This is a genomic window from Streptomyces sp. NPDC001508 (genome assembly GCF_040298665.1).
GTDB lineage: Bacteria > Actinomycetota > Actinomycetes > Streptomycetales > Streptomycetaceae > Streptomyces.
The window spans coordinates 1-55,381 of sequence record NZ_JBEPAP010000061.1; the positions used below are offsets into that span (position 1 = coordinate 1).

Genomic DNA, 55,381 nt, shown 5'->3' on the forward strand with positions numbered 1-55,381 from the left:
TCGGGATCGCACAGCACCACATTCGCGGCCACCGCGTCATGCCCCTCGCGGAACACGGTCGCGGACACCTCGAACGTCTCCCCGACGACCGCCTTCGCCGGGCGCCTGCCGTACTCCACGGCCGGCCGGACGTCGCGTACCGGGACGCGGCCGATGGCCGGAGTCGAACTCATGGGTCTCACCTCCGCCGTGCGCGAAGCCGGGCCCGGGGCCCGGCCGTGGATCCGGTCTGCGCGGGAACCTTCAGTGCCTCGCCGCCCTGGAACGCGGCTTCACCGGGGGCGCCCGCCGGATCCCGCCCCGGCGTCGCGGCCCGCCGCCCCGCTCCCGTCGGCAGCCGTCCCGGCCGCCCCGCAGACAGCGCTCGGCGGCCTTTGCGGCCTCCCGCGCGCAGGGCTTCCCCCTGAGCACGCACAGGGTGTGGCCCGCGTCCTCGAACGTGGCCCGCGCCGCGCGGTCGGACGGCGCCGCGAGCATCGCGCGGTCCCACGCCCGGTACCGCGCCAACTGCCCGGCCGCCTCGGCCTTCGCGGGTATCAGCATGGCCGTGTTCACCCTCCACGCCCTCGACCGGGCCGTCTCCCGACGGTCGGGTGGACTCCGGGCACTCGGCGGCACGGGTCCGTTACGGCGATCGAGGCATTTCACCCATGGTGCACGTATGAGCACGCAGCGTCTTGTTGGTTCTTCAACCACCTCTGGTGTGCTCCTGTTGCACGAATGGCGTAGTGCCGCCACTGTGGATCTGACTCAGAAGCGACCAGCGCTCGACGCTCCGTGATCGGGGCCCATGCCCGTGGGGGGCGATGACGAGCGGGAGTTCCGCCGGTGAGGAGCAAGCGACGATGAAGACCGCAGTGCCCTGCTACTACCACCTCGACGTGGAAGTCAGCCCCGAGCGGGTGGGACAGGTCAGCCGCATCCTGGCCGCCCGCCTACGCCACTGGGACCTGGAGAATCTCGTGGTCCCCGTCCGCAGCGGCACGGAACTGCTGCTGCGGGCCATCGACGAACATGCCACGGACAAGCACGCCTCGATCGAGATGTGGTGGAACGGCCAGCATCTCATCACCGCCGTCGGCGACGACGACCGTGATCTGCGCCCCGACCAGGATCTGCGGGCCTGCCTGGCCCGCATCGCGGCGATCAGCGACGGCTGGGGGTGCTGTGCGTCGCAGACCGGCAGCAAGATCATCTGGTTCTCGCAGCGGGCCCGCGCGGGCGAACGCGTCCCCCTGATCCCGACGGCCCCGGCGCCCACCCTGCGTCAGATGCGCCGGGTGCCGCGCGACACTCCGGTCGCCGCACTGGCGGCCCGGGCGGCGGGCGCGCCCGCCGCCGCCTCGGAGGGCGCCCGGTGACGGCGTCGACGTCCCCCACAGGGGTGCCCGTGTGGAGCGGGCACCCCTACCCGTTGGGCGCCGCCTTCGACGGGCAGGGCACCAACTTCGCCCTGTTCAGCGAGGTCGCCGAACGTGTCGACCTCGTCCTGGTCGACGACGCGGGCACCGAGACCCCTCTCCCGCTGACCGAGGTCGACGGGTTCGTGTGGCACGGCTATGTGCCCGGCGTCGGGCCGGGCCGGCGCTACGGCTACCGTGTGCACGGCCCCTGGGACCCCGGACTCGGCCACCGGTGCAACCCGGCGAAGCTGCTCCTCGACCCGTACGCGCGCGCCGTCGACGGGCAGATCGACAACCACGCCTCGCTCTACGAACGCGCCCCCTTTGGCCCCGCCCCGGCCGACAGCGCCGGGCACTCCATGCTCGGCGTGGTGACCGACCCGTACTTCGACTGGGGCGACGACCGCCCGCCGCGGCGGCCGTACGCCGAGACCGTCGTCTACGAGGCGCACGTACGCGGTCTGACCCGCACCCACCCGGACGTCCCGGAGCGGCTGCGCGGCACCTACGCCGCGCTCGCCCACCCGTCCATCGTCGAGCACCTGACCTCGCTGGGCGTGACCGCCATCGAGCTGATGCCCGTGCACCAGTTCGTGCAGGACGGCGTGCTCCAGGACCGCGGGCTGTCCAACTACTGGGGCTACAACACGATCGGCTTCTTCGCGCCGCACAACGCCTACGCCGCGTTCGGCACCCGCGGCCAGCAGGTCAACGAGTTCAAGGCGATGGTCAAGGCGCTGCACGCGGCCGGGCTCGAAGTGATCCTCGACGTGGTCTACAACCACACCGCCGAGGGCAACGAGCACGGCCCCACGCTCTCCTTCCGCGGCATCGACAACGCCTCCTACTACCGCCTCGTGGACGGCGACTGGGCGCACTACTACGACACCACGGGCACCGGCAACAGCCTGCTGATGCGGCACCCCTACGTACTCCAGCTGATCATGGACTCGCTCCGGTACTGGGTCACCGAGATGCATGTGGACGGCTTCCGCTTCGACCTCGCGGCGACCCTGGCCCGGCAGTTCCACGAGGTGGACCGGCTGTCGGCGTTCTTCGACCTGATCCAGCAGGACCCCGTGATCAGCCGGGTCAAGCTCATCGCCGAGCCCTGGGACGTGGGGGAGGGCGGCTACCAGGTCGGCAACTTCCCGCCGCTGTGGTCGGAGTGGAACGGCAAGTACCGGGATACCGTACGGGACTTCTGGCGGGCGGAGCCGGGCTCGCTCGGCGAGTTCGCCTCCCGGCTCACCGGGTCCTCGGACCTCTACGCGCACAGCAGGCGCCGCCCGCGGGCCAGCGTCAACTTCGTGACCGCGCACGACGGTTTCACCCTGCGCGACCTCGTCTCGTACAACGACAAGCACAACGAGGCCAACGGCGAGGGCAACCGGGACGGCGAGAGCGTCAACCGGTCCTGGAACTGCGGCGCCGAAGGGGACACCGACGATCCCGCGGTCCTCGCACTGCGGGCCCGCCAGCAGCGCAACCTCCTGGCGACGCTGCTGCTGTCGCAGGGCATCCCGATGCTGTGCCACGGCGACGAACTCGGCCGCACCCAGCGCGGCAACAACAACGCCTACTGCCAGGACAGCGAGATCTCCTGGATCGACTGGCGGCTGACCGACGAGCAGCGCGCGCTCACCCGCTTCACCCGGTACGTCATCGGTCTGCGCGCCGCCCACCCCGTGCTGCGCCGGCGCCGCTTCTTCCGTGGCGAGACGGCCACCCACGCCGGACAGCCGCTGCCCGACCTGGTGTGGCTGCTGCCCGACGCGCGCGAGATGACCGACCGGGACTGGCAGCGCTCCGACGCGCATTCGGTCGGCGTGTTCCTGAACGGCGACGCCATCGCCGAACGCGACGCCTACGGGCGACGGGTGATCGACGACTCGTTCCTGCTGCTCCTCAACAGCTACTGGGAGTCCATCGACTTCCGCCTGCCCGACGCCAGGTACGGCGACCGCTGGACCGCCCTGATCGACACCGCCGCCCCCGACGGCATCCCGGACGAACGAGAACACAAACCCGGCACCCGGCTACGCGTCGACTCCCGCAGCCTGACCCTCCTCTCCCACCCCTCCCCGACACTCCCGCACCGAAACGACTAGCGGCACCCGACCAGGCCACGCGCCGAACAACCCGCCCACCCACGACGCTGCCGCACCCGAACGACGGGCTGGTGCCCTTGCGAGGGGGGCGCGGGGAACTGCGCGATCACCCACGATGCTGCTGCGCTGGAATGACGGGCTGGTGCCCTTGCGAGGGGGGCGCGGGGAACTGCGCGATCACCCACGATGCTGCTGCGCTGGAATGACGGGCTGGTGCCCCCGCAAGGGGGGCGCGGGGAACTGCGCGATCAACCACGACGCTCCGGCACCCGAACGACTGGCTGGCGCCCCTGCAAGGGGGCGCGGGGAACTGCGCGATCGGCCCCCACACCGCCGCACCCGAACGACGACGGATCCAACCCCACCACCCCACCCCACCCCACCGCACCGGAACGACGAACAGATCCCACCGCACCCGGAAACCCACAGCAACCCAAACAAGCCGAACCCCGCCAAAAGCGGACCGCTCAGGTCACCGTCCGCGCCGCGAAGTCACCGTGAACTGCGCCCCGTCAGGGTCGCGCAGCACGGCCTCGGCGGCATCCTCCCGCAGCACACTGCCCCCGTGCTTCTCCGCGGCCCGCCCGCACGTGGTCACATCGGTCACGAAGAAGTGGACCTGCCAGTGCGGCCGGACCCCGGGATCGGGCGCCGCCTCCACCGCGCCCGAGTCGATGCGGGCCACGACCGCACCCTCACTGCGCAGCACGACCTCGCCGCCCTCGTACTCGACCTCGCAGCAGCCGGGCAGCCCCGAGGCCCAGTCGAGGATCTCGCCGTAGAAGAGGGCCGAGTCGAAGGCGTTGCGCGTGTGCAGGCGGATGAAGGTCGGTGACGCCCGCCGCCATGACTCCCAGTTGGAGATCAGCTGGCCCTCCCAGATCCCGAAGGTCGCGCCGTCCCGGTCGGCCAGCAGGGCCGCCCGGCCGGGCGGGAAGGACAGCGGTCCGACCGCGGCCGTACCGCCGCGCTCACGGGCCCGGCTCACGGCCACGTCCGCGTCCCGCACCGCGAAATACGGTGTCCATGCCACCGCCATCTGCCACATGGCGGCGACCGCGGCGATCCCGGCGACCGGCACCCCGTTCGCCAGCGCGATCCGGAAGTGGTCGCCGAGCCGGACACTGCGCCACCGCCAGCCGAGCACGGCCGAGTAGAAGTCCGCCGTGGCCCCGAGGTCACGGCTGGTGAGACTCACCCAGCACGGTGCGCCGAAAACGGAGTGCGTGGAGATGACGTCCTTCTTCTTCGGTTCGCCGGCAAGGGGCGTGTCATGGTTCATCACAGTCGCGTCCTGATCTCATCGACCGGTGGCCCCCGGTCTGTCACCAGTGTCCAACCGGAACCCCTTCCCTTGCCTGTCGAGCGGTCCGGTGGCAGGCGGCCGGGCGAATGACGACGATGGATGCATGGGCGACGGCGAGCCGGACCGGATCTTCGAGCTTGAGGAAGAGGTGCACCAGCTGAAGGAGGCGGTCACCTCCCACGCGGTCGTGGACCAGGCCATCGGCATGGTGGTGGCGCTCGGCCGGATCACCCCCGACGAGGGGTGGGCCGTGCTGAAGGAGGTCTCGCAGCACACGAACATCAAACTCCGCAATGTCGCCGAACTCATCCTCATCTGGGGGCGTACGGGAGACATGCCCCCCGAGATCGTCACCGAACTGGAGGACGCGCTCGACCGGTACGGGCCGACGCAGCTCCCGGGGACGCCGACGGAGTGATCGCCGGCCCCGGCCTCAGCCCGGGTCGGCGAGCAGTTCCTCGCGCAGCCGGTCGCAGCAGCCGCTGATCAGCCGGGAGACGTGCATCTGCGAGATGCCCAGCTGGCTGGCGATCCGGCTCTGTGTCATACCGCGGAAGAACCGCAGGTAGAGGATGGTGCGCTCGCGTTCGGGCAGCGCCTCGAGGCAGGGTCGTACGGCCGCCCGGTCGACGACGAGATCGAAGCCGGGATCCGGCGCGCCCAGGGTGTCGCCGAGGGAGCGGCCGTCGGCGCCGGGTGTCTCCGCGTCCAGGGACAGCGCGGCGAAGCACTCCAGGGCCTCAAGGCCGGTGCGCACCTCCGCCTCCGTCAGCCGTGTGTACTCGGAGATCTCGGCGACCGTGGGCACCCGGCCGGTCGTCGCCGACGCCAGTTCCTTGACGGCGCCGCGGACCCGGTTGCGCAGATCCTGGACCCGGCGCGGTACGTGCAGGGTCCACATGTGGTCGCGGAAGTGACGCTTGATCTCGCCGGTGACGGTCGGCACCGCGTATGCCTCGAAGGCCCGGCCACGGGAGGGATCGTAGTGGTCGACGGCCTTGACCAGGCCGAGCGCCGCCACCTGGTAGAGATCTTCCAGCGCCTCTCCCCGGCCGCGGAAGCGGACGGCGATCCGTTCGGCCATGGGCAGCCAGATCCCGACCAGTTCGTCGCGCAGCGCCCGGCGCTCCGGGCCCTCGGACAGTGCCGTGAGCCGTTCGAACGCGGCGGCCGTGTCGGGGGCGTCGTCGTGTGGATGGGGCTTGGCCCTGGTGGTGGTACCCGTCATGGGTGCGCACCTCCCTCAGCGTGTGCCGGATGGACGGACAGCGTGGGAGACGCGCGCTCGGACCGGTGGGAGGGTCCGGGGCGGCGGCACCTGCGGGCCGAGCCCCCACGGACGTGCCTCCTGTCCGAAGCACTTTTCTGGAGATTCCCATGACCTGTTATGTCGAAACAAATCCGTCTAAAGGCTGATATCCAGCCTACGCTTCTTGACTTGCCCTTTGGTCTTCCTCAAAGCGAAATACCTCTGTAGGAGAGGTAATCTTCTCGTATGGAAACGGATCGCCCGGCAGCCGACCGCGCGCGGGCCGGCCGTGCGACGGCGGAGCCCTTCTCCGAGGAACTGGCCGACGCCCTGGTCGGGATCCAGCGGCTGATCCGCCGCCGGCTGCGCGGCGGACTGACCGGTCCCCGGCTGCGCGGCGCCGAGGTGGAACTGCTCCGCCTGGTGCAGACCCGGCCCGGCATCGGCATCAAGGAGGCCGCCCGGGAACTGCACCTGGCCGACAACTCCGTGTCGACACTGGTCAACCGGCTCGCCGGGGACGGCCATCTGGTCCGCGAGACCGACCCGGCCGACCGGCGTGCCGCGCGCCTGCACCTCACCGAGGCGGCCCGTGGACGGTTGCACGACTGGCAGCGCCGCCGGGCCGCCCTGGTCGGCCGGCATGTGTCGCGGCTGACCGAGACGGAACGCGACGCCCTGCGCGCGGCGCTCCCCGCGCTGCACCGGCTGGCCGTCACCCTGCGCGAGGAGGCCGAGGAATCATGACGTCCGACACCACCGCGGGCCCGGCTGAGGCCGTCGCCTGCACCGGCCTCGTGCACAGCTTCGGCGAGACGAGGGCGGTGGACGGGCTCGATCTCGCCGTGCGGGAGGGCGAGGTCTTCGGGCTGCTCGGCCCCAACGGCGCCGGCAAGACCACGGCGATCCGCTGCATCACCACGCTGCTGCCCGTCCCCGCCGGCATGGTCCGTGTCTTCGGCCACGACCCCGCCGCCGACCGCATGGCGGTGCGCCGCCTGCTCGGCTACGTCCCGCAGCAACTGTCCGCCGACGCCGGCCTCACCGGCCGGGAGAACGTCGTCCTGTTCGCCCGGGTCTTCGACATCCCCCGCCGCGAACGCGCCGCCCGGGTCGGCCAGGCCCTGGCCGCCGTCGGCCTCGCGGACGCCGCCGACCGGCTGGCGAGCACCTACTCCGGGGGCATGGTCCGCCGACTGGAGCTGGCCCAGGCCCTGGTCAGCGCGCCCCGGCTGCTGATCCTCGACGAGCCGACCATCGGCCTCGACCCGATCGCCCGCACCGGCGTGTGGGACCACATCAACGCCGTCCGCGCCGTCACCGGCATGACCGTCCTGGTCACCACCCACTCCATGGACGAGGCGGACCAGTACTGCGACCGTGTCGCCCTCATGCACCGCGGACGCATCCGGGCCCTCGGCACCCCGGCCGAACTGCGGCGGCGGCTCGCCGATCGCCGCAGGGCCGAGGGCGCGCCGGCCACGGACCCGCCGCCCACGCTGGAAGACGTCTTCCGGGATGTCGCGGGCAGCGGTCTCGACGACCAGTCAGGAGGTTTCCGCGATGTCCGAAGCACCCGCCGCACCGCCCGCCGCGTCGGCTGACGGCGCCCCGGACGCCGGGGCCCTGCTGCTGCGCCCGCCCGAGCCCCGCGCCGGCTGGCGGCTGCTGCCCGCCCGGGTCGTCGCGATGTGCGCCGTCGAACTGCAGAAGCTGCGCCACGACCGCACCGAGCTGTACACCAGGGCGGTCCAGCCCGCGCTGTGGCTGCTGATCTTCGGCCAGACCTTCACCCGGATCCGGGCGATACCCACCGGCGGCATCCCCTACATCGACTATCTCGCGCCCGGCATCATCGCCCAGTCCGCGATGTTCATCGCCATCTTCTACGGCATCCAGATCATCTGGGAACGCGATGCCGGCATCCTCAACAAGCTCCTGGTCACCCCGACCCCGCGCTCCGCGCTCATCACCGGCAAGGCCTTCGCCGCCGGCGTGAAATCGCTGATCCAGGCCGTCGTCGTCATCGTCATCGCCGCGCTGCTCGGGGTCGCGCTCAGCTGGAACCCGCTGAAGCTGCTGGGCGTCGCACTGGCCGTGGTCCTCGCCTCCGCCTTCTTCTCCTGCCTGTCGATGACCATCGCGGGCATCGTGCTCAGCCGCGACCGTCTGATGGGCTTCGGGCAGGCGATCACCATGCCGCTGTTCTTCGGCTCCAACGCCCTCTACCCGCTGTCCGTCATGCCCGGCTGGCTCCAGGCGGTCAGCAAGGTGAACCCGCTCAGCTACGAGGTGGACGCGCTGCGCGGTCTGCTCCTCGGCACCCCCGCGCATCCGGCACTCGACTTCGGAGTCCTCGCCGTCGCCGCCGCCCTCGGCATCGCCGCGGCCTCGTCCCTGCTCGGCCGGCTGGCTCGCTGATCTTGCCGGGACGTGATGTGCGGCACGCGCCGCGCACCCTCTGGACGCCCGCTGAGCGGATTCCCGCTGCGCAACGCTTGATCAGCGATCAAAGGGGGCGAATCGCCTGGCGATGGCGTATTCCGCTCATTTGACAGTGCGCTGAACGCACAGATAGACAGCAGCTCTCCGAGGCCGAAAGGAGCGCTGTGTACGAGCCGAACGTGGTCGGTGACTGGCAGGAGTATGACGAGCATGCCGGTCTGCGGGTCCGCGTCCACCGTCTGGAGACGGTGGAGCCGCCGCGCGGGCGTGACGACGCCGCTGACGGGCTGACGTACTTCAGCGTCCGGGTGACCGTCGAGAACCGGGGCGCGCGGCACTGCTCCGTGCAGCTGGAGGACGGCCAGATCGATGTGCGGGTCGGCCCCGACGGGGAGGGCGCGTTCATCGACTGGCGCAACTCCCAGTTCATCGAGGGCTTCGACGTCCACCCGCTGCGCCGGGTCACCGCCGTGCTGTACGCGGCGGGCGCCGAGGCGTCCCTGGCCCAGGTGGACGTCCAGGTGCAGCTGCGCGTCGACGAGGAGTGGACCGACCGCCGGCTGTGGGCGGGCGGCATCGGGCTGGCGGAGGGCCCGGCCGCGGCGGCCCCGGCGGGCGCCTGCCAGGGCGGCCTGGCCCACCAGGTGAGCACGTTCCTGCGGGACCAGGCGGAGCCGGAGGGGGCCTGAGCGCCGCGCGGGCGGTCAGTGCGGGATGCCGTCGATGATCTCGCGGGCGCCCTGCCGCAGCAGGGACACCGCCACCGAGGTGCCCAGGGTGGCCGGATCGAGCCGGCCGGCCCATTCATGGGCGTTCAGCCGCGTCTTGCCGTCGGGGGTGAACACACACGCCCGCAGGGACAGTTCGCCGCCGCTCTCCACGCGGGCGTAACCGGCGATGGGGCTGTTGCAGTGCCCCTGCAGAACGTGCAGGAACATGCGTTCCGCCGTCGCCTCGCGATGGGTGCCCGGGTCACCGAGACCGCTGACGGCGTCGATCAGGTCGGCGTCGTCCTCGCGGCACTGCAGGGCGAGGATGCCCGCGCCGATCGGCGGCATCATCGTCTCCGGCGACAGCACCTCGCTGATCATGTCGGGCCGCCCGATCCGCTCCAGCCCGGAGACCGCCAGCAGCAGCGCGTCCGCCTCGCCCGCGGCGAGCTTCGCCAGCCGCCGGTTGGCGTTGCCGCGCAGCGGCACGCACTCCAGGTGCGGGTGGGTGGCGGTCAGCTGGGCGACGCGGCGCACCGCGGAGGTGCCGACGCGGGTGCCCGCCGGGAGTTCGTCCAGGGTGAGACCGCCCGGGTGGACGAGCGCGTCGCGGATGTCGTCGCGTTTCAGGAACGCGGCGAACACGGTGCCCGCGGGCAGCGGCCGGTCGGCCGGCACATCCTTCACACAGTGCACCGCGAGATCCGCCCGACCGGCCAGCAGAGCGGCGTCCACCTCCTTGGTGAACGCGCCCTTGCCCTCGACCAGGGAGAGGTCACCGAGCCACTTGTCCCCGGTCGTCTTCACCGGCACGACCTCGGTGCGCACCTGCGGGTACAGCGCCGTCAGCTCGGCACGGACGCGCTCCACTTGGGCGAGGGCCATGGGCGAATCACGGGAGACGATACGGATGAGTTCCGGGACGGCCATGGACCCACGATAGACCCTCCCCCCGCCTCCGCCGGCCTACCACCGGATGCTTCCCGGTCGTCGTGCGGCTTGGTGGGGGTGGTGTGCCGCTCCGGGTCGGTCTGCCGTCGGATGGTCCCGGTCGTCGTGCGGCTCGGTGGGGGTGGTGCGTCCGCCTCCGTCGGGCGGCGGCCGGCCCGGCAGGGGCCGCGTTCCACCGCGGCGGGGCGGGGCCGTCGCGGGCTCAGGCGTACGGGTCGAAGGCGATGCCGGACGGCTTGGCCGAGGCGAGGTGCGAGGCGAAACCCGCGTCCTTCAGGCCGAAGTTGGCGCTGCCGAAGTCGTACGCGCTCAACTTGTCACGCAGTCCCGCCGGATAGCCGTTCCAGCCGACCAGCGGCGGGTACTGCCAGGTGCCCTTGTGGTTCTCCGGCGGCTCGTCGCCCGAGCCGGCCAGCCGGAAGCAGTGCGTGCCGATGCCGTCCTTGTGGTAGACGATCTTGGCGTGCGTGCCCTCGAAGCGGACCGAGGAAGCCGCGTGCACGGTGAACGAGCCGTGGTTGGACGTCGACACATACTGCACCTGGCCGCTTTGCACCCACACCGCCACATGCTCCCAGTCGTGCCGGTGGCCGCCGATGGCGGTACCGGCGAGCGCCTGGTCCTTCTCGAAGTACAGCCCGTACAGATAGGCGCACCAGCCGTTGTTGCACTTGTAGCGCGAGTAGCCGTTGGTGTTGTCCAGGTCGAAGGCGTCGCGGCACTGACCGTTCAGGGCGCCCGTCGGGTTCAGACCGCCGTTGACCGTGCCGTCCGGGCCGATGGCGGGCGACGAGTAGCAGCCGTCGGTGTCGTAGTCGAAGGCGGGCTGGTACGTCAGCTCCGCCGCCTCGGCGTTGACGGGCAGCGCCGGCGGCGGGGCGGCGAAGGCGACGGCGGGGAAGGCGATGACGAGGGCGGCGGCACCGGCCAGCCCGGTGAGCCAGCGCCCGGGCCGGACACGGAACGTCCGTGACGACACTGCGTCCTCCAACGGCGTTGTGGGGCAGGGGAGTTCAGGATCGCGGGCGATCAGTGCGCTGCCAAGAAGGCCCGGGCGTCCCACCGGTGAAGCCGCGCCCAACACTTGGCTCCCGGCACGCCCGTCACACGGCGTCGTCGGGCAGGTCGGCGGCCGACTCCTCGGGAGTGAGGTCCGGCCGCAACCGGTACCAGGACGGCTGACGCAGCAGCCCCGCCCGGGTACGGGTGCTGTAGCCGACCTCGCCGACCAGCCGGGGCAGCACCCAGCGGGCCCCGGCGATCCGCGGGACCGGGGCGAAGGGGCACACGCCGGTCCCGGCGGCCCGCAGCAGCGCCGCCAGCTCCGCCCGCTCGGCCTCGCTCCATCCGGTGCCCACCCCGCCGACGTACCGCAGCCGGCCGGCGGCTCGCTGACCGACGAGCACCGCGCCGGGCAGCCCCGTGAGCCGCCCCTTGCCCGGCAGCCAGCCGCCCACGACGACATCCGCGGTGCGCATGTTGCGGATCTTGATCCAGGCGCGGGAGCGCACACCCGGTTCGTACACCGAGTCAAGCCGCTTGCACACCAGACCCTCAAGGCCGTGCTCCCGGGTGGCCCGCAGCGCCTCGGCGCCGTGCCCGACCACGGCGGCCGGGGTGGACCAGTGAGGGCCGTCGAGCCCCAGGTCCTCCAGCCGTGTCCGGCGCAGCGCGTACGGCAGCGCGAGCAGCGGGCGGCCGAGGTGCGGCACGTCGAACAGCACCAGGTGGACGGGGGCCTGGGCCGCCCGGCGCGCCGCCCGGTCGGGGGCGTGCGCCAGGCCCATGCGGCTCTGCAGCAACTGGAAGTCGGCGTGTCCGCGGTCGTCCAGGGCCAGCACCTCACCGTCCAGGATCGCGGGCGTGCTGCCCAGGGCGCCGCCCAGCGCGCGCAGTTCGGGGTAGGCGCCGGTGATGTCCTCGCCCGAGCGGGCGCGCAGCAGCAGGCTGCCGTCACCGGGCAGATAGGCCATGACGCGCTGGCCGTCCTGTTTGGTCTCGTAGGCCCACCGGGCGTCCTGGACGGCGGGCGGCAGCGTGCCGGGGATGGCGAGCATCGGCGGGATCGTCGCAAGGGTCGCGGTCACGGCAGAAGGTGTCGACCGCCTCCGGTGTGCTCACGCGCCTTTTCCCGCCGGTTCCCCTGAACGGGCCCGTCCCGGCGGCCCGCGCACGGCGACGTCCGGGCGTGCGCCGACCGGCCTTCCGCCGGGACGAGTTGGGCACGTGGGAGGCCGGGCCCGCGCCGCAGAAGGCCACACCGCCCCGGCCGGCCGGGAAGGACCGGCGCCTGGCGGCCGACGGACCACGCGAACTCCTCGCGGACCGCGAGGAGTTCCGCGGCGCCGAAGCGCCGGCGGCACGGCCCTGGGCGACCACCCCCGTGCGGCGGCGCCGGTCGCACGGACGGGGTGACCGCGGTGGCGACGGCGGCGCCGGTCAGGCGGGCGGGGTGACCGCGGGGGCGGCGGACGGCCGGCCCGCCGTCCGCGCACCCCGGCCGGCCTGGACCCGCACGGCCTTGATGCGCGCCTCGGCGGCGCGGCCCGCAGACCCTTAGCGCCGGTCCCCTCCTTGTGGTCCTTCTGCTCCCTCTGGTCCTTCTGGTCGGACCGGTACGGCACGCGGTTCCGGGTGTACGGCTGCCGCGCGGTCATGACGAGGCCGCGGTGGTGGAAGACGGCCCGGCGGACGGGCGGTTCCTGATGGCCTACCGCACCGGCGACCGGCTGACGGGGGCGCTCGCCGTCGCCATGCCGCCCACGGCGCTCTGCCCAGGGCGCTCTGCCCAGGGCGCTCTGCCCAGGGCGCTCTGCCCAGGGCGCTCTGCCCAGGGCGCTCCGCCCAGGGCGCTCCGCCCACGGCGGCAGCCCGGGGCGGCAGTCCGGGGCGACCGGAACCCCCAGGCGGGAACTCTCGGCGTTCACCGTCCCGCCCCGGGATCCGCGCCCTCGTCGGACGCGTCGACATACAGGCCCGTGCAGGCCAGCCTGCCCGCCACCGCCGCGCACGCCTCCACGCCCCGGGACGAGGGCACCGCGAGCATCGGGCTGGTGTACCCGGTGGGTTCCGCGGCGGAATAGGTCGCCGACAGCACGTCCTGGCCGGCCCGCACCGACACCTCACGGGCACGCGGCGAACGCACCCGCACCTCCGACCAGGCGGTTCCGCAGGCCGGCGAGTAGCGCAGCCGGACGTCGTACCCGGTGTCCGAGACGGCGCTTTCGGTCCGTGCGTCCCGCGCGCAGGCCGATGTGTCCGGCAGGGCGCCCCGGCACGACGTGGCGTGACAGCGGGGTGCCGCCACGACGTTCTGCGCCCCCTGCGGCCCGTGCCGGCCAAAGACCGCGAAGGCGGCGGCCGTGGCGGCGGCCACGGCCAGCAGCGCGAGCGCCGACAGCGGCAGCCGCGGCAACCGGGACCGTGGCGGGCTGAGCATGGGCACCCGCGGGCACGGCGGGCCGTCGGCGTCCTCCCACAGCGCCACGACCGGGCCGGGGTCGACGTCGGCGAGCCGGGCGAGCGCCTCGACGGCGGAGCGGGGCGGGCGCTGGAGGCCGGTCAGATACCGGTGCCAGGCGGACTTGCTGTACGGGGTGCGGGCGGCCAGCGCCGCCAGACTCAGTCCCGTACGGTCCTTGAGTGCGCGCAGCCGCACCGCCAGCGGCTCGTCGGCACAGGTGGGTCCGGGGGGTGGCGGCTGCCGCATGGTGCGTCCCTCGACTCCTTTTCCGCTATGGGCACTTCGCCCCTGATGTCGCCATGGCTTCCCGGCCGGAGAGCGGCCCAACCGGGCTGTGGCAGAAGAGGGGTGAGGTGGCGACAGCCCGAAGGCCCGTTCGGGAACACGGGGTTCCCGAACGGGCCTTCGACGGTCAGGGCGTGGGGCGGGCCGGAACCGTCAGCACCAGGGCACGGCGGTGCCGACCCGCACGTAGCGTGCGGAGACATAGCCCCTGTGGTGCGCCAGCCGGTACCAGGTCCGGTTGCCCGACACCCGCGAACCGTGTGTCTTGCAGGTGATCGCCACGAGCCGGTTGCCGTGCCGGTGGCCGACCACGCGGTACCCGGTGCCCGGGCCGGACCGGACGTTGAGCCGGACGTGGCGGGTGGTCACCCGTCCCGTGGTGGACAGGCCCTGCCGGTATGCGGTCCGCAGGGCGATGCCGTGCACCCGGTGCGTGGCGTGGTGCCCATGGCGCCCGTAGTGCGAGTGGTGCCAGTGGTGCCGCCGGTGTTCGACGCCGTGCCGCGCCGGGGCGTGCCGGGCGGGGCCGGGCAGCACTGACGGGAGGGCGGGCTGGGCTGCCGCGGCCGCCGCGGGCAGCGGTGCCGTGCGGCCCGCATCGGCGGCCGACGCCGCCGTGGGCAGCAGCGCGAACACCGCGATCGTGGCCAGCAGGCCGCTCTTCACGGTCCGTCGGATCATGGAAACCTCCGGGCTGTCGTTCTCGTGACCACGAGCCGTGATCACGACAGCCAGCGTTTCCGTGGCAATCGGTCAGAATGCCGTTCCCGTGTCCCGCGGGACGCCGGGGACGTGCCCGGGACGGACCGCCCGCCGCCGATACGGCCGCCGATGCCGTGCGGACCTTCCGAAGGGGGACGCCGGGCCGGGCGCGTCCTTCGTCCGCCGTGCCGTCGTGGCCGGTCGCGTGGTTCCCCGCGCGCCTTCGACCGGAGGGGCGCTGCCCCGGCCGTGCCGGGCGCCCCGCGAGCGTGGGGTCGTCCGCTGCCGCGCTTGATGCGGGGCGCCGATGGGATCATTCTGGGGCATATGGAGCATCTCGTGCCCACGGCGGTGATCGATGCCCTCGGGATCGTCACGGCGTGGAGCGAGGGCGCGCAGAAGCTGACCGGTCACCGGGCCGAGGAGATCGTGGGCAGGCCCGCGGCCAGCCTGCTCGCCGAGCAGATGCCACCCGGGACCTTCGACGCGCAGACCGGGGTCGTCGCCCTGCGGCACCGCGACGGCCACCGCATGGAGCTGGCCCTGACGGCCGGCCCCGTGCTCGGCCCGGCCGGGCGGCCCGGCGGCCATGTGGTCACCGCGGCCCTGCCCGGCCACGGCCTGGCCGAGCACGCCTTCCAGCAGGCGTCCATGTCCATGTCGGTCTTCGACACCCGCCAGCGCTACCTCCGCCTCAACGAAAAGGCCTGCCAGGTGCTCGGCATCCCCGAGAAGGCCGCGGTCGACGTGGCCCACTTGCCCTGCGGGTCGCTGGCGGGCATCGGCGGTGACTGGTTCGATGTGATACCCCTGTCGGGCAGCCGGGTCGCCCTGGTCGTCGGCGACGTCGTGGGGCACGGCATCCAGTCCTCGGCGACCATGGGACGGCTGCGCACGGCCGTACGGACCCTGGCCGACGTGGACCTGGCCCCGGACGAGCTGCTGACCCACCTGGACGACCTGGTCACCCACCTTGTCGCGGACGGCGACGGCGGCGAGGTCGCCGAACTGGGCGCCACCTGCCTGTACGCCGTCTACGACCCGGTCTCGCGCCGGCTGTCGCTGGCCGCCGCGGGCCACCCGGCGCCGGCCGTCGCGCTGCCCGGCGCCGACGCGGAACTCGTACCGCTGCGGGCGGGGCCGCCGCTGGGCGTCGGCGGTCTGCCGTTCGAGGCGACGGAACTCGAACTGCCGGAGGGCTCGCTCGTCGCCCTGTACACCGACGGCCTCGTCGAGGGCCGCGACCTCGACGTGGACCGGGCGACCGGAAGGCTGCTGCGGGCCCTGACCACGCCCGCGGACACGACCGACGCCTTGTGCGACAGGCTGCTGAAGGCGGTCCTCGACGAGCAGCCCGGCGACGACGTGGCCCTGCTGCTGGCCCGTACCCGGGCGCTCGGCGCCGACCGCGTGGCCACCTGGGACGTGCCACCCGACCCCGCGCACGTGGGCACGGCCCGGGAGGCGGCGATCGACCGGCTGACCGCCTGGGGCCTTCAGGAGATCGCCTTCGTCACCGAACTCGTCGTCAGTGAACTGGTCACCAACGCGATCCGCTACGGCGCTCCCCCCATCCAGCTGCGGCTGATCCGCGACCGCGCGCTCATCTGCGAGGTCTCCGACGGCAGCTCCACCTCCCCGCATCTGCGCCGGGCGCACGCCTTCGACGAGGGCGGCCGCGGGCTGCTGCTGGTCGCCCAGCTCACCCAGCGCTGGGGCAGCCGGCAGACGGGCGGCGGCAAGACGATCTGGGCGGAGCAGCCGCTGCCCGAGGAGTGATCACCGGGCCGGGGATCCGTCGTCCGCGGCCACCTGGGCGAGGGTCCGGCCGGTGCGGACCGAGCGGGCCCGGCGCGGATCGGGGGTGCCGTGCCCCAAGGAGGCGCCCGGGCCCTTGCGGACCAGCAGCCAGGCGTCCTCCCCGTCGCGCCCCCGGAACCGGGTCAGCGCGTACTCCCCGCGCAGCTTGGTGCCGTGCAGCCGGAACGTGGCGTGCCCGTCCGCCAGCGACCGGGCGAAGTCGACCGGCCGCCCGGCACGGTCGTGGCTGAGCGGTTCATACGTCCCGCGGTCCCAGACGATCACCGTCCCGCCCCCGTACTCGCCCCGCGGGATGACGCCCTCGAAGTCCTGGCCGGTGAGGTGCCGGTGGGGGTGGACGGCAGGTCGTCGGAACCGATCACCGGTACCCGGCCCGGCCGTTGGTGAGTCAGATGGTGGCCGGGCGGCCGAGCGCGGGGCCCAGCACGGTTGCCATGTCGGTGAGGATCTGCACATAGTCCTCGTGTTCGAAGGTGAAGGGCAGCGCGAACGCCACCTCGTCGATCTCGCGGAACGCGGCGTGCGCGTGCAGCCGTTCGGCGATCTCGGCCGAACTGCCCACCAGGTCGGGCGCGAACAGCAGCCGCGCCGGACCCTGCGGGGACGTGGTGCGGGGCAGGCGCCGCGCCGCGTACTCGGCGTACTTGGCGCGCTGCCCGGGCGTCGCGGAGTCGGTGGGGATCACCACCAGGCCCTGGGAGACACGGGCCGCGTCACCGTCCGGGTGGTGGGCGCGGAACTCACGGATGTGGGACAGCTGGATCTCGGCGAAGTCCCGGCTCTCCTGCGGATCCTCGGCCTTGACGACGCTGCTCGTCAGGAAGTTCATCCCGTGCTCGCCCGCCCAGCGCGCCGAGCGCAGGCTGCCCCCGCCGTACCACAGTCGGCTGCCGAGCCCCGGGGAGTGCGGCTGCACCACCCGGGAGAACACCTCGAAGCCTTCCGTACCGCCGAAGTCGGTGGCCGGCCTGCCGCGCACCAAGTCCACCAGTCTGCGCACCCGTTGGTGACTGAAGTCCTCGGCGTCCGCCGTGTCCGGGTACAGGGCGTCCTTGACCTGGTCGTAGTGCATCGGCGGGCCCACGCTCACGCCCGGGTTGAGACGCCCGCCGGACAGGATGTCGACCGTCGCCAGGTCCTCGGCGAGGCGCAGCGGGTTCTCCCAGCCCAACGGGGTGACCGCGGTGCCCAGTTCGATCCGGCTGGTGCGCTGCGAGGCCGCCGCCAGGACGGCGACCGGCGAGGAGATGCCGTACTGCAGATGGCGGTGGCGCAGCCATGCGCTGTCGAAGCCGAGCCGTTCACCCAGCTCGATGATCTCCAGCGTGGACTCGTGGCCCCGGCCCGGATCGGCCGCGTCGAACAGTCCGATCGTGAGGAAGCCCAGCTTGCGCAGCGGGCGGTCGGTGGGCGGCACGGGGTCCTCCGGAGGTCGTACGTCAGGTCCGTCCCGATTGTGGCAGGCGAACATTGCGGGCGTGTGATCACTCCACCGGGATGATGACCTCGTCCTCGACGACGCTCGGCCTCGTCTCGGGCGACGCCCCTGGGTGGTTCACCAAAGTGGAGGACTCCCTGTGCCGGACCGGCTTTGTGGGGGACGACACCGCCGTCACGACCGGCTGACGCGGCACAGCCGGCGTCCCGCACGCGCAACCGCTCCGCGCGCGGGACGCCGCCCGCGTCAACTGAGCGGATCCAGCGTGAGATACGCCTGCTGCGGGCCGCCGTCGTGCACCAGCGACTCCTGGTTGCCGACATCGTCGAAGGCGAACGCGTACGCCTTGCCGTCGGCCGTCTGCCCGTGGATGAGCCGGGCGTAGTGGTTCGTCACCCCGTCCTGGTAGAAGCCGGCCGGGTTGTTGTCGGGCTGGTCGGCGTTCGTCAGCAGCGTGGACCGGTTGAAGGCGGCGCACAGCGTGCGGGAGATCGGGCCGCTTACCGCGTCGTTGGGCGCGTCCAGCAGCTTGTGGCAGCCGAACACACTGTCCGCGTCCGGCTTCTGGAAGCTCGTCACCACAGTGCCGGAGCCGTCGGTGAAGTTCATGACGCCGCCCGAGACCCGGCCGTAGTACTTGGTGCGCGGCTGGTCGCCGAACGGCGAGACCGTGAGCGTCGAGGTGGCGTACTTGTTCCAGACCCGGCCCACATAGTCGTCCATGACGGACGCGGGAAGCGCGCCGGTCTCCAGGCCGTGCCCGGGCGAGAGCGCGCGCAGCACGGTGCCGTCGGAGCGGGTCTGGATCAGGCCGCCCCAGCCGCCCGGCTGACCGCGCAGCCCGTCGAACACCCCTTGGTAGCCGCCCGGTTTGAGATGACCGGTGGTGCTCACGCCGCCGTCCGCGCGCCGCACGCCGACCGCGTACGGCACCGAGAACATGTCGACCTGGGTGCTGTTGAGCCACAGCCCCGCGTCATTGAGCGTGTACTCGGACCAGTTGAACAGGATGTCCCGGTTGGGGTCGCCGGGGTTCTGCACGGCCGGCTGCACCAGACCGCCGGTGGTCAGCTTGAACACGAGCTTCTGGCCGTAGGAGAAGTAGACCCGGCCGGAGAACTTGGGGATCCGGATCGTCGTCGACTGCCCCGCGGCGGGTCCGGGAATCGCCGCGTCCGGGGCGGGAGTCGGCGGGTTGCCGCCCGCGGGCCAGGCGTGGAACGTGCCGTTCGCGTCGGCCCAGCCCTGCTGTCCCGTGGAGAGCTGGGTGCCGATGTCGTAGAGGTACACCGGGTCGGTGCGGCCGGAGTTGTGGGTCACCGTCAGGGCGATCGTGTCCGGCACCGCGGCATCGGCGCGGTCCGGTGCGCCGAGCGCGAGCAGCGCGCCGACCAGGGCGGTCGCGGCCGCCAGGGACAGCGTGGGGCGCGTGAGTCGTAGGAGCACTCTCCACCTCCGTGTGGGGTCGGGGTCGTACGGGCTTGGTCCGTACCTGTATGAGAGCGCTCTCAGCGTTCCGTCGAGACGCGGCCATGTCAATGCACGGCGCGGTTCACAAGGTGCGCTCCAGCAGGTCGAGCAGCGCGGCCCAGTGCCGCTCGTCCGCCTCCCGGTCGTAGGCCGGGGTGTCCGCCTGTGTGTACCCGTGCCGGGCGCCCGGATAGACCTCGCACCGGTGCCGCACGCCCGCCGCGGTCAGCGCGTCCTCCAGCCGGCGGATCTGCTCAGGGGGCAGCGAGGAGTCCCGGTCGGCGTGGCCGAAGTACGCCTCGGCGGTGATGTGTTCGGCGACCAGGTGCGGGCTGTCCGGGTTCTCGGTGGCCAGTTGCCCGCCGTGGAACCCGGCGACCGCCGCGACCCGCTGCGGATGGGTGCCGGCGGTCAGCAGGGCCAGCCGGGCACCCATGCAGTAGCCGGTCACCGCGACCGGGCCGTCTGCCGCCGGCGGGCTGTCGGCGAGGAACCGCAGCCAGGCACCCGCGTCCCGCATCGCGAGGTCGGGCGTCAGCGACTGCATGACCGGGCCGATCCGCCGCCAGATGTCCGGGTCCTCGGCCGGGTCGATGAACTCGGGCAACTCGACGACGGGGACGCGTCCGTGCCGGTAGAACACATTGGGCAGCAGAACCGTGTAGCCGGCCTCGGCGAGCCGGTCGGCCATCGACCGAAGATGCGGGCGCAGCCCGAACGCGTCCTGGAAGAACAGGACGGCCGGACGGGGACGCTCGTCACCGGGATGGACCAGATAGGCGTCGGCGACGCCGTCCTCGGTCGGGATGTCCACGGTCGTTCCCTGTACGGCGGTCATGGCGGGGGGAGCCTTTCTGCGGGGGTGGTCGCCCGGGAGCGGGACGCCCCCGGCGGTGCGTGTACGGGCCATGCTGTCACGCGGGATTCACGTGCGCGCAGTGGGTCTCGTCCGGTGGGCCGGGCTCGTCCGGGCTCATTCGAAGCGGGCCGGGTCGCCCGCTCCCCGCCGCAGCACCTCGGCCTCGCCGCCGGAGAAGTCCACGACGGTGGTGGGCTCCGTGCCGCAGTCCCCGGAGTCGACCACCGCGTCCACCACGTGGTCGAGCCGGTCCTTGATCTCCCAGCCCTGGGTCAGCGGCTCGTCCTCGTCGGGCAGCAGCAGCGTGCTGGACAGCAGCGGTTCGCCGAGTTCGGCGAGCAGCGCCTGGGTGACCACGTGGTCCGGGATGCGCACGCCGACGGTCTTCTTCTTGGGGTGCAGCAGCTTGCGCGGCACCTCCCTGGTCGCCGGGAGGATGAAGGTGTAGCTGCCCGGCGTCGATGCCTTCACGGCCCGGAACACATCGTTGTCCACCCGCACGAACTGGCCGAGCTGCGCGAAGTCCCGGCACATCAGGGTGAAGTGGTGCCGGTCGTCGAGACGGCGGATCGAACGGATCCGGTCCATGCCGTCACGGCTGCCGATCTGGCACCCCAGGGCGTAGCAGGAATCGGTGGGGTACGCGATGAGGGCGCCTGAGCGCACGGCGTCGGCGATCTGGGTGATGCTGCGCGGTTGCGGATTGTCGGGGTGCACGTCGAAGTACTTCGCCATCCGCCGAGCTTAAGCCGTCCCCCACCCCCGCGCCGCCCTGAGCCGGACACCCCCATGGGCCGGACCACGCGGCCGCCGCGCGGCGTGGCGGGGGCGTGGGGGGCGTGGGGGCGCGCAGGAGGGGCGGTGGCGGCGCGGCGGGGTGTCGCCGGGCAATGGGGTGTGCGGGGGCCGCGCAGTGGGGGAGGCTGAGTGTGCGGGGGCGGGTCGGCGTGTGCGTGGTGGGGGGCTGTGTCGGGTGGGCGTCGGCGCGGCGCTGTGCGGCCGGGCGGCGGGGCGGGGCGTGGCCGGAGGAGCGGTGGTGGCGGTGGGTGCGGGGAGCCGCGCAGGGAGGAGCCGGGCGGGCGTGCGGGTGGGGCGGCGTGTGTCGTGCGGGTGTTTTCTGGCCGGCGGCGGGCGGGACGCCTCGGCTTCGTCGGCGGGTGCGCACTCGCCTCGCTCACCCGTCGCCCCCACCCCCGGCGGGCTACTGTCCCAGACAGACCCCGTCCGCACCCCCGTCAAAGCGGGGCCCCCGCTGCCCGCGCCGCGCGGGGCCCGCCCGGGCGTCCCGCGCTGCCCGCGCAGGCGGTGGCGTCCCAGAAGAGCCGGGGGAAGGATCCGTAGGCATACCTCAGGTCCGTCGGGGAAAGCGACGGACAAGCCGCTCGGGCCCACCCCCCCGGCCCGAGTCGGTCGGCTCCGTCGGCGGTCCTTCCCCCGGGACCGCCGGCGGAGAACAAGGCCCACCGGGCAGACGCCCGGGCGGAACCGGAGCGGAGCCGGAGCCGTGCGTCGGGTAGCGTCCATCCCGTAGACCGGGGTCAACGGGATGGACGAGGAGAAGCGCGAGATGGCCGGCCTGGCGGACGAGGGCCCGCACATACGGACGACGCGCGGCGAGGACGCCGCCTGGGCCGAGGAACTCCTCGACCAGCTGCGGTCCACCGGACGAGACCTGAGCCGGGTCGTCGACTGGCTCGCACGGAACGTGGACGGCACCGTCTGCCTACGGGACGACGCCGGAGCCGTACTCGCGGGCGAACCGGTGCCGCTCGCCGACCCGCTGGTCGCGGACGTGGTGAGCGGCCGGATCTCGTCCGCCGCGGTGGCGGACGGCGGGCGGCACGTCCGCCTGGTCGCGGTGCGCCACCGCGGACCGTTCCGGGAGGCGACGGGCGTACTGGCAGTGGCCCGCGCCACCCCGTTCGACCGGCGCAGCGCGGAGATCGTGACCCGCACCGCCCCGGTCGTCGAACTCCTGCTGCGCGAGAGGGAACTGACGGCCGCCGGGCGGCGGCTCAGCCGGGCCACCGCCGACCTGCGGCTGGCCATCCTGCAACTGCTGATGGTGGAGGACATCGTCGCCGCCCGCCGGGTCGCCGCGGGCCTGTGGCCCGGCCTGCTCGACACCGACACCGCCAGCGTGTACGTCGTCGAGGGGGCCGCCGAGGAACGGGACCGGCTCGTCGACGAGTGCGTCGAGGCGACCGGCGGCCGGGCCCTCGTCGTGCGCTGCCCCGCGATGGACCGGCATGTCATCGTCCTCAGCCCCGCCGCCACGGCGGAGGAGCGACTGCGCCCGCTCGTCGACGGCCGCCCCGGCACCTATCTCGGCGGCAGCGTCCGGCAGAGCCTCGCCCAGACCGCCCTCGCCTACGGGCAGGCCATCAGCGCCCTCGCCGTCGCCCATTTCCGCCCCGAGCAGACGGCCGTCTACGCCGAACGCACCCAGCCGGAGACGCTGATGGACCTCGTCGCCCTGCGCGCCTGGTCCGCCGACCTGCTGCGCCCGCTCGACACCCTGCCCCACCACACCAGGGCCGAACTGCTCGCCACCACCCGGCTGGGCCTGGAGTACACCGCGGTCAGCGCGGCCAAGGTGCTCGGCGTCAGCCGCAACACCGTACGGGCCCGCATGGACCGCGTGGAGGCGCTGCTGGACACCGACTTCTCGGACCTCGCCGTCCGCGCCACCGTCCACCTCGCGCTGAACACCCAGGCGGGCTGCGCCGTGCCCGGCGGGCCCAGACCGGCCGCCCAGGCGCCCGCCGTCGGGCTCGGCGGGCTGCTCGCCGGCTCCGCGATCCGCACCTGGGCCCATGACCTGCTCGACCGGCTGACCCACGACGGACGGGATCTGCGCGGCACCCTGCGCGCCTGGATAGGCGCCGGCGCGAACGCCGAACGGGCCGCCCAGGACCTCGGCGTGCACGCCCAGACGGTGCGCGAGCACGTCCGCAGCGCGGAACCCGTCCTGGAACGCCAACTCCTCGCCTCGGGCAGCGACCTGTACGAGGTCGTCCTCGCCCACCTGGTGATCGGTGACCTCCCCGAGCCCGTACTGCGCCGCACGAGACAGGGCCGAAAACAGGGTCAAACGGACTCGGCTGTGCACGGGTGAGTCCTCGCGGCGCCGCAGCGGGCACCGGCGCGATACCCGCACGGCCGGTCGCGCACGTAGGTTCGGCACTCGATGGGGGCACGACCGGAACGGGGGACCGGTCGCGCCCCCACGGTGCGCTCCCCGCCGTGCGACCCGCCCCGGCAGCGGTGCGCAGCCCGGCCGACGTCCGGGCACGGTCCTGGAAGTCCCGTACGCGGCACCCGAGTTGAGCCGACGCCTGGCTTGCGGCGGGCGGAGTTCACACCCGGCCGGAGCACGCCGCCGGGTGGCGGTGCCGCCGTCCGCTTTCGGGTGACCCGGCAGCCCGGCACCCGGGAGCGTAGCGGCGGATGCCCGACGATCGCATCGGCCGGGCCGACGGACCCGCGCCCTCGTCCGCCGGGAGAACACCGTGCACATCCTGCTCGTGGCCAGCGCCTTCAACAGCCTCACCCAACGCGTCCACGCCGAACTGCGTGACCGCGGGCACACCGTGGCGGTGGAACTCGCCCTGCCCGGCCACTGCCTGACCGAGGCCGTGGACCGCCACGACCCGCACCTGGTCCTCGCCCCGATGCTGAGGACGGCGATCCCCGCCGAGGTGTGGACGGTGCGGCCCTGCCTCGTCGTGCACCCCGGCCCGCTCGGTGACCGCGGCCCCTCCTCGCTGGACTGGGCCATCCACGAGGGCGCCGAGACCTGGGGTGTCACGGTCTTGCAGGCACAGGAGGAGATGGACGCGGGCGCCGTATGGGCGACGGTCGGCTGCCCGCTGCCCCAGGTGGCCAAGAGCGACCTGTACCGGGGCGAGATCGCCGACGCCGCGCTGACCGCCGTGACCCTCGCCGTGGAGCGCTTCGCCTCGGGCACCTACCGGCCCGTACCGCAGCGGACCGGGCGCACCCGCCCCTACCTCGACCAGAGCGTCCGGCGGATCGACTGGGCCGCCGACTCCACCCGCACCGTCGTGCGCAAGCTGCGTGCCGCGGACTCGCGGCCCGGCGTGCTCGACGTCCTGTGCGGCGAGGAGTGGTACCTGCACGGCGGCCACCCCGAGTACCGGCTGCACGGCGCGCCCGGAGCCCTGCTGGCCACCCGTACCGGCGCGGTCTGCCGGGCCACCACCGACGGCGCCGTGTGGATCCCCGAACTGCGCCGCAGACGGGTTGCGGGGCAGCCGCCCGCGGTCAGGCTGCCGGCGGTGACGGCCCTCGGGGACCGGCTGCCCGACCTGCCCGAGTTCCCGCCCGCGACGACGGCGGACGCGGGCAGCCGCGCCTGGAGCGACATCTGCTACCGGGAGGACGGCGACGTCGGCTTCCTGGAGTTCTCCTTCCCCGGCGGCGCGATGAGCACCGCGCAGTGCCGGCGCCTGCTCGCCGCCTACCGCGAGGCATGCGCACGCCCCACCGCCGTACTGGTACTGGGCGGCCGGCGCGACTTCTTCTCCAACGGCATCCACCTCGGCGTCATCGAGGCCGCCCCGGACCCCGCCGCCGAGTCCTGGGCGAACATCAACGCCGTCGACGACCTCGTGGAGGCGGTCCTGACCACCACGGACCGGCTGGTCATCGCCGCCCTCGCGGGCAACGCCGCCGCCGGCGGGGTGATGCTCGCCCTCGCGGCCGACGAGGTCTGGTGCCGCTCCGGGGCCGTGCTCAACCCGCACTACCGGCTCATGGGCCTGTACGGGTCGGAGTACTGGACGTACACGCTGCCCCGCCGGGTGGGCGCGGCGGCGGCCGAGCGGCTGATGGCGGACGCCCTGCCGGTGAGCGCCGCGGGCGCCCTGCGGGCCGGCCTGGCCGACCGGGTGCTCGCGTGCGGGCCCGGGGACTTCGCGGCGCGGACGGCCCGGCTCGCGGCCCGGCTCGCCACGATGCCGGGGACACCGTCCCGGATCGCGGCCAAGAAGGCGGAACTGGACCGCCAGGAGTGTCTCGAGCCCCTGGCCGCGTTTAGGCAGCGCGAGCTGGCCCGGATGCGCGCCGTCTTCGACGACCCGGACGCCCCCTACCACGCGCTGCGCCGGGCCTTCGTACGCAAGCAGCGCCCGTCCGGCACACCGCAGCACCTCACCCGCGCCACCGGACCGCGCGCCGGCACGCAGCGCAGCGGCCCGACCAGGTCCCGCGTCACTGGAACGGACCGCGCCGACCTCTCATCGCCCGCAGACGCCTGGTAGCAAGAAACCAAGAAGCCAAGAAAATACGGCGGCCGACGTGTCCGCCGCCGTCCCCCTTCCTCACCTCCCCTACCTCCCCGAGGAGGCGGTCCCATGACTCCGGCCACACCCGGCAGCGCCGAGGCGACCCACACCGGTGGCACACCCGCGGGCGAGACACCCACGATCCACATCCTCTGGATCAACGCCGGGCTGAGCTGCGACGGCGACTCGGTCTCGCTGACGGCCGCCATGCAGCCGACCATCGAACAGATCGTGCTCGGTGTGCTGCCGGGGCTGCCGAAGATCGAGGTGCACTGGCCCCTCATCGACTTCGAAAGCGGTCCGGTCGGCGGCGCCGACACGTTCATCGAGTGGTTCTTCAAGGGGGAACGCGGCGAGATCGACCCCTTCGTGCTGGTCGTGGAGGGCTCCGTGCCCAACGAGGCGATCAAGCCCGAGGGTTACTGGTGCGGCTTCGGCAACAACCCGGAGACCGGCCAGCCGATCACCACGAGCGAGTGGATCGACCGGCTCGCGCCCAAGGCCCTCGCCGTCGTCGCCATCGGCACCTGCGCCACCTACGGCGGCATCCACGCCATGGCGGGCAACCCGACCGGCGCGATGGGTGTGCCCGACTACCTCGGCTGGAACTGGAAGTCCAGGGCGGGCATCCCCATCGTGTGCGTCCCGGGCTGTCCGATCCAGCCCGACAACTTCGCCGAGACCCTCACCTACCTGCTCTACCAGGCGGCGGGCTCCGCCCCGATGATCCCCCTGGACGACAAGCTCCGCCCGACCTGGCTGTTCGGCGCCACCGTGCACGAGGGCTGCGACCGGGCCGGCTACTACGAGCAGGGCAACTTCGCCGACACCTACGACTCGCCCAAGTGCCTGGTCAAGGTCGGCTGCTGGGGCCCCGTCGTGAAGTGCAACGTGCCCAAGCGGGGCTGGATGAACGGCATCGGCGGCTGCCCGAACGTCGGCGGCATCTGCATCGCCTGCACCATGCCCGGCTTCCCCGACAAGTTCATGCCGTTCATGGACGAGCCACCCGGCTCGACCCTGTCGACCAAGGCCAGCAGCGCCTACGGCGCGGTCATCCGCCGACTGCGCAACATCACCGAGCACACCGTCGACAAGGAACCCAAGTGGCGCCACACCGGAAGCAGGCTCACCACCGGGTACCGGCCGCCGTGGTGAGTGCCACCGGCGGCCCGCCCGCGGCGGCCCGTCCTCGAACCCGTTCGCACCCTCCGCACCTCCCGCTCGCAGAAGGGCACCACTGACACGATGGCACCGACGACCAAGGCGGCCGGCGACGGTAGCGGCCTGATCGAGATGTCCTGGGATCCGATCACCCGGATCGTGGGCAGCCTCGGCATCCACACGAAGATCGACTTCAAGCAGAAGCGGATCGCCGAGTGCTACAGCACCTCGTCCATCTTCCGCGGCTACAGCGTCTTCATGCGCGGCAAGGACCCGCGCGACGCACACTTCATCACCAGCCGCATCTGCGGCATCTGCGGCGACAACCACGCCACCTGCTCGGTGTACGCGCAGAACATGGCCTACGGGGTCAAACCCCCGAACCTCGCCGACTGGATCATCAACCTCGGTGAGTGCGCGGAGTTCATGTTCGACCACAACATCTTCCAGGAGAACCTGGTCGGGGTGGACTACTGCGAGAGGATGGTCAAGGAGACCAATCCGGGCGTCCTCGAACTCGCCGAGCGCACCGAGGCACCGCACGCCGCCGAGCACGGCTACCGCACCATCGCCGACATCATGCGGTCCTTCAACCCCATGGAGGGCGAGCTCTACCGCGAGGCGCTCCAGGTCAGCCGCTCCGCCCGGGAGATGTTCTGCCTGATGGAGGGCCGCCACGTACACCCCTCCACGCTCTACCCGGGCGGCGTCGGCACCAACGCCTCCGTGCAGCTCTTCACGGACTACCTCAGCCGCCTGATGCGCTACGTCGAGTTCATGAAGCGCATCGTCCCGCTCCACGACGACCTGTTCGACTTCTTCTACGAGGCCCTGCCCGGCTACGAGGAGGTCGGCCGGCGGCGCGTCCTGCTCGGCTGCTGGGGAGCGCTCAACGACCCCGCGTACTGCGACTTCACCTACGCCAACATGACGGACTGGGGCCGGCGGATGTTCGTCACCCCGGGCATCGTGGTCGACGGCAAGCTCGTCACCACCGACCTCACCGAGATCAACCTCGGTATCCGCATCCTGCTGGGCAGCTCCTACTACGAGGACTGGCAGGGCAGGGAGCGGTTCGTCACACACGACCCGCTCGGCAACCCGGTCGATGCGCGCCACCCCTGGAACCAGCACACCATCCCCGCCCCGCAGAAACGCGACTTCGACGGCAAGTACAGCTGGGTGATGTCGCCGCGCTGGTTCGACGGCAAGGACCATCTAGCCCTGGACACCGGCGGCGGCCCGCTCGCCCGGCTGTGGACCACCGCCCTGGCCGGCCTGGTCGACATCGGCGGGGTGCGGGCCACCGGGCACAGCGTCGTCATCAACCTGCCGCGCACCATGACCCGGCCCGAGACCACCTTCGAGTGGACGATCCCGAAGTGGAGCAACACGCTGGAACGCAACCGCGCGCGCAGCTACTTCCAGGCCTACGTCGCCGCCCTCGCGGTGCACTTCGCCGAGCAGGGCCTCGAAGAGGTACGCGCCGGACGCACTCAGACCTGGGAGAAGTTCGAGGTACCCGACGAAAGCATCGGCGTCGGATTCACCGAGGCGGTCCGCGGCCTCCTCTCCCACCACATGGTGATCCGCGACGGCAAGATCGCCAACTACCACCCCTACCCGCCCACGCCGTGGAACGCCAGCGTCCGCGACCCCTACGGCACACCGGGCCCCTACGAGGACGCCGTGCAGAACACCCCCATCTTCGAGGAGAACCCGCCGGGCAGCTTCAAGGGCATCGACATCATGCGTACTGTGCGCAGCTTCGACCCGTGTCTGCCCTGCGGCGTCCACATGTACGTCGGCGACGGCCGCACCGTGGAGAAGATGCACATGCCCACCGGCCTGAGCGGACTGGGCGGATGAGCCCCACCACCGCACCGGCCCACGCGGAGCGGGCCGGCCGGCGCATCGAGGAGGTACTGGACCGGCTCTCCGGCACCGCGGACCCGGCCGCCGTCGCCGCGGCCGAGGAACTGGTCCGCTCCCTCATGGAGTTCTACGGCGCGGGACTCGCCCGGATCATCGAACTGCTGTCGGCCCCCGAGGACCGTCCGCGTGCCGAGGCCCTGTTCGGCGACGCACTCGTCGCGAGCCTGCTGCTCCTGCACGACCTGCACCCCGAGGACCTGACCGCCCGCATCGACCGCGCCCTGCACGGCCTCGACGGCGCCGACCGCAGTCTCCTCGAAGTCCTCGGCTTCGACGAGGCGACCGGAACCCTGCGGCTGCGCGCGGCGTCCGGCGGGGGCTGCGGCTGCGCCGCCGGCGCACCGGACCTGCGACAGGCCGCCGAGGACGCGCTCTCCTGCTTCGCCCCCGAGGTCACGGCCGTGCAGGTGCGCACCGAACCGAGCCGCAAGGAGCCCGCACTGCTGCAGATCGGCACCCGCCCCGGGGCCGGTGCATGAGCACGACCTCGGCCCCGACGGCACGGGCCGGCCGCGGCCTGCGCCGGTTCCTGACCGAACGCCCCGCACAGCCCGAACGCTGCGGGCTGTGCGCGGCACCGGTGGCGGACACGGACCACCGTCACCTCGCCGACACCGAGCAGCGGTCCCTGGTCTGCGCATGCCCGCCCTGCTTCCTGCTGATGGAACGGCCGGGTGCGGGCGCGGGCCGCTTCCGCCCGGTGCACGCCCGCTACCTCACCGACCCCGGCCAGCGGTTCGACGCCCGCGCCTGGGACACCCTGCGCATCCCGGTCTCCGTCGCGTTCGTCTTCCGCAACACCGCCCTCGACCGCCTCGTCGTCCTCTACCCGAGCCCGGCCGGCGCCACCGAGAGCGAAGCGGAACCCGGGGTGTGGACCACGGTCCTCGGCGAGAGCACCCTCGCCGGCCTGCTCGAACCGGACGTCGAGGCACTGCTGCTGCGCCGCACCGACGACGGCTGCGCCTGCTTCCTGGTGCCCATCGACATCTGCTACGAACTCATCGGCCGCATGCGGCTGTTGTGGCAGGGCTTCGACGGCGGGGCCGAGGCCAGGGCCGCCCTGGACGCGTTCTTCACCCACGTCGAGACCATGGCCCGGCCCGTCGGCACCGAGGACCGGCCATGACCGAACTCTCCTTCACCTGCGCCGGGGTGCGCGCCGACCGCTACGCGGCCGGGCCGACCCTGGTGTTCCGGCTGCGCGTCACCACACCCGGCGACGAACCCGTGCACGCCCTGGCCCTGCGCTGCCAGATCCGCATCGAACCCGCCCGGCGCGGCTACGACCGTGCCGAGGCCGACGGGCTCGTGGACCTGTTCGGCGAACCGTCCCGCTGGGGCAGCACCCTCAAACCGGTGCAGTTCGCGCAGGTCCCGCTGATGGTGCCCGGCTTCACCCGGGAGACCGAGACCGACCTCGTCGTGCCCTGCACCTACGACATGGACATCGCCGCCACCCGCTATCTCGCCGCGCTCGACGGCGGTGAGGTGCCGCTGCTGATGCTGTTCTCCGGAACGGCGTTCACCGGAGCAGGCGGCTTCCGCGTCGAACCCGTCCCCTGGGACCGGGAGGCCGCCTTCCGGATGCCGGTCGCGACCTGGCGCGAGATGGTCGATCAGCACTTCCCCGGCTGCGGCTGGATCCGGCTGCCCCGCGACACCATGAACGCCCTGCTGGCCCACCGCTCACGCCGGGCGCTGCCCTCCTGGGAGGCGACCGTGCGGGACCTGCTCGCCCATGCCGGGCCCGCGCCGGAATCCGCCCTGCCCGGCACGACCGGAAGGACCGTCTCGTGAGCGTGACCGCGTTCGCCCCGCAGACCGAGGCGCGCCTCGCCCTCGCCCGGAAGGCGGCCGACGCCGTCCTCTTCGAGGGCTATGTGCTCTACCCCTACCGGGCCTCCGCCGCGAAGAACCGGCTGCGCTGGCAGTTCGGCGTGCTGGTGCCGCCCGGCTGGGGCGCCGAACGCGAGGAACACGCCTTCCAGCACACCGAGTGCCTGCTGGAACCGAGGGACGGCGCCCTGCTCGCCGTCGAACTGCGCTTCCTGCGCGCCCGCCGCCGCACCGTCCAACGGGCCCGCGCGGACGGCGACTTCGAGACCGTACCGGAACTCCGCCTGGCCGACCGGGTGCTGGTCCCCTGGGACGAGGGGATCGAGGAGCGCGTCGAGGCGGTCGTACCGGTCGCCGACCTCCTTTCCGGGGATGTCACGGTGCCCTTCGAGCGATGCGCGGGCACCGAGCACGAGACGGTCCAGGACCCGGCGGGCCGGACGGCCGGCCGGACCGTCCACGAGTACGCGCCGCTGGCCGGCCGGCTGCGGCTGTCGGCCCGCGAACTCGACGGCCCCTGCCGGGTGGTGCGGCTGACCGCCGTCGCCGAGAACACCAGCGACTGGACCCCGCCGGCCGGCCAGGCCGCCGACCGTGACGCGGCACTCCCGCGCTCCCTGGTGGCCGCCCACCTCCTCATGGCCGTGGACCGGGGATCGTTCCTGTCGATGACCGACCCTCCCGAGTGGGCCCGGGGCGCGGTCGCCGCCTGCCGCAATCTGCACACCTGGCCGGTGCTGGCCGGCGAGCCGGGCCGCGCGGACGTGGTGCTGTCCTCACCGATCATCCTGGAGGACCACCCGGCCATCGCGCCCGAGAGCCCCGGCGCGCTGTACGACGCGACCGAGATCGACGAGATCCTGGCGCTGCGCACCGCCGCCCTCACCGACGAGGAGAAACGTGAGGCGCGGGGCACCGACGAGCGGGCCGCCGCCGTGATCGACCTGGCGGACTCGTTGCCGCCCGAGGCGCTGGAGCGCCTGCACGGCGCGGTCCGCGGCCTGCGCGAGGTGACCCGGCCGGCCGCCGACACCGGCTCGCCCGACGAGCACGGTGTGCCGCGGCCGGGCACCCCGTGGTGGGACCCGGCCGGCGACGCGGGGTACGACCCCGGCCGCGACAGCGTTCTGGTGGCCGGCCGTCCGGCGGGCGCGGGCAGCCGCCTCGTGCTGCGGCCCGGGCTGCGCCGCACCGACGCCCAGGACCTGTTTCTGCGCGGGCGCACCGCGACCGTCGAGGCCGTGCTGCACGACGTGGACGGCGCGGTGCACGTCGCGGTCACCGTGGACGGCGACCCGGGCGCCGATCTGCGCCGCGCACAGGGCCGCTTCCTGTACTTCCAGCCCGACGAACTCGACTGGCCTCGGGAGCGCGCATGAGCGCGCGTCCCGCGGCCGGCCGGGTCCTCGTCGCCGGCGTCGGGAACGTCTTCCTCGGCGACGACGGCTTCGGCGTGGAGACCGCCCGGGTCCTGGCCGGCCGGTCACTGCCCCGGCACGTCGAGGTGCTGGACGTCGGGGTACGCGGAGTGCACCTCGCCTATCAACTCCTCGACGGATACGACACGTTGATCCTGGTGGACGCCACCGCGCGCGGCGGACCGCCGGGCACCCTGTACGTCATCGAGCCCGGGAGCGTCCCCGTGCCCGGCCCGGCGCTCGCCCCGCCGGACGGACACCACATGACCCCGGACGCCGTGCTCGCCCTGCTCGGCACCCTGTGCGCGGGCACCGGCGGGCAGCCCCCGCGCCGCACGCTCGTCGTCGGATGCGAACCGGCCTGTGTGGCCGAGGGGATGGGGCTGAGCGGGCCAGTGTCCGACGCCGTACCGCAGGCCGTCCGGCTCGTCGAGGACCTGCTGGGCGCGTCCCGCGAGCCCGAGCCATGTCCGCCGGCCGGCGAGGCCGTGAACTGAGGAGAGACCCGTGAAGAAGATCGCTTTCGGTGCCCTGGCCGCCGTGGCCGCCGTGTTCGTCGTGCAGTCCCTGCCCGATCTGCGGCGCTATCTGCGCATCCGCCGCATGTGACCTGGCGCCCGGCACGCCCCAGGCCACGGCCGCGACCGGGCCGGCTGCCGGGTGCAGCCCGCCCCGGTCGCGGCCCGCCACAGCCCCGGCGCCGACAGCGCCACGGTCGGCCCCGCCCCTGGTGCGCGCGACGGGGGCGCTGCGGCAAACGACGGACGCGGCACCACCGCGGCGGCGTGCCGGACCACCGGCCCGGTACCCCGCCCCTCTAATGGGATGCGGCCGTTCGCGTACGTACGGCCCGCGCGTAGCGCGCCAACGCCCGCCGGGACGGAGGCAGATGCACGAGATGTCCATCGCGCTGGCGGTGATCGAGCAGGTGGCGGATGCGGCCGAGCGGGCCGGTGACGTCAGCGCGGTGCGCTCGGTGCGGCTCCAGGTGGGCGAACTGGCCGGTGTGGTACCCGAAGCCCTCGCCTTCTCCTTCGAACTCGCCTGCGCCGGAACCCTGTTGGAGGGCGCCGAACTGGTCACCGACGCGGTGCCCGGACGGGCCCGCTGTACGCCCTGCGACCACGAATGGGCCGTCGGCATGCCGCCCCGGCTCGGCTGCCCGCGGTGCCGGGGCGCGACCATCGACCTGCTGTCCGGCCGCGAACTGCGCATCGTAGGGGTGCGCTGGGAGGACGGCACGACGGCGGCAGCCACCCGTGAACCGAGCGAGGAGCGCTGAACCATGTGCCGTGCGGTGGATCTGCACCAGTCCGTGCTCGCCAGGAACGACGAGTCCGCGCAGGTGCTGCGCGACCGGCTCGCGGCCCGCGGCACCACGGTCGTCAACCTGCTCTCCAGCCCCGGCAGCGGCAAGACCGCCCTGCTGGAGCACGAACTCACCCTGGCCCGCGAGCGGTCCGTGCCGGTCGCCGCGCTCACCGCCGACCTCGCCACCGAGAACGACGCGGCACGGCTCGCCCGTTCGGGCGTCCCGGTCAAGCAGATCCTCACCGACGGGCTGTGCCACCTGGAGGCACGGATGCTCGCCCGGCACGTCGACGACTGGCTGCCGCGGCCCACGCGGCTGCTGTTCGTGGAGAACGTCGGCAACCTCGTCTGCCCGGCCTCCTACGACCTCGGCGAAACCCTGCGGGTGGTCCTCGCCTCCGTTACGGAGGGCGAGGACAAGCCGCTGAAGTACCCCACCGCCTTCGGGCTCGCCCACCTGGTGGTCGTCACCAAGACCGACATCGCCGCGGCCGTGGACTTCGACGAGGCGGCGTTCCGCGCCCATGTCGAACAGGTCAACCCGGGCGTCGAGGTGGTGCTGACCTCGGTACGCGCGCGACGGGGGCTGGGCACCCTGCTGGAGCGGGCCCTGGCCGCCGCGGACGGCGTCCCGCCGCACGCCCCGGTCATGGCCGGCCGCCCGCACGCCCACCCCGGGCACGAGCACGCCGGACACGCCCACGCCAGGGACGAGCAGGCCGGGCATGCGCACGCCGGACACGCCCACGCCGGGGACGAGCAGGCCGGGCATGAGCACGTCGGGCATGGGCAGGCCGGGGACGAGCATGTCGGGGACGAGCACCCCGGGCACGCCCACGCCGGGGACGAGCAGGCCGGGCATGCGCACGCCGGGCACGGGCACGTCGGGCATGAGCACGTCGGGCATGGGCAGGCCGCGGACGAGCGCGCCGGGCACGGGCACGGGCACGTCGGGCACGGGCAGGCCGGGCATGAGCATGTCGGGCACGCCCACCCCGGGCACGCCCACCCCGGGCACGAGCACGCCGGGCACGAGCACGCCGGGCATGAGCACGTCGGGCATGAGCAGGCTGGGCATGTTCACGCCGGGCACGGGCAGGCCGGGCATGTGCATGCCGCGGTGCCGCTCCGCTCGTGAGCGTCACCGGGACGGCCGGCGCGACGGTCCTGCGCCGCCGGGTCACCGCGCGCGGCGTGGTCCAGGGTGTCGGCTTCCGGCCGTACGTCCATGCCCTCGCCACCTCGCTCGGCCTGACCGGACACGTGACCAACACCCCCGACGGGGTGGTCGTCGAAATCGAGGGCGACCGCGCGGCCGTCGACCTGTTCTGTGCCCGCCTCGCGCCGGACGCCCCGCCGCTGGCCCGCGTCGACGGCGTCGACCACGAGGACGTGCCCGCCACCGGCGACGGCGCGTTCACCATCCTCGCCTCCCGGGCCGACGGCCGGGCCGGCGCCCTGATCCCCCCGGACACGGCGACCTGCGCCGCGTGCCTGGGCGAACTGGCCGACCCCGCCGACCGGCGCCACCGCCACCCCTTCGTCAACTGCACCCACTGCGGGCCCCGCTTCACGATCGTCACCGGCCTGCCCTACGACCGGGCGCACACCACGATGGCCGGCTTCCCGCTGTGCCCGCGCTGCGCCCGCGAGTACGCCGACCCCGCCGACCGGCGCTTCCACGCCCAGCCCGTCGCCTGCCCGGACTGCGGCCCACGACTGCGGCTGCTCGTCCGCCGCCCGCGGACCGCCGGCGCCCCCGAAGAGGTCACCGACGCGGACCCGGTGGCCGAGGCACGCAGGCTGCTGGGTCGCGGGGCGGTCCTCGCGGTGAAGGGACTCGGCGGCTACCACCTGGCGTGCGACGCGACCGACCCCGAGGCCGTCGCGCTGCTGCGGCGCCGCAAGGCGCGGGGCGACAAACCGTTCGCGCTCATGGCACGCGGCGCCGACGACATCGAGCACCTGGTCTCGCTCACCGCCGCGGAACGCGAACTGCTCGCCGGCCCGGCCCGCCCGATCGTGCTGCTGCGCCGCCGGACAACGGCCGGGCCCGCCGGTCCGCGCCCGGCGCCGCAGGTCGCACCCGGCAGCCCCGACCTCGGCGTCATGCTGCCCTACACCCCGCTGCACCACCTCCTGCTGGGCCTGCCGGGCGACCCCGAAGGGCCCCGGCTGCTCGTCATGACCAGCGGCAACGTCTCCGGCGAGCCGATCGTCACCGACGAGGGGGAGGCCCTGGAACGCCTGGCGCACCTGGCCGACGCCTGGCTCACCCACGACCGGCCGATCCGGGTGCCGTGCGACGACTCCGTGGTGCGGCTGTGCGACGGGAAACCGCTCATCGTGCGCCGCGCCCGCGGCTATGCGCCGCTGCCGCTCGACCTGCCCGTTCCGGTGCGCCCGGCCCTCGCGGTCGGCGGCGACCTGAAGAACACGTGCTGTCTCGGTGAGGGGCGACGGGCCTGGCTGTCCGCGCACATCGGCGACATGGACGACCTCGCCACCCAGCGGGCCTTCGCACGGGCCGTGGCACAACTGGAGTCGATCACACCGGTGCGGCCCGGACTGCTCGCGGCCGACCGGCACCCCGGCTACCGCTCCGCCCAGTGGGCCCTGCGCAACGCCGCGGGACGCGAGGTGGTCCGCGTCCAGCACCACCACGCGCACATCGCCGCCGCGATGGCGGAGCACGGCCTCGACGGCACACGGCGGGTGCTCGGCGCCGCCTTCGACGGCACCGGCCACGGCGACGACCAAGCAGTGTGGGGCGGGGAGTTCCTGCTCGCGGACTACGCCGGCTTCACCCGTCTCGGGCACCTGGCCTACGTCCCCCTGCCCGGCGGTGACGCCGCCGTGCACCGGCCCTACCGCATGGCGCTCGCGCACCTGCGTGCGGCCGGGCTCGCCTGGTCCGCCGACCTGCCCTGTGTGGCCGCCTGCCCCACCGACGAACTCAGGGTGCTCTCACGGCAGTTGGAGCGCGGCATCCACTGCGTGCCCACCTCCAGCATGGGGCGCCTGTTCGACGCGGTGTCCTCCCTCGCCGGCGTGTGCCACCGGGCCGGCTACGAGGCGCAGGCCGCCGTCGAACTGGAGGCCGCCGCGCTGTCCGCGCCCGCCGAGGACACCACCGCGTACGCCTTCGCCGTACCCGAGGCCGCTACGCTCGACGGGCCGCTGCGGGCCGGCCCGGCGCCCGTGCTGGCCGCGGTCGTCGACGATCTGCGGGCGGGCGTGCCCGCGGCGTCGATCGCGGCCCGTTTCCATCGCGCCGTCGTCGGCCTCGTCCACCGCGTCTGCCTGCTGGCCCGGGACCGGCACGGGGTGGACACCGTCGCCCTCACCGGCGGTGTGTTCCTCAACTCCCTGCTCTCCTCGGCCTGCGCCGCGGCCCTTACGGCGGACGGGTTCACCGTGCTGCGCCACCACCTGGTCCCGCCCGGCGACGGGGGACTGGCCCTCGGGCAGCTGATGGTGGCCGCCTGGGCCGGCGGTCCGGGCGCAACGACCCTCTGACGACCGACGCACGACCTGACAGCGAGGAGAGGCCCATGTGCCTGGCGGTACCCGGCAGAGTGCTGGACATCGACGAGCGGGACGGCACCCGGATGGCCACCGTCGACTTCGGCGGTGTGGTCAAGGAGGTGTGCCTGGAATACCTGCCCGACCTGAAGGTCGGCGAGTACGCCATCGTGCACGTCGGCTTCGCGCTGCAACGGCTCGACGAGGACTCGGCCCGGCAGACGCTCGAACTCTTCGCCGAACTCGGCATGCTCCAGGAGGAGTTCGGCGACCCCTGGGAGGCGGCCGCGGGCGCGGGCGCCGCGCACACGGGCGAGGAGGCCCACCGGTGAAGTACATCGACGAGTTCCAGGACCCGGAGCTGGCCCGGAGGCTGCTCGACGAGATCCATGACACGGTGACCAGGCCATGGGCGCTGATGGAGGTGTGCGGCGGCCAGACGCACTCCATCATCCGGCACGGCATCGACCAACTCCTGCCCGAACAGGTCGAGTTGATTCACGGCCCGGGCTGCCCTGTGTGTGTCACACCGCTGGAGGTCATCGACAAGGCCCTGGAGATCGCCTCCCGGCCCGGGGTGATCTTCTGCTCCTTCGGCGACATGCTCCGGGTGCCCGGGACGGACCGCGACCTGTTCCAGGTGCGCGGGGAGGGCGGCGACGTACGGGTCGTCTACTCGCCGCTGGACGCCCTGCGGATCGCGCAGCAACACCCGGACCGCGAGGTGGTGTTCTTCGGCATCGGCTTCGAGACCACCGCGCCGCCCAACGCGATGACCGTCCACCAGGCCCGCAAACTGGGCATCCGCAACTTCAGCCTGCTGGTTTCGCATGTGCGGGTGCCCCCGGCCATCGAGGCGATCATGCGTTCGCCGAGCTGCCGGGTGCAGGCCTTCCTCGCCGCCGGGCATGTGTGCACCGTCATGGGCCTCGGCGAGTATCCCGAACTGGCGCAGCGCCACCGGGTGCCCATCGTCGTCACCGGCTTCGAACCGCTGGACATCCTGGAAGGCGTACGCCGGAGCGTGGCGCAGCTGGAGCGCGGCGAGCACACCGTCGACAACGCCTACCCGCGGGCCGTGCGAGACGAGGGAAACCCCGCCGCGCAGGCCGTGCTGGAGGACGTCTTCGAGGTCACCGACCGCTCCTGGCGGGGCATCGGAGTGATCCCCGACAGCGGCTGGCGGCTGTCCGGCAGATACCGCGACTACGACGCCGAACTGCGGTTCCGCGTCGACGGCATCCGCACCCTGGAGCCGGCCGAGTGCCGCAGCGGCGAGGTGCTCCAGGGACTGCTCAAACCCCATGAGTGCGAGATGTTCGGCACCCGCTGCACCCCGCGCACCCCGCTCGGCGCCACCATGGTCTCCAGCGAGGGTGCCTGCGCCGCCTACCACCTCTACCGACGTCTTCGGACCACGCCCGCGCCCCGGGAGGCGAGCCCCGTTGCCTGACACCACCGACACCCTGGACGTGACCGGCTGGACCTGCCCGGCCCCGCTGCGCGACCGGCCCCGCGTGGTCATGGGCCACGGCGGCGGGGGCACCCTCTCCGCGGAACTGGTCGAGCAGGTCTTCGCGCCCGCCTTCGGCGGTGCGGCCCTCGCCGAACTGGGCGACGCGGCATCGCTGTGTCTCGGCGGGGTCCGGCTGGCCTTCTCCACCGACTCCTTCGTGGTGCGGCCGCTGTTCTTCCCCGGCGGCAGCATCGGCGACCTCGCCGTCAACGGCACCGTCAACGACCTCGCCATGGGCGGCGCCCGGGCCGCCTACCTCTCCTGCGGATTCATCCTGGAGGAGGGGGTGGAGATCGAGACCGTGGCCCAGGTGGCCGATGCGCTCGGCGCCGCCGCGCGGACCGCGGGCGTGGAGGTCGCGACGGGCGACACCAAGGTGGTCGAGTCCGGGCACGGCGACGGCCTCTTCGTCAACACGGCCGGCATCGGCCTGATCCCGGACGGTGTCGATCTGCGCCCGGCCCGGGTGGTGCCCGGCGACGTGGTGATCGTCAGCGGGCCGGTCGGGGTGCACGGCGTGGCCATCATGAGCGTGCGCGAGGGACTGGAGTTCGGGGTCGAGATCGTCAGCGACTGCGCGGCGCTCGGCGGCCTGGTGGCGGACATGCTGGCCGTGACCCCGGATCTGCATGTCCTACGCGATCCCACCCGCGGGGGAATCGCGGCCTGCCTCAACGAGATCGCGAGGGCGTCGGGCACCGGTGTCGTCATCGCGGAACGGGCCGTGCCCGTCCCGCCGGCGGTGGCCGGCGCCTGCGCGGTGCTGGGCCTCGACCCCTTCTACGTCGCCAACGAGGGCAAGCTGGTGGCGTTCGTCCCGCGCGAGCACGCCGACGCCGTGCTGGCGGCGATGCGGGCGCATCCACTGGGCGCGCAGGCCGCGATCATCGGCGAGACGGTGGCGGAGCACCCCGGGATGGTGGTGGCCCGCACCGGCCTGGGCGGCACCCGGGTGGTCGACATGCCGCTCGGGGAGCAGCTGCCGCGGATCTGCTGAGCGCCGCCGCGGATCCGCCGAGCGCCCCTGGGCGTGCGCGACCGCCGGGCTCAGCCGAGGTCCGGCGGCTGGAGGACGGCCAGGGTGCCGTGCGCCTGGCGCAGCGCCACCTCCAGCGCGGTCGGGGCGTGCAGGGCGCCGGAGCCGTCCGGCGGGACCAGCCACTCCATGAGCCCGGCCGGACGGTACGGCGGCGGCACCGCGACCCATGCGCCCTTGCTCGCGTGCCGCAGCCCGGCCCCGACCCAGCGGCTGCCCGGGTCGGGCGGCAGGAAGAAGCCGACCCGGTGGGCGCCGCCGTCCGCGAGCGTGGGGCCCGGCAGGGGCAGCGACGGGCTCCACAGCAGGTCCAGGGTGAGCAGCCCCAACTCGTCGGGGACGCTGAGCACATCCCAGTAGCGTCCCGCCTCCAGCAGGGCGATGCCGTCGCCCTGGTCCCACTCCCGCTTGCAGGTCCGGGGGTCGCAGGAGGCCGCCGCCAGCCACTCCACGCCCCGCATCCACGTCGCGTCCGTCATCTGCCGCTCCGGATGCCGGGCGCACGAGATAACCGCACGATGCGGCACACCGACCCGGCCTATGAATCCTTGTAGATATTTCTATGCCGGGGAAGGGGTGGCGTGCCCTGGCGCTTTACGGCGCGTACGCTTCCCGCGTTCCGTCGTCCTCCTGTTCCGTCGTCCTCCTGTTCGGCCGAGGGACGCCGATAAGGTGGGGCGGAGCCGGGCCGACAGTGGGAGGGGACGAACGTGGACGAGATCGACCGGGCCATCCTGCGGGAACTGCAGACCGACGGACGCATCGCGTACGCCGACCTCGGCCCGAAGGTCGGCCTGTCCGCCTCGGCGGCCCGGCAGCGCCTGCAACGGCTGCTGGATTCCCGGGCCGTCCAGGTCGTCGGCGTCACCGACCCGATGGCCATGGGCGGTCAGGCCATGGCGCTGCTCGGCATCGGCGTGGACGGCGACCCGCGCGCCGTCGCCGACGAACTGGCCGAACACCCCGAGGTGATCTACGCGGTGCTGACCTCCGGCGGCTTCGATCTGTTCGCCGAGGTCGTCACCCCCGGCCCCAAGGACCTGCTCGACTTCGTCAACGACGTGGTGCGGCCGATCGAGGGCGTACGGCAGATCCAGTCGTTCCCGTACTTCGGCATTCACACCCACCGCTTCCTGTGGGACATCGGCTGAACCTCGCTCCGGCGCCCGGCGCGGCTCACCGGGAGGGCAGCGGGGTGAGGACGAGCATGGTCGCGTCGTCCCGGACGGCGTCGGAGTGCTCCAGGAGGTCCGCCCACACGCGGGAGGTCAGCGTGGCCGGGTCCTCGGCGGCGAGCGTACGCAGCCGCTCGGCCAGCGGGTAGAACGCACCGGAGGCGTCCCGTGCCTCCCACACCCCGTCCGAGGCCAGGAACAGCCGGTCACCGGGTTCCAGACCCACGGTGACCTCCTTGGGCGGATCGAACCCGAGCGGGCCGAGACCCAACGGAAGGCCCGGACTGACCCCGATCTCGCGGGCCTGCCCGTCGCGCAGCAGCACCGGCGGCGGATGCCCGCGGACCACGATCCGCACATCGCGGACGTCTGCGGAGAACTCCAGCAGTACGGCGGTGGCGAACATCTCGGCGTGCCGATCGCCCGCCGAGTCCGCCGCCAGTCTGCGGTCCATACGGGCGGCGACCCTCTCCAGGTCCGGCTGGTCGAGCACCGCCTCCCGGAACGCGCCCAGCAGCGAGACCACGGTGGGCACGGTGACCAGCCCGTGCCCCTGCACATCGGCCATCACCGCCCGGACCCCGTGCGGGCCGTCGCGTACGTCGAAGAAGTCCCCGCCGACCAGCGTCCCGCGCTGGGCGGCCCGGTACAGCCCCGAGCAGGCGACATCGCCGACCCGCTGGGGCAGCGGCGGCGCGATGGCCCGCTGCACGGCCCGCCCGACCGTCCGCTCGGTGACCAGCTGGGCGTCCCGCTGACTGCGCACATAGGAGACGAACACACTCAGCAGCACGACGAAGACGATGGTGAGCAGATCGGTGTTGCCGGGCCGGTTCAGATGGGTGGCCGGCATGTTCATCACGGCCACCACCAGGGCGCCCATGACCGCAGTGGTCAGCGGCCCGTACGACAGGACGGTGAGCGGCGGGATCGCCCCCAGCAGGAAACCGATGTCGAGCGCGTTGCGGCTGAGCAGGGTGGCCGTGGTGACGCACGCGAGCAGGGCGACGGGCAGCACCCGCACCCAGCGCGGCGGCGGCGCGCCCCGCAGCCAGCCACGCTCGTCCAGGTACCGGCGCCAGGGCCGACCGCGGACCCTTCCCACATGCCCACGTTACGCCCGGCCGAGGCACCCGGCCGCCCACGAGCCCCCGGGCGACGCGCGGGGCGCCCGGACCGCCACCGGAAAAGCGGTGGACCCGGTGCGCGGCCCGCCGATACGGTGGCGGCGCACGCCCGAGGCCCGACGGAAGGAGGCGAGTGCCATGTGGTCCAAGCTCACCCAGCGCTCCCTCCCCGTTGCCCCGGCGTGCCACGTCTGATCTGACCGGGAGCGCATCCGTTCGTACGCATCCCGGAGGAATCCATGACCGATCCGGTCATCCAGACGCTCGACGAGCACACCGTCCACCTCTTCGACGCCCTGCCCGACCCGCTGCGCGCACGCGAGGCGCACCGGCGGACCCGGCACCGCCCCGACTGGAAGCGGGTGGCCCTGCGCGACGGGCGGGTGGTGGCGCGGGCCGCCTGGTGGGGCGGACCCGATGACGCCCGGCCCCTCGCGGTCAACTGGTTCGACGTGGCCGAGGGCGAGGAGGAGGCGGGGGCCGAACTGCTGCGGAGCGCGCCCTGGCAGGTCGACGACCTCGAATTCGACCTGCCCGGCGGCTGGCGCGACGTACCCGCCCTGAAGGCCGCTGCCGAGACCCGCTTCGCCGCCGCCCGGGCGGCCGGGTACCGGCCCCTGGTGGAGCGCTTCGTCTACCGGTGGACGCCGCCGTGCGGACTGCCCGCACGGCCGGGACGGCTCGTCTTCCGCCGCGAGCCCGACGACGCGGTGTTCTTCGACGCCCTGCGCCGCATCCACTCCGTCACCCTGGACGCCCACGCCCGCCGGGCCATCGAGCAGGGCGGAGTGGAACGGGCCGCCCAGGAGGAGATCGACTTCTTCCGGTGGTGTCCGTCGCCGCGCGAGTGGTGGCAGGTCGCGCACACCCCGCGGGGCGAGCCCGTCGGCATCCACATTCCCGCGCACAACCCCGGGGGGCCCTGCATCGGGTTCATCGGGGTCCTGCCGGAACAGCGCGGACACGGGTACGCCCACGACCTGCTCGCCGAGTGCACCCACTTCCTGGCCGAGCGTGGAGCGGAGGCCATCGCCGCGGCGACCGACCGAGGCAACTTCCCCATGGCCGCGCACTTCGCGAGGGCCGGATACCCCGTCGTACGAGAACGGGTCCAATTCCACCTGGCCCCCGGAGACGACTGACACCAGTCGGACAGCGCCGGTGCGGGGCTGTATCGATGTGCGGCTCTGCCGGGTGTGCGTGACCTGCCATGACGGTGCCGCGGTCGATGGACGGCGGGGCGTGGCGGGTCCGGCGGAGTGTTCGGCAGGGGCCGGTGTCGGTGGCGTGTAGCGGGCCTGGTGAAGTCGGTTGGGGTGCGGCAGCGCGCTGAAGGGGTGCGGGGCTGTATCGATGTGCGGCTCCGCCGGGTGGGCGTGAGCAGCTAGGCCGGTGCCGCGGTCGACCGACGGCAGAGCGCGGCGTATCCAGCGGAGCGTTCAGGCGGGGGTCGGGACCGGGCGGTCGCCTCGCAGAGAGTCCGCTGTGGCCAGGATCTCGGTCACCCTGAGGGCGAACGCCGCGTCGCACGGGTGCGGTCGGCCCGTGCGCGCTGCGGCCAGCAGCGCGTCCACGGCCCGGCCGAAGGCCGCGAGGGCGCCGTCCGCGCTGTCCGGCAGCGTGCTCACCCCGGCCTCGCCCCGCAGTTCGACGGTGGCACCGGCCGCCGCCGGCGGGGCGGTCAGGCTCAGGGTCAAGGTGCTGGAAGCGCCGCCGAGATGGTCGAGGACGACATACGCGGTGTCCCCGGGGCCGTGCGCCGCCGCGCTCACCCGGCGCACATCGCCCAGCACCGGCAGCAGCACGGACAGGGCATGCGGGCCGACGTCCCACAGCGCGCCCTTCTCCCGGCGCCACGGCGACGCCCCGAACGGGCTGTCCGTGGTGAACACCGAGCCCAGCCACTGCGCCCGCGCGGTGAACCAGCCGCCCTTCTCGGCCTGTTCGGCGATCCAGGCGCCGGCCTCGGGCTGGAACCGGGTGGTGAAGAACACCACGGAGGCGACCTCGGCGCGCCGCGCGGCCTCCACGACCTCCCGGCCGTGCGCCACCGTGGCGGCGAGCGGCTTGTCCAGCAGCAGATGGCGTCCGGCGCTGGCCGCCCGCGAGGCGAGCGCGGCCTGGACGTCCGGCGGCAGCGCCACGGCGACCGCGTCCACGTCGGCGAGCAGGGCGTCCACGTCGGCGTAGGCCCGGGTCCCGTGCCGGTCCGCCAGTTCGGCGGCGGCGTCCGGGCGCCGCCCCCACACCCCTATGAACTCCACCTCGTCGTGCCCGCTCAGGGCGGGGGCGTGGACCATCTGGGCCCAAGGGCCGGTGCCGAGCAGTCCGATGCGCATCGCGCTGCCTCTCCAGGGTGCCGAACGTGACGACCGGCGCGGTCCGCCGGTCCTGGGCGAGGGTTTCACAGATCGTGCGCGCGTGGGCATGCCACGAGTACGCCGCACTCCCTAGTATGTACTCCCTGTTATCACCGGCCAGTTGGCACAGAGTACGTACCGGGGGAGCAATGCACGCGGGAGACCAGCCGTCCAGGGAGATAGACCCCACCGTGCCGACGGCCGCGCGGATGTACGACCACTACCTCGGCGGCAAGGACAACTACGCGGCCGACCGGGCGGCGTGCGAAGAGCTGGACAAGGTGGTCCCGAGCACCCGGCGGCTCGCCCTCAACAACCGCCGCTTCCTGCAGCGCGTCGTGCGGACCCTGGCCCGGGACTACGGCATCCGGCAGTTCCTCGACCACGGTTCAGGGCTGCCCACCCAGGACAATGTGCACCAGGTCGCCCAGTCCGTCGACCCCACCTCCCATGTGGTCTACGTCGACAACGACCCCATGGTGCTGGTGCACGGCCGGGCGCTGCTGGAGCAGGACGAGCGCACCGCCGTCATCCAGGCCGACATGCGTGACACCGAAGGGATCTTCGGGCACCCCGAGACCCAGCGGCTCATCGACTTCAGCCGGCCGGTGGGCGTGCTCTTCGTCTCGGTCATGCACTGCCTCCCGGACAGTGACACCGACGGCCCGCAGGCCCTGGCCCGCCGGGTGGCCGAGCGCCTCGCCCCCGGGAGCTTCCTGGTGATGTGCCAACTGGTCAGCGAGGACGCCGAGGTCCGCACGTTCGTCACCGACTTCATGGACCAGACCACCCAGGGGAACTGGGGCCGGGTGCGGCAGGAGAAGGACGTCGCGGAACTCTTCGAGGGCCTGGACATCCTGGAGCCCGGCCTCGTCGAGGTGTCGACATGGCGGCCGGACTCGGAGGTGGCCCCGCGCCAACTCACCCACGAGTGGATCGAGTTCGGCGGCGTCGGCCGCATCGGTTGGAGGGGCCCTGGCGAAACGGAGGCGAGCCGTGTGCGCACGGCCCGTCAGGGGGCCGGGTAGCGTTCCCTCATGATCCGGTCCAGCAGGTCGACGGACTGCCGCGGCTGCAACGCCTCGTCGGCCAGCCGGTCCAGGGCCACCCGGTACTCCTCGGTCTCGTCCCGGTCCTCAAGGAAGTTGGCGCTCCTGATGTGCTCCAGGTACACCACATCGGGCAGATCGAGGCCGCCGAACCGCAGATAGGTGACCGGGATCGCGGGCGCCGACGCGTTCGTCACGTCCAGCGGGACGATCTGCAGCGTGACATGCGGCCGTTGGGCCATCCGCAGCAGATGCTCCAGTTGCTCGCGCATCACCTCGGGGCCGCCCAGGACACGCAGCAGCACCGACTCGTCGATGATCACCCACACCTGGGGAGGGTCCGGACGACGCAGCAACTCCGCCCTGCGCACGCGTAGTTCGACGCGCCTGCGCACCTCGTTCTCGGGTGCCGTCGGAAGGCCGCGCCGCACCACCGCACGGGCGTAGTCCGGCGTCTGCAACAGACCGGGAACGTACTGGATCTCGAAGGTACGGATCGCGACGGCGGCCTCCTGAAGACCGACCAGCCGGTCGAACCACTCGGGCATCAGCCGCTTGTCGTACCGCTGCCACCAGCCCGGCTCACCGGCCCGCCGCAACAGCCTCAGCAGGACCGAGGACTCGTACGGGTCCGTGCCGTACAGCGTCAGCAGGGCCTGTACGTCGGCCTCGGACGGGGGCCTGCGGCCCTTGCCCGACTCGATGCGGGACAGCTTCGCCGGGCTGAAGCCGAGGGTCCGCGCCGCCTGTTCCTGGGCCAGCCCCGCGTCCTCGCGGAACCCCGCCAGTTGGACGCCTACCAGCATTTTCAGCAAAGTCGGGGCGGGTTCGGCGCGGTCCAGATAGGGTTCGAGGCGCGAGACACGAGGGGACTCGGCTGACATCCTTGCTCCCGGCAGACCGGCGATGGAGACCGTCAGACTAACGCAAGCGGCGCACCTCGGCCCATGTCCCGGGCACATGTGGGGCGTTGGGTTCCGGGCAGGGTGCGCCGCCGGAGCGTGGCTACAGCAGATTGTCGAACTCGCCGTCCTTCGCGCCCGCCAGGAAGGCGGCCATCTCGGCGGGCGTGTAGACGAGCGCGGGGCCGTCCGGGTCGCGGGAGTTGCGGACCGCGACATAGCCGCCGGACAGGGCCGCGACCTCCACGCAGTTGCCCTCGGCATTGCTGCGCCTGCTCTTGATCCATCGCACGTCGAGCGAGCTGGCTCGCACCCCGTTCGGCACCGGTGACATCACAGCCTCCTTGTGGTTCATGTCCCGCCCCGGGGAGCGGACGCTCGCCTGTCGCGGGGCCGCCGGGGCGGGCCCCGTGTTCCTACCCACTTTTCGCGCAATTTCCCGTGCAATTGCACGCAGGCGTCGTCGACGTGAATAATGACGGCGACGCCGGTCCCGCCGTCGGCGTCACGACCTGACCGCGAATCAGGGAGACGCCGTGTCATCGCCTGCGCCTCGGACCAACCCCTCCGGCACGGGGCGGACCGAACCCGCGACGGCCTCGCTCCGGGCGGCGGCCGCTCCGCTGGCGGCCGTCGACGAGGTGCCCTGGCACGAGTTCAAGGACTCCACCGGATCCGCCGAGGGCATCCCGCTGCTGCTGCACATCATCGCCCGCGGCGACGAGGACCGCGCCCGGCAGGCACTCGGTGAACTGCGCACCCGCATCTGCCAGTACGGATTCGTCGTGGAACAGGCCACGGCCGTCACCGTGCCCTTCCTGTGGGAACTGGCCCGACAGCCCCGCATCGCCTGCCGCGCCCAGATCATCGAACTCCTCGGCAGCATCGTGGCGGCACGCCAGTGGGAGGAAACGGCCGCCGTCTACCCCAAGCTGCTCAACCGCCGGGAGAACCATGTGGTCTGGGAGCGCAACGCCCGGGAGGCCGTCCGGTCGGGCCGGGCCCTGATCCGCCACCTGCCGCCGGGCGACGGACCCGAGGTCGACCGGGCCGCCAGGGAACTGGCCCGCGCACTGGGGGAGTAGCCACCCGCTCCGTCTCCTCGTCGTCGCCTCGTCCGTCATACGGACGGCACCGGATCGCGCGTGCGGACCGGACGCAGGTCCGCGACGGCTGAGCGACGTAGGACCGCGACGGCTGGTCAGAGAGCGTTTGCTCGGCCGGCCGGGGCGGTGCTCGTTCGGCCGGCGGGCGCGGCGCCCGGCTCTCCGGAAGCCGGCGCCGGCGCCTCGCCATCGCCCGCGTGCTCATCCGGGACCCTCGGGCGCTGGTAACTGGACGAGGCGACGTCGGCGCTGGACACCCGGTCCGATGCGCTCGTCCAGCAGGCTCTCGCACGGCTGTCGCACGGTCGCACCGCCTTCGTGGCGCACCGACGGAACTCTCTGACCAGGGACGATGCACCCTTGCGCGGAGATCGTCTCCCACGCTGCCGGAGATCTTTTCCCGCCGGACGAGGCGCCCCTCGCTCGCGACCTGGTCAGAGCGTCCGTCAACTCGTCCCCGTACGACGAGTGTTTCGTCGGTGCCCCTTCGTGGTGGCGCACCGTCTGTCCACCGTGCGCGGTGCCGACCGGATCGTGGTGAGGGCGGGCGGCACGGTCCGCGAGATCGGCCGGCACGAGGAACTCCTGCGCCGCGGCGGCGCCTACCCGGACCCGCACCGCGGGACCGCCTGACCGAGGGACGCGCGCCGCCGCGCCCTGCGCGTGCCCGGGAAGTGAGGGATGTGAGGGAAGGGCGGGAAGGGCGGGATGGAGGGGATGGGGAGGAAGGGGGATTGAACTCCCGTTTCCCGGGCATACGCAGCGCATAACAAGAGAGAGGGGCAGTCACGTGCCGGTCCTGGACCCCAAGGTCGTCAGAAAGCTGCTGACCCGTTACGCCTCGCTGCGGATCGGCCAGGCCGAACGGCCGACGCCGGCGGCGGCGCGGGAACTGGCGGAGGTGACCCGCGGCCTGTGCGCGATGACGGGCACCACGGACGTCCGCGAGGCCATCGCCCGGGCCGACGCCCTGCTGATCCGGACGCGCGGTACCGGCGAGCAGAGCGGACTCCCGCTCGCCGGCTGACGGCCGCGCCGTCCGCCCGCACGCCCGGCCCGCGGTCGCGGCATCAAGTCCTGTGGGGGAACCTTTACCAGGACCGCACCAGGACTGGCGTCGGTCCTTACACTCGTCAGCTGTGCCCATGTCCATGGGCCGTGCTCGGAAAGGCGCTTTGACGGGTGTTCCAGGATTCCCCCATCTACGACCGGCTCGTCGCGGAACGCGGCGACGTACCCGCAGGAGTACGCGAAGAGGCTGACCGCCTGCGCAGGGAAGTGGAGGCGGTCATGCTGCCGCTGCGGTCGCCCGGTGCCGCGCTGCCGCCGCCCGCGGCCCCGCCCTCGCAGTGGCAGCGCGTGCACCCGCTGCCGGGCCCCTGAGCCGCGCGGCGGGCGGTGGACGGCGGTGCCGCGGCGGCGGGGCGGCACCACGTACCCGGCGGGCCCTCACGGCGCCGGCCTTCGTGGTGCGTCGCCCGACGGGCGGGTGCCGTCGGGCGCGGACGCCAGCCACTGGGCGATGGCGCCGGCGATCGGCTGGCCGGTGTCCATCTCGACGAAGCCGAACTGGCCCGACTGGTTGCACTCGAGGAACCACCAGACGCCGTCCGCGTCCTCGGCGAAGTCGAACGCCCCATAGGCGAGTTCGGCGCCGCGGAGATAGGTGTGGACGGCCGTCGCGACCCGTGGGGGCACCTCCACGGCACTCCAGGGGGACAGGGACGGGGTGAAACGCACGTCCACGTCGTCCGGGTCGGCATCCGGCTCCACGGCCTTGCGCGCGGCGAACAGCCGGTCGCCGACGGCGGTCAGCCGGATGTCGGCCCGCTTCGGCACCCTGCGCTGCAGCAGGGTCGGACCGAACGCGACGGCCGAGAAGTCGGTGTCCGGCGCGACCCTGCTGGTCGGCACCGCCCGGGGCGGCTCCTTGGGGTGCGCGCCGGAGACGGGCTTGACCACGAGGTCCGGGAAGCGCTCCGAGAACTCCCGGGCGGCCTGGGGGAACGTCGTGATCAAAGTGGCGGGCACGGGCAGCCCGCTGCGCTGCGCGAGCCCGAGCTGCCACGGCTTGTGGCGGGCCCGCCGGGCGGCGTCGGGATGGTTCATCCAGCGTGCCTCGGTGCAGCGCAGCATGCCGTACAGCGCCTGGGATGCCTCCTCGGTCAGCCAGGCGGACGGCTGGGCCGCCCGGGCCGCGGCAAGGCCCGGTCTGCGCACCCAGACGGAGCGCAGACCGGCCAGGCTCACCAGCCGGCCCGCGACGGACAGATGGCCGTGGCAGACGCCCCGCACGTACTCTGCGGACAGGGCGACCCCGGTGGTGAGATCCGCTGGATCGAGGCGGACCACCGGCACCCCGGTCTCATGGAGCCGAAGGACCACCATGTCCGCCGTCACATCCTCTTCACTGGTCAGAATGAGCACGGTCATTGCGAGAACTCGCGGTCAGTCGTCGAAGTGCGTCTTGGAGCCGGCCGTGGAGGTCGTGGTCCCCAGCGCTCTCAATGTCGCGTGGTCGGTCGCGGCGAGGCGGCCGTCGGGGAGCACGTTCAACTGCAGTCCGGAGTCGTACATGTACGGAGTGGTGACATCCAACTGCACAGCCGGGCGGGCGTAGTTGAGCGTGAACGGTTGCATGGTCTCTCCCTGTTTCAGCTTCCATGCATTTATACGATTCGAACGCCTGGTTGGTTTCCTTACTCTCTGTGATCTCAGCCCGAATTAAGGCCGTATCAAGGCAGCGGCGCGGCGATGTTCCTCGGATGCCCGGAAAACGCAAACCCGTCCGGCACATGACGTCGGTCACAAGCGGCCACCGCTGACCCGTGTCAGGCCGTCAGGAGCCGCCGGGCGATCGTGAGGGCCTCTTCCGCGTAGCCGCGCCCGAACAGCACCGCGTGGACCAGCAGCGGGAACAACTGGTGCAGCCCGACGCGTTCGCGCCAGCCGTCCGCCAGGGGCGTGGTCTCCTGGTATCCGTCGAGCACCCGCTCCAGGTGGGGACAGCCGAACAGCCGGAGCATCGCGAGGTCGGTCTCCCGGTGCCTGCCGTGCGCGGCCGGGTCGATGAGCCGGACGTGACCGTCGCCGCCCCACAGCACATTGCCGTGCCACAGGTCGCCGTGCAGCCGGGCCGGGGGCTCGGCGGGGCCCGCCAGCAGGGGCAGCCGCTCGCAGACGCGGTCCAGGACGCCGGCCTCGCCCCGACGCAGGGTGCCGGCGTCGGCCGCGCGCAGATAGGGCAGCACCCGGTGCTCGGCGTACCAGGACGGCCAGTGGGCACCGGGGGCGTTGCGCATCGGGGCGCGGCCGATGTACGCCTCCTCGGGGCCGCCGGGCGGCGGGCAGCCGAAGGCGGGCGCCCCGGCGGCGTGCAGTCCTGCCAGTGCGCGGCCGAACCGGACCGCGGCGCCGGGGCCCGGCCGCCCGGTCGGGACGCGGTCGAGCACCAGCCATCGCGCGTCATGGCCGCGCACGGCCGGCAGCCGGACCGTCTCCGCGGCGGCCAGCCAGCGCAGCCCGGCCACCTCGGCGGCCACGGCGCGCGGAGCGCCGGCCTGTTTGACGACCACGACCGGCCCGCCGTCGAGGCCGACCTCGCTCAGCGTGCCGGACAGCGAGCGCACCCGCGTCGCCGCCCGCCCGGTGAGCCGGGCCGCCGCCGCCCGCGGCCCCTCGCCGCTGTGCACCATGGGCCCAGGGTAGGTCTCGGTCCGCAATACAGGCCGCCGCGGTCTGCGCGCAGGCGGCCTTGTGGCAGGACGCGGAGAACCGCATTGCGCGCGGTGGTGACGGAGAACACAGGCGGGCGGCAATGCGCCCGACGCCCCTGCGACTTCCGATCGCGGAGCCGGGCCGGCCGGCCGCTCGGGCCGTGGTGCGGAGTTTGCCGAACCGGCAACGTCGCTCGGCGGCGGAATCCGGCTCCCGCATGATCGGGCCAGCAGTCCCCGATCGTCTGGGAGGAACCATGCCGCAGACCACCCCTTCGCACGCCGTCCATCGCCTGGTGCCGTCCCCGGCGGGCCGGACCCATCTGGTGGAACAGGGAACCGGGCCGCTGGTGCTCCTCGTGCACGGATTCCCGGAGTCCTGGTACTCCTGGCGCCGCCAGCTGCCCGTGCTGGCCGCCGCCGGCTACCGGGCCGTCGCCGTGGACGTGCGCGGCTACGGCCGTTCCTCCAAACCCGCCGAGGCCGACGCGTACCGAATGCTCGAACTGGTGGCGGACAACGTCGCCGTGGTGCAGGCGCTGGGCGAGCGGTCCGCCGTGATCGTCGGACACGACTGGGGCGCCGCCATCGCCGCCACCTCGGCGCTGGTCCGTCCCGACGTCTTCAGCGCCGTGGGCCTGCTGAGCGTGCCCTACACCCCGCCCGGCGGCCTGAGGCCCAGCGAGGTGTTCGCGGCGATGGGCGGCCCCGAGGAGTTCTATGTCTCCTACTTCCAGGAGCCGGGCCGCGCGGAGTCGGAGATCGAACCCGATGTGCGCGGCTGGCTCGCGGGCTTCTACGCCGCCCTGTCCGCCGACACCATGCCCGCGCCCGGGGCGCCGGATCCGCACTTCGTCGCCGCGGGCGGCAGGCTGCGCGACCGGTTTCCCGCCGGTCGGCTGCCCGCCTGGCTCGGCGAAGACGAACTCGACGTCTACGCAGCCGAGTTCGAACGCACCGGGCTGACCGGCGCACTGAACCGCTACCGCGCCATGGACCGGGACTGGGCCGATCTCGCCGACTTCCACGGCGCTCCCGTCACCCAGCCGTCACTGTTCGTCGGCGGCGGCCTCGACGCCTCCACGACCTGGCTTGCCGGCGCGATCGAGGCGTTCCCCGGCACCCTGCCCGGCCTGACCGCCTCGCATCTGCTCGACGGCTGCGGCCACTGGATCCAGCAGGAACGCCCCGAGCGGATCAACACCCTGCTGACCCAATGGCTCGCGCAGGTGTCCCCGCGCCGGTGAGGGCACGCCGGTTCACCAGATGACGGACGGGTGCTCCGGGCCCGGCCTTGGACGGGTGCGCGTCCAGGACGGGTCGGCCGAGCAGGGCTGTGCCGTGTCGCGACCCCGGCCGCACGGCGGGGCGGCCGGGCGGGCGGAGCGCCGTGGGCGCGGGTCAGGGCTGGGTGAACATCGGTCCATGGGCTGGGGGGCGTCCTTCATCCGGGTGGGGGGTGGGCCGGTCGGGCCGGGGGGCCGGTGACGGGGCCGCGCCGGTGGTCGTCGCCAGCTCGGCCCAGACGACACGTGCGGAGCGGGGGGTGCCGGTGACACCCCAGTCGCGGCTCAGTGCCTCGACCAGCAGGAGTCCGCGTCCGCTCTGGTCGTTGGGGTCCGGCCGCCGGGGCGCCGGCAGCGCGGCGGCACGGTTCTGGTCCTCGACCTCGATGCGCAGCCGGCCCGCGGTGCTGTGCAGCCGGCAGGCGATCCGTTCGCTGGCCGAGTGGGTGACCGCGTTGGTGACCAGCTCGGAGGTGACGAGGACGGCGTTGTCCCGTACCTCCTCGTCGGTGCCCCAGCCGGTCAGCAGCGCGCGCACGGCTCTGCGTGCCGCGGCGACCGAAGCGGGGGTCGCGGGCAGATCGAGCGCGTGCACATGGCCGGGCGGTTGAGACCCGGAGGCGAGAGGGTCGGGGCCGTCGGGCCCAGGGAGTCGACCGGCATGCTCGCCTCCGGGTGGTCTGGTGGAACTCGCCGACTGCGGCGAGCGGCGCGGCCACGGGGCCGCATGCGGGCTCGCGGACCTGTCGCCGCCCGGCAGCGGTGCCGGCTGCCAGGCCCCCGCCGGTGCGGCACCGGCGGACCGGTCGTCGGGCAGTCGGTCCAGTGGCTGGGGGAGCAAGGGCGCAGTCATCGCCGTACGCCTTTCGTCCGGCCTCGCTGAGTGGGGGGCGTCTCGCGTCGTGGTTCGGTCGGCCGCACAGCACGAACGGGCGACAACGCGCGCCGGATGACGCCCGATTGCAGCCCAATCTCCCCCAACTGGGCTGTTCCGCCTGCTCATTCGATGAGCCGAGTCAGTGGGTCCACTGTGACATCCGCCAACATCTGCTCGCAACCGACAAGTTGAAATTTGCAAGTGGTGGCGTGCATGCTGCTTGCGTCAACAAGTGATCGACTGAGGCGCCGGAACCGACCGCGTGAGACGGTGACCCTGGAACCTGGTGCGAGGGGGTAAGCGTGACCGCGGAGACCGACTGGGGCGGCGCTCCTTCCGTCCTTCGCATGATCCTCGGCCGGCAGCTGGAGGAACTGCGCAACCGGGCCGGTCTGACCTATGAGGAGGCCGGCGAGGCCATCGGCGTCAGCCACTCCACCATCCGCCGTATGGAGGCCGCCAAGGTGGCCAGGCTGCGGCTGGCCGACGCCGAGAAGCTGCTGCAGACCTACGGCGTGACGGACCGGGAGGAGATAGAGACCTTCCTGCAGTCCGTGCGCGAGGCCAACAAGCGCGGCTGGTGGCACACGTACCGCGATGTCATGCCGGACTGGTTCGCCGCGTATCTGAGCCTGGAGCAGGCCGCGCTGCACATCCGCGCGTACGAGAACGAGTTCGTCCACGGGCTGCTCCAGACCCCGGCCTACGCGCGTGCCCTGCTGGGCGCGGGCAATCCACACGCGTCGGCGGACGCCACGGAGCGACGGGTCGCGCTGCGCATGCGCCGCCAGGAACTCCTTGTGCGCAAGGCGCCGCCGCGGGTGTGGATCGTGATGGACGAGACGGTGCTGCGCTGGCCGGTGGGCGGCCCCGACGTGATGCGCGCGCAGATCGACCATCTCATCGAGGTCAACCGGCTGCCGCAGGTGACCCTGCAGATCATGCCGTTCGCCAACGGCCCCCATCCCGCCATGCGGGCCGGGGCCTACCACCTCTTCCGGTTCCGGGCACCCGAACTCCCCGACATCGTCTACCTCAACGGCCTGGTCGGCGCCGTCTATCTGGACAAGCGCGACGATGTAGTGGTGTACCGAGAGTCCCTGGACCGGTTGGGCGCCCAGGCGGCGCCCGCCAGAAAGACCGAGGCCGTCCTCGGTGCGATACGCAAGGAGCTCTGACGTGCACCACCCCATACACAACGGCATGCCATCCCGGGAACTCGGCGCGCGCGGCTGGACCAAGCCGTGGAGCGACGACGCCGGCGGCGCCTGCGTGGAAGTGAAGAAGCTCGCCGACGGACGCGTCGCCGTGCGCCAGTCGACCGACCCCGAGGGCCCGGCGCTGGTTTTCACCCCCCGCGAAATGACCAGTTTCCTCACGGGTGTGAAGTCGGGTGATGCCGACTTCCTCCTGTGAACCGACTTGTTATAGCTGCGTTGTAGCTGCTTGTTCCATCGATCCCCTGCTGCATCCCCGACTCGAATGGGAGACACGGCGTTGCCCGACAACGGATGGCCGGCCGACCGCATCGACACCGAGAACGCCCACTCCGCCCGGATCTACGACTACATCCTGGGCGGCAAGGACTACTACCCCGCTGACAAGGAGGCGGGCGACGCCATGGCGCGGGAGTGGCCCGCCCTGCCCATCCACATGCGCGCCAACCGGGACTGGATGAACCGGGCCGTGCGCTGGCTCGCCGAGGAGGCGGGCGTGCGCCAGTTCCTGGACGTCGGCACCGGCATCCCCACCTCTCCGAACCTGCACGAGATCGCGCAGGCGGTGGCCCCTGAGGCGCGGGTCGTCTACGTGGACAACGACCCGATCGTCCTCACCCTCTCCCAGGGGCTGCTGGCCAGCGCCCCCGAGGGCAGGACGGCGTACATCGAGGCCGACTTCCGCGACCCGGGCGCCATCCTGGACGCCCCGGAGCTGCGCGAGACCCTTGACCTCGGCAAGCCGGTGGCGCTCACGGTGATCGCCATCGTCCACTTCATGCTCGACGAGGACGACGCGGTCGGTGTCGTGCGCCGTCTGCTGGAGCCGCTGCCCTCCGGCAGCTATCTGGCGATGTCCATCGGCACCGCCGAGTTCGCGCCGCAGGAGGTGGGCCGCGTCGCCCGCGAGTACGCGGCCCGGAACATGCCGATGCGGCTGCGCACCATAGACGAGGCCCACGCGTTCTTCGAGGGCCTCGACCTGGTCGAGCCGGGCATCGTCCAGGTCCACAAGTGGCACCCGGACGGCACGGGCGAGCAGGGCATCCGCGACGAGGACATCGCGATGTACGGAGCGGTGGCCCGCAAGCCGTGACCTCCCGGGGCCGGGACCCGTCGGGTTCCGGCCCCGGTCAGCGGGTGGCGGGTCCTGGGTCGGTGGTCGGGCGGAAGACGCCCGTCTCGACGATCCGCACGTGCTGCCGCCCGCGGACCGCGGAGGTGCGGTGCAGCACGACCAGGGCGGCGTCGTCGTCCAGGCGGCCGCCGGTGTGGGCGACCAGATCGCGCTGCACATGCT

General features: G+C 73.0%; 58 protein-coding genes and 4 pseudogenes (1 of these 62 cut by a window edge). 38 read left to right on the plus strand and 24 right to left on the minus strand.

Annotated elements, in window-relative coordinates; all coding sequences use genetic code 11:
* The coding region (locus ABT245_RS36295; RefSeq protein ID WP_351742545.1) for a maltotransferase domain-containing protein at window positions 1–173 on the minus strand (173 nt) is incomplete at its 3' end.
* A gap of 70 nt (window positions 174–243) precedes the next feature.
* Window positions 244–543, minus strand: coding sequence for a DUF5133 domain-containing protein (locus ABT245_RS36300; protein ID WP_351742394.1), 300 nt, complete (start codon window positions 541–543; stop codon window positions 244–246).
* Window positions 544–845: 302 nt separating this feature from the next.
* On the opposite strand from ABT245_RS36300, the gene ABT245_RS36305 reads away from it, so the two are divergent.
* Together ABT245_RS36305 and glgX are read left to right on the plus strand one after the other, a co-directional pair.
* Complete coding sequence (locus tag ABT245_RS36305) at window positions 846–1,361, plus strand: pep a2 (RefSeq protein WP_351742397.1); 516 nt, start codon at window positions 846–848, stop codon at window positions 1,359–1,361.
* A 23-nt stretch (window positions 1,362–1,384) separates the two neighbouring features.
* Window positions 1,385–3,514, plus strand: coding sequence for a glycogen debranching protein GlgX (gene glgX / locus ABT245_RS36310; protein ID WP_351742548.1), 2,130 nt, complete (start codon window positions 1,385–1,387; stop codon window positions 3,512–3,514).
* A 472-nt stretch (window positions 3,515–3,986) separates the two neighbouring features.
* Here the strand turns inward: glgX and ABT245_RS36315 are convergent, their stop codons facing one another.
* Window positions 3,987–4,796 carry a VOC family protein gene (locus ABT245_RS36315; protein ID WP_351742400.1) on the minus strand — a complete coding sequence of 270 codons (810 nt, stop codon included), beginning with the start codon at window positions 4,794–4,796 and terminating at the stop codon, window positions 3,987–3,989.
* 127 nt (window positions 4,797–4,923) lie between these two features.
* On the opposite strand from ABT245_RS36315, the gene ABT245_RS36320 reads away from it, so the two are divergent.
* Window positions 4,924–5,238 (plus strand): ANTAR domain-containing protein, encoded by a 315-nt coding sequence (locus ABT245_RS36320; RefSeq protein WP_351742402.1) that lies wholly within the window; start codon window positions 4,924–4,926, stop codon window positions 5,236–5,238.
* A 15-nt stretch (window positions 5,239–5,253) separates the two neighbouring features.
* Here ABT245_RS36320 and ABT245_RS36325 read toward each other — a convergent pair whose 3' ends face one another.
* Window positions 5,254–6,048, minus strand: coding sequence for an RNA polymerase sigma factor SigF (locus tag ABT245_RS36325; protein WP_351742405.1), 795 nt, complete (start codon window positions 6,046–6,048; stop codon window positions 5,254–5,256).
* A gap of 267 nt (window positions 6,049–6,315) precedes the next feature.
* On the opposite strand from ABT245_RS36325, the gene ABT245_RS36330 reads away from it, so the two are divergent.
* From ABT245_RS36330 to ABT245_RS36345, 4 genes are all read left to right on the plus strand, one after another.
* Window positions 6,316–6,816 carry a MarR family winged helix-turn-helix transcriptional regulator gene (locus ABT245_RS36330; RefSeq protein ID WP_351742408.1) on the plus strand — a complete coding sequence of 167 codons (501 nt, stop codon included), beginning with the start codon at window positions 6,316–6,318 and terminating at the stop codon, window positions 6,814–6,816.
* On the plus strand, window positions 6,813–7,673 hold the full coding sequence (locus tag ABT245_RS36335) for an ABC transporter ATP-binding protein (protein WP_351742410.1): 861 nt from the start codon (window positions 6,813–6,815) through the stop codon (window positions 7,671–7,673). The genes ABT245_RS36330 and ABT245_RS36335 overlap by 4 nt, the downstream gene beginning before the upstream one ends.
* The gene (locus tag ABT245_RS36340) at window positions 7,633–8,490 is read left to right on the plus strand and encodes an ABC transporter permease (protein ID WP_351742412.1); all 858 of its coding nucleotides are present in this window, start codon (window positions 7,633–7,635) and stop codon (window positions 8,488–8,490) included. The genes ABT245_RS36335 and ABT245_RS36340 overlap by 41 nt, the downstream gene beginning before the upstream one ends.
* 188 nt (window positions 8,491–8,678) lie before the next feature.
* Window positions 8,679–9,203, plus strand: a complete 525-nt coding sequence (locus tag ABT245_RS36345) for a hypothetical protein (protein WP_351742414.1) — start codon at window positions 8,679–8,681, stop codon at window positions 9,201–9,203.
* Between the two features lie 15 nt (window positions 9,204–9,218).
* Here the strand turns inward: ABT245_RS36345 and hemC are convergent, their stop codons facing one another.
* The 3 genes from hemC to ABT245_RS36360 all read right to left on the minus strand — a co-directional run bounded on the left by hemC (window position 9,219) and on the right by ABT245_RS36360 (window position 12,232).
* Window positions 9,219–10,154, minus strand: a complete 936-nt coding sequence (hemC, locus tag ABT245_RS36350) for a hydroxymethylbilane synthase (RefSeq protein ID WP_351742417.1) — start codon at window positions 10,152–10,154, stop codon at window positions 9,219–9,221.
* A 223-nt stretch (window positions 10,155–10,377) separates the two neighbouring features.
* Window positions 10,378–11,154 carry an NPP1 family protein gene (locus ABT245_RS36355; RefSeq protein ID WP_351742420.1) on the minus strand — a complete coding sequence of 259 codons (777 nt, stop codon included), beginning with the start codon at window positions 11,152–11,154 and terminating at the stop codon, window positions 10,378–10,380.
* Window positions 11,155–11,278: 124 nt separating this feature from the next.
* Window positions 11,279–12,232, minus strand: a complete 954-nt coding sequence (locus tag ABT245_RS36360) for an ATP-dependent DNA ligase (protein ID WP_351742550.1) — start codon at window positions 12,230–12,232, stop codon at window positions 11,279–11,281.
* 131 nt (window positions 12,233–12,363) lie between these two features.
* Between ABT245_RS36360 and ABT245_RS36365 the strand changes: the two genes are divergently transcribed.
* Window positions 12,364–12,735 (plus strand): hypothetical protein, encoded by a 372-nt coding sequence (locus ABT245_RS36365; protein WP_351742423.1) that lies wholly within the window; start codon window positions 12,364–12,366, stop codon window positions 12,733–12,735.
* A gap of 363 nt (window positions 12,736–13,098) precedes the next feature.
* On the opposite strand, the gene ABT245_RS36370 is transcribed toward ABT245_RS36365, so the two are convergent.
* A complete protein-coding gene (locus tag ABT245_RS36370; RefSeq protein WP_351742425.1) occupies window positions 13,099–13,884 on the minus strand; it encodes a helix-turn-helix domain-containing protein in 786 nt (261 codons plus the stop codon).
* Between the two features lie 192 nt (window positions 13,885–14,076).
* The gene (locus ABT245_RS36375; RefSeq protein WP_351742428.1) at window positions 14,077–14,604 is read right to left on the minus strand and encodes an SH3 domain-containing protein; all 528 of its coding nucleotides are present in this window, start codon (window positions 14,602–14,604) and stop codon (window positions 14,077–14,079) included.
* A 348-nt stretch (window positions 14,605–14,952) separates the two neighbouring features.
* On the opposite strand from ABT245_RS36375, the gene ABT245_RS36380 reads away from it, so the two are divergent.
* On the plus strand, window positions 14,953–16,404 hold the full coding sequence (locus ABT245_RS36380) for a SpoIIE family protein phosphatase (RefSeq protein WP_351742431.1): 1,452 nt from the start codon (window positions 14,953–14,955) through the stop codon (window positions 16,402–16,404).
* Here the strand turns inward: ABT245_RS36380 and ABT245_RS36385 are convergent.
* Window positions 16,405–16,821 (minus strand): annotated as a pseudogene (locus ABT245_RS36385) (DNA polymerase ligase N-terminal domain-containing protein); the annotation flags it as partial. It lies immediately after the preceding gene.
* Between the two features lie 13 nt (window positions 16,822–16,834).
* Window positions 16,835–17,863: an LLM class flavin-dependent oxidoreductase gene (locus ABT245_RS36390; protein WP_351742437.1), complete on the minus strand. Its 1,029-nt coding sequence runs from the start codon at window positions 17,861–17,863 to the stop codon at window positions 16,835–16,837.
* 80 nt (window positions 17,864–17,943) lie between these two features.
* Here ABT245_RS36390 and ABT245_RS36395 point away from each other — a divergent pair, with 80 nt between their 5' ends.
* Complete coding sequence (locus tag ABT245_RS36395; protein WP_351742439.1) at window positions 17,944–18,072, plus strand: hypothetical protein; 129 nt, start codon at window positions 17,944–17,946, stop codon at window positions 18,070–18,072.
* Between the two features lie 58 nt (window positions 18,073–18,130).
* Here the strand turns inward: ABT245_RS36395 and ABT245_RS36400 are convergent, their stop codons facing one another.
* The 3 genes from ABT245_RS36400 to ABT245_RS36410 all read right to left on the minus strand — a co-directional run bounded on the left by ABT245_RS36400 (window position 18,131) and on the right by ABT245_RS36410 (window position 20,948).
* Window positions 18,131–19,330, minus strand: coding sequence for a glycoside hydrolase family 64 protein (locus tag ABT245_RS36400; RefSeq protein ID WP_351742442.1), 1,200 nt, complete (start codon window positions 19,328–19,330; stop codon window positions 18,131–18,133).
* 106 nt (window positions 19,331–19,436) lie between these two features.
* Entirely contained in the window at window positions 19,437–20,192 is a 756-nt protein-coding gene (locus ABT245_RS36405; RefSeq protein WP_351742445.1) for a dienelactone hydrolase family protein, read from the minus strand.
* A 135-nt stretch (window positions 20,193–20,327) separates the two neighbouring features.
* A complete protein-coding gene (locus ABT245_RS36410; RefSeq protein ID WP_351742448.1) occupies window positions 20,328–20,948 on the minus strand; it encodes an L-threonylcarbamoyladenylate synthase in 621 nt (206 codons plus the stop codon).
* A gap of 832 nt (window positions 20,949–21,780) precedes the next feature.
* Between ABT245_RS36410 and ABT245_RS36415 the strand changes: the two genes are divergently transcribed.
* The 16 genes and pseudogenes from ABT245_RS36415 (at window position 21,781) to hypE (ending at window position 39,227) form a co-directional block, all read left to right on the plus strand.
* Window positions 21,781–23,331, plus strand: coding sequence for a helix-turn-helix domain-containing protein (locus ABT245_RS36415; protein WP_351742553.1), 1,551 nt, complete (start codon window positions 21,781–21,783; stop codon window positions 23,329–23,331).
* Between the two features lie 394 nt (window positions 23,332–23,725).
* Entirely contained in the window at window positions 23,726–25,498 is a 1,773-nt protein-coding gene (locus tag ABT245_RS36420) for a hydrogenase maturation protein (protein WP_351742450.1), read from the plus strand.
* Between the two features lie 93 nt (window positions 25,499–25,591).
* Window positions 25,592–26,680 carry an NADH-quinone oxidoreductase subunit B family protein gene (locus tag ABT245_RS36425; RefSeq protein WP_351742453.1) on the plus strand — a complete coding sequence of 363 codons (1,089 nt, stop codon included), beginning with the start codon at window positions 25,592–25,594 and terminating at the stop codon, window positions 26,678–26,680.
* A 90-nt stretch (window positions 26,681–26,770) separates the two neighbouring features.
* Window positions 26,771–28,555: a nickel-dependent hydrogenase large subunit gene (locus ABT245_RS36430; protein ID WP_351742455.1), complete on the plus strand. Its 1,785-nt coding sequence runs from the start codon at window positions 26,771–26,773 to the stop codon at window positions 28,553–28,555.
* Complete coding sequence (locus tag ABT245_RS36435) at window positions 28,552–29,100, plus strand: NifU-related iron-sulfur-binding protein (protein WP_351742458.1); 549 nt, start codon at window positions 28,552–28,554, stop codon at window positions 29,098–29,100. The genes ABT245_RS36430 and ABT245_RS36435 overlap by 4 nt, the downstream gene beginning before the upstream one ends.
* Entirely contained in the window at window positions 29,097–29,750 is a 654-nt protein-coding gene (locus tag ABT245_RS36440) for a DUF5947 family protein (RefSeq protein WP_351742460.1), read from the plus strand. The genes ABT245_RS36435 and ABT245_RS36440 overlap by 4 nt, the downstream gene beginning before the upstream one ends.
* Window positions 29,747–30,421 (plus strand): DUF6084 family protein, encoded by a 675-nt coding sequence (locus ABT245_RS36445; RefSeq protein WP_351742463.1) that lies wholly within the window; start codon window positions 29,747–29,749, stop codon window positions 30,419–30,421. The genes ABT245_RS36440 and ABT245_RS36445 overlap by 4 nt, the downstream gene beginning before the upstream one ends.
* Window positions 30,418–31,839, plus strand: coding sequence for a hypothetical protein (locus tag ABT245_RS36450; RefSeq protein ID WP_351742466.1), 1,422 nt, complete (start codon window positions 30,418–30,420; stop codon window positions 31,837–31,839). Before ABT245_RS36445 ends, ABT245_RS36450 begins: the two co-directional genes overlap by 4 nt.
* Complete coding sequence (locus tag ABT245_RS36455) at window positions 31,836–32,375, plus strand: hydrogenase maturation protease (protein ID WP_351742468.1); 540 nt, start codon at window positions 31,836–31,838, stop codon at window positions 32,373–32,375. The genes ABT245_RS36450 and ABT245_RS36455 overlap by 4 nt, the downstream gene beginning before the upstream one ends.
* Window positions 32,376–32,385: 10 nt before the next feature.
* Entirely contained in the window at window positions 32,386–32,487 is a 102-nt protein-coding gene (locus tag ABT245_RS46315; protein WP_502982261.1) for a DUF6893 family small protein, read from the plus strand.
* 280 nt (window positions 32,488–32,767) lie between these two features.
* Window positions 32,768–33,160 (plus strand): hydrogenase maturation nickel metallochaperone HypA/HybF, encoded by a 393-nt coding sequence (locus ABT245_RS36460; protein ID WP_351742471.1) that lies wholly within the window; start codon window positions 32,768–32,770, stop codon window positions 33,158–33,160.
* Window positions 33,161–33,163: 3 nt separating this feature from the next.
* Window positions 33,164–33,967: pseudogene (gene hypB / locus ABT245_RS36465) on the plus strand (hydrogenase nickel incorporation protein HypB); the annotation flags it as partial.
* Window positions 33,968–34,323: 356 nt separating this feature from the next.
* A complete protein-coding gene (hypF, locus tag ABT245_RS36470; RefSeq protein WP_351742474.1) occupies window positions 34,324–36,708 on the plus strand; it encodes a carbamoyltransferase HypF in 2,385 nt (794 codons plus the stop codon).
* Between the two features lie 35 nt (window positions 36,709–36,743).
* Entirely contained in the window at window positions 36,744–37,046 is a 303-nt protein-coding gene (locus ABT245_RS36475; RefSeq protein WP_351742476.1) for a HypC/HybG/HupF family hydrogenase formation chaperone, read from the plus strand.
* The gene (hypD, locus tag ABT245_RS36480; RefSeq protein ID WP_351742479.1) at window positions 37,043–38,167 is read left to right on the plus strand and encodes a hydrogenase formation protein HypD; all 1,125 of its coding nucleotides are present in this window, start codon (window positions 37,043–37,045) and stop codon (window positions 38,165–38,167) included. Before ABT245_RS36475 ends, hypD begins: the two co-directional genes overlap by 4 nt.
* Window positions 38,160–39,227, plus strand: coding sequence for a hydrogenase expression/formation protein HypE (gene hypE, locus ABT245_RS36485; protein ID WP_351742482.1), 1,068 nt, complete (start codon window positions 38,160–38,162; stop codon window positions 39,225–39,227). Before hypD ends, hypE begins: the two co-directional genes overlap by 8 nt.
* Window positions 39,228–39,277: 50 nt before the next feature.
* Here hypE and ABT245_RS36490 read toward each other — a convergent pair whose 3' ends face one another.
* The gene (locus ABT245_RS36490; RefSeq protein ID WP_351742484.1) at window positions 39,278–39,745 is read right to left on the minus strand and encodes a hypothetical protein; all 468 of its coding nucleotides are present in this window, start codon (window positions 39,743–39,745) and stop codon (window positions 39,278–39,280) included.
* 231 nt (window positions 39,746–39,976) lie between these two features.
* On the opposite strand from ABT245_RS36490, the gene ABT245_RS36495 reads away from it, so the two are divergent.
* A complete protein-coding gene (locus ABT245_RS36495) occupies window positions 39,977–40,417 on the plus strand; it encodes an Lrp/AsnC family transcriptional regulator (RefSeq protein WP_351742487.1) in 441 nt (146 codons plus the stop codon).
* 25 nt (window positions 40,418–40,442) lie between these two features.
* Here ABT245_RS36495 and ABT245_RS36500 read toward each other — a convergent pair whose 3' ends face one another.
* A complete protein-coding gene (locus tag ABT245_RS36500) occupies window positions 40,443–41,546 on the minus strand; it encodes a PP2C family protein-serine/threonine phosphatase (protein WP_351742490.1) in 1,104 nt (367 codons plus the stop codon).
* 261 nt (window positions 41,547–41,807) lie between these two features.
* On the opposite strand from ABT245_RS36500, the gene ABT245_RS36505 reads away from it, so the two are divergent.
* Entirely contained in the window at window positions 41,808–42,710 is a 903-nt protein-coding gene (locus ABT245_RS36505; protein WP_351742492.1) for a GNAT family N-acetyltransferase, read from the plus strand.
* A 297-nt stretch (window positions 42,711–43,007) separates the two neighbouring features.
* Here the strand turns inward: ABT245_RS36505 and ABT245_RS36510 are convergent, their stop codons facing one another.
* Window positions 43,008–43,907, minus strand: coding sequence for a Gfo/Idh/MocA family protein (locus ABT245_RS36510; protein WP_351742495.1), 900 nt, complete (start codon window positions 43,905–43,907; stop codon window positions 43,008–43,010).
* 170 nt (window positions 43,908–44,077) lie between these two features.
* On the opposite strand from ABT245_RS36510, the gene ABT245_RS36515 reads away from it, so the two are divergent.
* Entirely contained in the window at window positions 44,078–44,956 is an 879-nt protein-coding gene (locus tag ABT245_RS36515) for an SAM-dependent methyltransferase (protein ID WP_351742498.1), read from the plus strand.
* Here the strand turns inward: ABT245_RS36515 and ABT245_RS36520 are convergent.
* Both ABT245_RS36520 and ABT245_RS36525 read right to left on the minus strand, forming a co-directional pair.
* Window positions 44,941–45,861 (minus strand): helix-turn-helix domain-containing protein, encoded by a 921-nt coding sequence (locus ABT245_RS36520; protein ID WP_351742500.1) that lies wholly within the window; start codon window positions 45,859–45,861, stop codon window positions 44,941–44,943. The genes ABT245_RS36515 and ABT245_RS36520 overlap by 16 nt on opposite strands.
* A 121-nt stretch (window positions 45,862–45,982) precedes the next feature.
* Complete coding sequence (locus ABT245_RS36525; protein ID WP_351742503.1) at window positions 45,983–46,213, minus strand: DUF397 domain-containing protein; 231 nt, start codon at window positions 46,211–46,213, stop codon at window positions 45,983–45,985.
* A 202-nt stretch (window positions 46,214–46,415) separates the two neighbouring features.
* Here ABT245_RS36525 and ABT245_RS36530 point away from each other — a divergent pair, with 202 nt between their 5' ends.
* The 5 genes and pseudogenes from ABT245_RS36530 to ABT245_RS36545 all read left to right on the plus strand — a co-directional run bounded on the left by ABT245_RS36530 (window position 46,416) and on the right by ABT245_RS36545 (window position 48,368).
* Entirely contained in the window at window positions 46,416–46,964 is a 549-nt protein-coding gene (locus ABT245_RS36530; protein WP_351742506.1) for a hypothetical protein, read from the plus strand.
* A 161-nt stretch (window positions 46,965–47,125) separates the two neighbouring features.
* A pseudogene (locus ABT245_RS46320) lies at window positions 47,126–47,300 on the plus strand (ATP-binding cassette domain-containing protein); the annotation flags it as partial.
* Between the two features lie 171 nt (window positions 47,301–47,471).
* Window positions 47,472–47,618 (plus strand): annotated as a pseudogene (locus tag ABT245_RS46325) (ABC transporter ATP-binding protein); the annotation flags it as partial.
* Window positions 47,619–47,775: 157 nt separating this feature from the next.
* On the plus strand, window positions 47,776–48,012 hold the full coding sequence (locus ABT245_RS36540) for a DUF5133 domain-containing protein (protein WP_351742509.1): 237 nt from the start codon (window positions 47,776–47,778) through the stop codon (window positions 48,010–48,012).
* Between the two features lie 155 nt (window positions 48,013–48,167).
* Window positions 48,168–48,368, plus strand: coding sequence for a hypothetical protein (locus ABT245_RS36545; protein ID WP_351742512.1), 201 nt, complete (start codon window positions 48,168–48,170; stop codon window positions 48,366–48,368).
* A 66-nt stretch (window positions 48,369–48,434) separates the two neighbouring features.
* On the opposite strand, the gene tgmB is transcribed toward ABT245_RS36545, so the two are convergent.
* From tgmB to ABT245_RS36560, 3 genes are all read right to left on the minus strand, one after another.
* The gene (gene tgmB / locus ABT245_RS36550) at window positions 48,435–49,418 is read right to left on the minus strand and encodes an ATP-grasp ribosomal peptide maturase (RefSeq protein WP_351742514.1); all 984 of its coding nucleotides are present in this window, start codon (window positions 49,416–49,418) and stop codon (window positions 48,435–48,437) included.
* Between the two features lie 15 nt (window positions 49,419–49,433).
* The gene (tgmA, locus tag ABT245_RS36555; RefSeq protein WP_351742516.1) at window positions 49,434–49,625 is read right to left on the minus strand and encodes a putative ATP-grasp-modified RiPP; all 192 of its coding nucleotides are present in this window, start codon (window positions 49,623–49,625) and stop codon (window positions 49,434–49,436) included.
* Window positions 49,626–49,816: 191 nt separating this feature from the next.
* On the minus strand, window positions 49,817–50,680 hold the full coding sequence (locus ABT245_RS36560) for a fructosamine kinase family protein (protein ID WP_351742519.1): 864 nt from the start codon (window positions 50,678–50,680) through the stop codon (window positions 49,817–49,819).
* A 278-nt stretch (window positions 50,681–50,958) separates the two neighbouring features.
* Between ABT245_RS36560 and ABT245_RS36565 the strand changes: the two genes are divergently transcribed.
* On the plus strand, window positions 50,959–51,948 hold the full coding sequence (locus ABT245_RS36565; protein WP_351742521.1) for an alpha/beta hydrolase: 990 nt from the start codon (window positions 50,959–50,961) through the stop codon (window positions 51,946–51,948).
* A gap of 154 nt (window positions 51,949–52,102) precedes the next feature.
* Here the strand turns inward: ABT245_RS36565 and ABT245_RS36570 are convergent, their stop codons facing one another.
* Complete coding sequence (locus ABT245_RS36570) at window positions 52,103–52,840, minus strand: ATP-binding protein (protein WP_351742523.1); 738 nt, start codon at window positions 52,838–52,840, stop codon at window positions 52,103–52,105.
* Between the two features lie 326 nt (window positions 52,841–53,166).
* Between ABT245_RS36570 and ABT245_RS36575 the strand changes: the two genes are divergently transcribed.
* The 3 genes from ABT245_RS36575 to ABT245_RS36585 all read left to right on the plus strand — a co-directional run bounded on the left by ABT245_RS36575 (window position 53,167) and on the right by ABT245_RS36585 (window position 55,177).
* A complete protein-coding gene (locus ABT245_RS36575) occupies window positions 53,167–54,042 on the plus strand; it encodes a Sco1979 family transcriptional regulator (RefSeq protein WP_351742525.1) in 876 nt (291 codons plus the stop codon).
* Window positions 54,043–54,067: 25 nt separating this feature from the next.
* Window positions 54,068–54,280: a DUF397 domain-containing protein gene (locus ABT245_RS36580; RefSeq protein ID WP_351742556.1), complete on the plus strand. Its 213-nt coding sequence runs from the start codon at window positions 54,068–54,070 to the stop codon at window positions 54,278–54,280.
* An 81-nt stretch (window positions 54,281–54,361) separates the two neighbouring features.
* Complete coding sequence (locus tag ABT245_RS36585; RefSeq protein ID WP_351742528.1) at window positions 54,362–55,177, plus strand: SAM-dependent methyltransferase; 816 nt, start codon at window positions 54,362–54,364, stop codon at window positions 55,175–55,177.
* A gap of 37 nt (window positions 55,178–55,214) precedes the next feature.
* Here the strand turns inward: ABT245_RS36585 and ABT245_RS36590 are convergent, their stop codons facing one another.
* Window positions 55,215–55,381, minus strand: partial view of a PP2C family protein-serine/threonine phosphatase gene (locus ABT245_RS36590; protein ID WP_351742531.1) — the 3' portion only. It continues 1,036 nt past the right edge of the window; only the last 167 of its 1,203 coding nucleotides appear in the window; its start codon lies beyond the right edge, outside the window — the gene reads right to left on this strand; it ends in the stop codon at window positions 55,215–55,217.

Coding starts and splice junctions, on each gene's coding strand:
- ABT245_RS36300 (WP_351742394.1), bottom strand. CDS start 543: ATGCTGATACCCGCGAAGGCCGAGGCGGCCGGGCAGTTGGCGCGGTAC.
- ABT245_RS36305 (WP_351742397.1), top strand. CDS start 846: ATGAAGACCGCAGTGCCCTGCTACTACCACCTCGACGTGGAAGTCAGC.
- ABT245_RS36315 (WP_351742400.1), bottom strand. CDS start 4,796: ATGAACCATGACACGCCCCTTGCCGGCGAACCGAAGAAGAAGGACGTC.
- ABT245_RS36320 (WP_351742402.1), top strand. CDS start 4,924: ATGGGCGACGGCGAGCCGGACCGGATCTTCGAGCTTGAGGAAGAGGTG.
- ABT245_RS36325 (WP_351742405.1), bottom strand. CDS start 6,048: ATGACGGGTACCACCACCAGGGCCAAGCCCCATCCACACGACGACGCC.
- ABT245_RS36330 (WP_351742408.1), top strand. CDS start 6,316: ATGGAAACGGATCGCCCGGCAGCCGACCGCGCGCGGGCCGGCCGTGCG.
- ABT245_RS36335 (WP_351742410.1), top strand. CDS start 6,813: ATGACGTCCGACACCACCGCGGGCCCGGCTGAGGCCGTCGCCTGCACC.
- ABT245_RS36340 (WP_351742412.1), top strand. CDS start 7,633: ATGTCCGAAGCACCCGCCGCACCGCCCGCCGCGTCGGCTGACGGCGCC.
- hemC (WP_351742417.1), bottom strand. CDS start 10,154: ATGGCCGTCCCGGAACTCATCCGTATCGTCTCCCGTGATTCGCCCATG.
- ABT245_RS36360 (WP_351742550.1), bottom strand. CDS start 12,232: ATGCTCGCCATCCCCGGCACGCTGCCGCCCGCCGTCCAGGACGCCCGG.
- ABT245_RS36370 (WP_351742425.1), bottom strand. CDS start 13,884: ATGCGGCAGCCGCCACCCCCCGGACCCACCTGTGCCGACGAGCCGCTG.
- ABT245_RS36375 (WP_351742428.1), bottom strand. CDS start 14,604: ATGATCCGACGGACCGTGAAGAGCGGCCTGCTGGCCACGATCGCGGTG.
- ABT245_RS36380 (WP_351742431.1), top strand. CDS start 14,953: ATGGAGCATCTCGTGCCCACGGCGGTGATCGATGCCCTCGGGATCGTC.
- ABT245_RS36395 (WP_351742439.1), top strand. CDS start 17,944: ATGATGACCTCGTCCTCGACGACGCTCGGCCTCGTCTCGGGCGACGCC.
- ABT245_RS36405 (WP_351742445.1), bottom strand. CDS start 20,192: ATGACCGCCGTACAGGGAACGACCGTGGACATCCCGACCGAGGACGGC.
- ABT245_RS36410 (WP_351742448.1), bottom strand. CDS start 20,948: ATGGCGAAGTACTTCGACGTGCACCCCGACAATCCGCAACCGCGCAGC.
- ABT245_RS36415 (WP_351742553.1), top strand. CDS start 21,781: ATGGCCGGCCTGGCGGACGAGGGCCCGCACATACGGACGACGCGCGGC.
- ABT245_RS36425 (WP_351742453.1), top strand. CDS start 25,592: ATGACTCCGGCCACACCCGGCAGCGCCGAGGCGACCCACACCGGTGGC.
- ABT245_RS36430 (WP_351742455.1), top strand. CDS start 26,771: ATGGCACCGACGACCAAGGCGGCCGGCGACGGTAGCGGCCTGATCGAG.
- ABT245_RS36435 (WP_351742458.1), top strand. CDS start 28,552: ATGAGCCCCACCACCGCACCGGCCCACGCGGAGCGGGCCGGCCGGCGC.
- ABT245_RS36440 (WP_351742460.1), top strand. CDS start 29,097: ATGAGCACGACCTCGGCCCCGACGGCACGGGCCGGCCGCGGCCTGCGC.
- ABT245_RS36445 (WP_351742463.1), top strand. CDS start 29,747: ATGACCGAACTCTCCTTCACCTGCGCCGGGGTGCGCGCCGACCGCTAC.
- ABT245_RS36455 (WP_351742468.1), top strand. CDS start 31,836: ATGAGCGCGCGTCCCGCGGCCGGCCGGGTCCTCGTCGCCGGCGTCGGG.
- ABT245_RS36460 (WP_351742471.1), top strand. CDS start 32,768: ATGCACGAGATGTCCATCGCGCTGGCGGTGATCGAGCAGGTGGCGGAT.
- ABT245_RS36475 (WP_351742476.1), top strand. CDS start 36,744: ATGTGCCTGGCGGTACCCGGCAGAGTGCTGGACATCGACGAGCGGGAC.
- ABT245_RS36490 (WP_351742484.1), bottom strand. CDS start 39,745: ATGACGGACGCGACGTGGATGCGGGGCGTGGAGTGGCTGGCGGCGGCC.
- ABT245_RS36505 (WP_351742492.1), top strand. CDS start 41,808: ATGACCGATCCGGTCATCCAGACGCTCGACGAGCACACCGTCCACCTC.
- ABT245_RS36510 (WP_351742495.1), bottom strand. CDS start 43,907: ATGCGCATCGGACTGCTCGGCACCGGCCCTTGGGCCCAGATGGTCCAC.
- ABT245_RS36515 (WP_351742498.1), top strand. CDS start 44,078: ATGCACGCGGGAGACCAGCCGTCCAGGGAGATAGACCCCACCGTGCCG.
- ABT245_RS36520 (WP_351742500.1), bottom strand. CDS start 45,861: ATGTCAGCCGAGTCCCCTCGTGTCTCGCGCCTCGAACCCTATCTGGAC.
- ABT245_RS36525 (WP_351742503.1), bottom strand. CDS start 46,213: ATGTCACCGGTGCCGAACGGGGTGCGAGCCAGCTCGCTCGACGTGCGA.
- tgmB (WP_351742514.1), bottom strand. CDS start 49,418: ATGACCGTGCTCATTCTGACCAGTGAAGAGGATGTGACGGCGGACATG.
- tgmA (WP_351742516.1), bottom strand. CDS start 49,625: ATGCAACCGTTCACGCTCAACTACGCCCGCCCGGCTGTGCAGTTGGAT.
- ABT245_RS36560 (WP_351742519.1), bottom strand. CDS start 50,680: ATGGTGCACAGCGGCGAGGGGCCGCGGGCGGCGGCGGCCCGGCTCACC.
- ABT245_RS36565 (WP_351742521.1), top strand. CDS start 50,959: ATGCCGCAGACCACCCCTTCGCACGCCGTCCATCGCCTGGTGCCGTCC.
- ABT245_RS36570 (WP_351742523.1), bottom strand. CDS start 52,840: ATGACTGCGCCCTTGCTCCCCCAGCCACTGGACCGACTGCCCGACGAC.
- ABT245_RS36580 (WP_351742556.1), top strand. CDS start 54,068: ATGCCATCCCGGGAACTCGGCGCGCGCGGCTGGACCAAGCCGTGGAGC.